The organism is Streptomyces sp. NPDC052036 (genome assembly GCF_040680495.1).
Lineage (GTDB): Bacteria > Actinomycetota > Actinomycetes > Streptomycetales > Streptomycetaceae > Streptomyces.
The window spans coordinates 1-57136 of sequence record NZ_JBFAWW010000048.1; the positions used below are offsets into that span (position 1 = coordinate 1).

47 protein-coding genes and 9 pseudogenes (1 of these 56 cut by a window edge) are annotated in these 57136 nt (G+C 69.2%); 36 read left to right on the forward strand and 20 right to left on the reverse strand.

Annotated elements, in window-relative coordinates:
- Positions 1-173: 173 nt before the first annotated feature.
- Positions 174-980, forward strand: coding sequence for a thioesterase family protein (locus tag AB0L95_RS37110; RefSeq protein ID WP_365170102.1), 807 nt, complete (start codon positions 174-176; stop codon positions 978-980).
- A gap of 126 nt (positions 981-1106) precedes the next feature.
- Here AB0L95_RS37110 and AB0L95_RS37115 read toward each other — a convergent pair whose 3' ends face one another.
- Positions 1107-2225, reverse strand: coding sequence for a DUF6183 family protein (locus tag AB0L95_RS37115; RefSeq protein WP_365170105.1), 1119 nt, complete (start codon positions 2223-2225; stop codon positions 1107-1109).
- A 234-nt stretch (positions 2226-2459) separates the two neighbouring features.
- Between AB0L95_RS37115 and AB0L95_RS37120 the strand changes: the two genes are divergently transcribed.
- The gene (locus AB0L95_RS37120) at positions 2460-3074 is read left to right on the forward strand and encodes a hypothetical protein (protein ID WP_365170108.1); all 615 of its coding nucleotides are present in this window, start codon (positions 2460-2462) and stop codon (positions 3072-3074) included.
- Between the two features lie 497 nt (positions 3075-3571).
- Here the strand turns inward: AB0L95_RS37120 and AB0L95_RS37125 are convergent, their stop codons facing one another.
- From AB0L95_RS37125 to AB0L95_RS37135, 3 genes and pseudogenes are all read right to left on the reverse strand, one after another.
- Entirely contained in the window at positions 3572-4009 is a 438-nt protein-coding gene (locus tag AB0L95_RS37125; RefSeq protein WP_365170110.1) for a universal stress protein, read from the reverse strand.
- A gap of 462 nt (positions 4010-4471) precedes the next feature.
- A pseudogene (locus AB0L95_RS37130) lies at positions 4472-4718 on the reverse strand (transposase); the annotation flags it as partial.
- 350 nt (positions 4719-5068) lie between these two features.
- Complete coding sequence (locus tag AB0L95_RS37135; RefSeq protein ID WP_365170113.1) at positions 5069-5989, reverse strand: MBL fold metallo-hydrolase; 921 nt, start codon at positions 5987-5989, stop codon at positions 5069-5071.
- Between the two features lie 295 nt (positions 5990-6284).
- Here AB0L95_RS37135 and AB0L95_RS37140 point away from each other — a divergent pair, with 295 nt between their 5' ends.
- The 5 genes from AB0L95_RS37140 to AB0L95_RS37160 are packed head-to-tail and all read left to right on the forward strand — an operon-like array spanning position 6285 to position 11740.
- Complete coding sequence (locus AB0L95_RS37140; RefSeq protein WP_365170116.1) at positions 6285-7301, forward strand: GlxA family transcriptional regulator; 1017 nt, start codon at positions 6285-6287, stop codon at positions 7299-7301.
- The gene (locus AB0L95_RS37145; RefSeq protein WP_365170119.1) at positions 7298-9058 is read left to right on the forward strand and encodes a thiamine pyrophosphate-binding protein; all 1761 of its coding nucleotides are present in this window, start codon (positions 7298-7300) and stop codon (positions 9056-9058) included. Before AB0L95_RS37140 ends, AB0L95_RS37145 begins: the two co-directional genes overlap by 4 nt.
- Positions 9030-9683 carry an SRPBCC family protein gene (locus tag AB0L95_RS37150; RefSeq protein ID WP_365170122.1) on the forward strand — a complete coding sequence of 218 codons (654 nt, stop codon included), beginning with the start codon at positions 9030-9032 and terminating at the stop codon, positions 9681-9683. Before AB0L95_RS37145 ends, AB0L95_RS37150 begins: the two co-directional genes overlap by 29 nt.
- Positions 9680-10699 (forward strand): 3-oxoacyl-[acyl-carrier-protein] synthase III C-terminal domain-containing protein, encoded by a 1020-nt coding sequence (locus AB0L95_RS37155; RefSeq protein WP_365170125.1) that lies wholly within the window; start codon positions 9680-9682, stop codon positions 10697-10699. The genes AB0L95_RS37150 and AB0L95_RS37155 overlap by 4 nt, the downstream gene beginning before the upstream one ends.
- A gap of 3 nt (positions 10700-10702) precedes the next feature.
- Positions 10703-11740, forward strand: a complete 1038-nt coding sequence (locus AB0L95_RS37160; RefSeq protein ID WP_365170128.1) for a histidinol-phosphate transaminase — start codon at positions 10703-10705, stop codon at positions 11738-11740.
- On the opposite strand, the pseudogene AB0L95_RS37165 reads toward AB0L95_RS37160, so the two are convergent.
- The 3 genes and pseudogenes from AB0L95_RS37165 to AB0L95_RS37175 all read right to left on the reverse strand — a co-directional run.
- Positions 11740-11793, reverse strand: a pseudogene (locus AB0L95_RS37165) (hypothetical protein); the annotation flags it as partial. The gene AB0L95_RS37160 and the pseudogene AB0L95_RS37165 overlap by 1 nt on opposite strands.
- 79 nt (positions 11794-11872) lie before the next feature.
- Positions 11873-12010 carry an aldehyde dehydrogenase family protein gene (locus tag AB0L95_RS37170; protein ID WP_365170131.1) on the reverse strand — a complete coding sequence of 46 codons (138 nt, stop codon included), beginning with the start codon at positions 12008-12010 and terminating at the stop codon, positions 11873-11875.
- Positions 12011-12259: 249 nt separating this feature from the next.
- Positions 12260-12883, reverse strand: coding sequence for a TetR family transcriptional regulator (locus AB0L95_RS37175; protein WP_365170134.1), 624 nt, complete (start codon positions 12881-12883; stop codon positions 12260-12262).
- A 77-nt stretch (positions 12884-12960) separates the two neighbouring features.
- On the opposite strand from AB0L95_RS37175, the gene AB0L95_RS37180 reads away from it, so the two are divergent.
- From AB0L95_RS37180 to AB0L95_RS37190, 3 genes are read left to right on the forward strand one after another with little or no spacing between them, the layout of a single operon-like run.
- The gene (locus tag AB0L95_RS37180) at positions 12961-13653 is read left to right on the forward strand and encodes an NAD(P)H-binding protein (protein WP_365170137.1); all 693 of its coding nucleotides are present in this window, start codon (positions 12961-12963) and stop codon (positions 13651-13653) included.
- Positions 13650-14054 (forward strand): TIGR03618 family F420-dependent PPOX class oxidoreductase, encoded by a 405-nt coding sequence (locus tag AB0L95_RS37185; RefSeq protein WP_365170140.1) that lies wholly within the window; start codon positions 13650-13652, stop codon positions 14052-14054. Before AB0L95_RS37180 ends, AB0L95_RS37185 begins: the two co-directional genes overlap by 4 nt.
- A gap of 31 nt (positions 14055-14085) precedes the next feature.
- Positions 14086-14958, forward strand: a complete 873-nt coding sequence (locus tag AB0L95_RS37190; RefSeq protein ID WP_365170143.1) for a haloalkane dehalogenase — start codon at positions 14086-14088, stop codon at positions 14956-14958.
- Between the two features lie 336 nt (positions 14959-15294).
- Here AB0L95_RS37190 and AB0L95_RS37195 read toward each other — a convergent pair whose 3' ends face one another.
- Both AB0L95_RS37195 and AB0L95_RS37200 read right to left on the reverse strand, forming a co-directional pair.
- Positions 15295-18006, reverse strand: a complete 2712-nt coding sequence (locus AB0L95_RS37195; protein WP_365170146.1) for an AAA family ATPase — start codon at positions 18004-18006, stop codon at positions 15295-15297.
- A gap of 910 nt (positions 18007-18916) precedes the next feature.
- Positions 18917-21241: a glycosyltransferase family 39 protein gene (locus AB0L95_RS37200; protein ID WP_365170149.1), complete on the reverse strand. Its 2325-nt coding sequence runs from the start codon at positions 21239-21241 to the stop codon at positions 18917-18919.
- A 786-nt stretch (positions 21242-22027) separates the two neighbouring features.
- On the opposite strand from AB0L95_RS37200, the gene AB0L95_RS37205 reads away from it, so the two are divergent.
- From AB0L95_RS37205 to AB0L95_RS37235, 7 genes are all read left to right on the forward strand, one after another.
- A complete protein-coding gene (locus AB0L95_RS37205) occupies positions 22028-23632 on the forward strand; it encodes an amino acid permease (protein WP_365170152.1) in 1605 nt (534 codons plus the stop codon).
- Positions 23633-23694: 62 nt separating this feature from the next.
- Positions 23695-24603, forward strand: coding sequence for an urea amidolyase associated protein UAAP1 (locus AB0L95_RS37210; RefSeq protein WP_365170155.1), 909 nt, complete (start codon positions 23695-23697; stop codon positions 24601-24603).
- Position 24604: 1 nt separating this feature from the next.
- Positions 24605-25405, forward strand: coding sequence for an urea amidolyase associated protein UAAP2 (locus AB0L95_RS37215; protein WP_365170158.1), 801 nt, complete (start codon positions 24605-24607; stop codon positions 25403-25405).
- Positions 25402-28995 (forward strand): urea carboxylase, encoded by a 3594-nt coding sequence (gene uca / locus AB0L95_RS37220; RefSeq protein WP_365170161.1) that lies wholly within the window; start codon positions 25402-25404, stop codon positions 28993-28995. Before AB0L95_RS37215 ends, uca begins: the two co-directional genes overlap by 4 nt.
- Before the next feature lie 5 nt (positions 28996-29000).
- Positions 29001-30704, forward strand: a complete 1704-nt coding sequence (locus AB0L95_RS37225; RefSeq protein ID WP_365170239.1) for an allophanate hydrolase — start codon at positions 29001-29003, stop codon at positions 30702-30704.
- 71 nt (positions 30705-30775) lie between these two features.
- Complete coding sequence (locus AB0L95_RS37230; protein WP_365170164.1) at positions 30776-31459, forward strand: helix-turn-helix domain-containing protein; 684 nt, start codon at positions 30776-30778, stop codon at positions 31457-31459.
- 384 nt (positions 31460-31843) lie between these two features.
- Positions 31844-32248 (forward strand): hypothetical protein, encoded by a 405-nt coding sequence (locus tag AB0L95_RS37235; RefSeq protein WP_365170167.1) that lies wholly within the window; start codon positions 31844-31846, stop codon positions 32246-32248.
- A 7-nt stretch (positions 32249-32255) separates the two neighbouring features.
- Here AB0L95_RS37235 and AB0L95_RS37240 read toward each other — a convergent pair.
- The 4 genes and pseudogenes from AB0L95_RS37240 to AB0L95_RS37255 form a co-directional block, all read right to left on the reverse strand.
- Positions 32256-32423: pseudogene (locus AB0L95_RS37240) on the reverse strand (IS5/IS1182 family transposase); the annotation flags it as partial.
- An 84-nt stretch (positions 32424-32507) separates the two neighbouring features.
- A complete protein-coding gene (gene ltrA / locus AB0L95_RS37245) occupies positions 32508-33779 on the reverse strand; it encodes a group II intron reverse transcriptase/maturase (RefSeq protein WP_365170170.1) in 1272 nt (423 codons plus the stop codon).
- 607 nt (positions 33780-34386) lie between these two features.
- Positions 34387-35046: pseudogene (locus AB0L95_RS37250) on the reverse strand (transposase); the annotation flags it as partial.
- 78 nt (positions 35047-35124) lie between these two features.
- Positions 35125-35685, reverse strand: a complete 561-nt coding sequence (locus tag AB0L95_RS37255; protein WP_365170173.1) for a TetR/AcrR family transcriptional regulator — start codon at positions 35683-35685, stop codon at positions 35125-35127.
- 83 nt (positions 35686-35768) lie between these two features.
- Between AB0L95_RS37255 and AB0L95_RS37260 the strand changes: the two genes are divergently transcribed.
- Together AB0L95_RS37260 and AB0L95_RS37265 are read left to right on the forward strand one after the other, a co-directional pair.
- The gene (locus AB0L95_RS37260; protein ID WP_365170176.1) at positions 35769-36656 is read left to right on the forward strand and encodes a patatin-like phospholipase family protein; all 888 of its coding nucleotides are present in this window, start codon (positions 35769-35771) and stop codon (positions 36654-36656) included.
- A gap of 202 nt (positions 36657-36858) precedes the next feature.
- Positions 36859-37290: a VOC family protein gene (locus tag AB0L95_RS37265; RefSeq protein WP_365170179.1), complete on the forward strand. Its 432-nt coding sequence runs from the start codon at positions 36859-36861 to the stop codon at positions 37288-37290.
- A 46-nt stretch (positions 37291-37336) separates the two neighbouring features.
- Here AB0L95_RS37265 and AB0L95_RS37270 read toward each other — a convergent pair.
- Positions 37337-37578: pseudogene (locus tag AB0L95_RS37270) on the reverse strand (IS5/IS1182 family transposase); the annotation flags it as partial.
- A gap of 22 nt (positions 37579-37600) precedes the next feature.
- Between AB0L95_RS37270 and AB0L95_RS37275 the strand changes: the two are divergent.
- Positions 37601-37738 (forward strand): annotated as a pseudogene (locus AB0L95_RS37275) (IS5/IS1182 family transposase); the annotation flags it as partial.
- A 169-nt stretch (positions 37739-37907) separates the two neighbouring features.
- A pseudogene (locus tag AB0L95_RS37280) lies at positions 37908-38774 on the forward strand (NAD(P)-dependent alcohol dehydrogenase); the annotation flags it as partial.
- 707 nt (positions 38775-39481) lie between these two features.
- Here AB0L95_RS37280 and AB0L95_RS37285 read toward each other — a convergent pair.
- Positions 39482-41260: a PA14 domain-containing protein gene (locus tag AB0L95_RS37285; RefSeq protein WP_365170182.1), complete on the reverse strand. Its 1779-nt coding sequence runs from the start codon at positions 41258-41260 to the stop codon at positions 39482-39484.
- Positions 41261-41642: 382 nt separating this feature from the next.
- Between AB0L95_RS37285 and AB0L95_RS37290 the strand changes: the two are divergent.
- Positions 41643-41810: pseudogene (locus AB0L95_RS37290) on the forward strand (GTP-binding protein); the annotation flags it as partial.
- A 275-nt stretch (positions 41811-42085) separates the two neighbouring features.
- Here the strand turns inward: AB0L95_RS37290 and rpsN are convergent.
- Together rpsN and rpmB are read right to left on the reverse strand one after the other, a co-directional pair.
- The gene (gene rpsN, locus AB0L95_RS37295) at positions 42086-42391 is read right to left on the reverse strand and encodes a 30S ribosomal protein S14 (protein WP_365170185.1); all 306 of its coding nucleotides are present in this window, start codon (positions 42389-42391) and stop codon (positions 42086-42088) included.
- Positions 42391-42627 carry a 50S ribosomal protein L28 gene (gene rpmB, locus AB0L95_RS37300; RefSeq protein WP_365170188.1) on the reverse strand — a complete coding sequence of 79 codons (237 nt, stop codon included), beginning with the start codon at positions 42625-42627 and terminating at the stop codon, positions 42391-42393. Before rpmB ends, rpsN begins: the two co-directional genes overlap by 1 nt.
- Positions 42628-42696: 69 nt before the next feature.
- On the opposite strand from rpmB, the gene rpmG reads away from it, so the two are divergent.
- Genes rpmG through rpsR form a run of 4 tightly spaced genes read left to right on the forward strand, consistent with a single transcriptional unit; the run spans position 42697 to position 44594 of the window.
- Complete coding sequence (gene rpmG, locus AB0L95_RS37305; protein ID WP_365170191.1) at positions 42697-42861, forward strand: 50S ribosomal protein L33; 165 nt, start codon at positions 42697-42699, stop codon at positions 42859-42861.
- Positions 42862-42892: 31 nt separating this feature from the next.
- Positions 42893-43147 (forward strand): type B 50S ribosomal protein L31, encoded by a 255-nt coding sequence (locus AB0L95_RS37310; RefSeq protein WP_030340408.1) that lies wholly within the window; start codon positions 42893-42895, stop codon positions 43145-43147.
- Complete coding sequence (locus tag AB0L95_RS37315) at positions 43147-44298, forward strand: GTP-binding protein (RefSeq protein ID WP_365170195.1); 1152 nt, start codon at positions 43147-43149, stop codon at positions 44296-44298. The genes AB0L95_RS37310 and AB0L95_RS37315 overlap by 1 nt, the downstream gene beginning before the upstream one ends.
- 53 nt (positions 44299-44351) lie before the next feature.
- Positions 44352-44594: a 30S ribosomal protein S18 gene (rpsR, locus tag AB0L95_RS37320; RefSeq protein ID WP_365170198.1), complete on the forward strand. Its 243-nt coding sequence runs from the start codon at positions 44352-44354 to the stop codon at positions 44592-44594.
- A 249-nt stretch (positions 44595-44843) separates the two neighbouring features.
- Here the strand turns inward: rpsR and AB0L95_RS37325 are convergent, their stop codons facing one another.
- Positions 44844-46442 carry an aromatic amino acid ammonia-lyase gene (locus tag AB0L95_RS37325; RefSeq protein WP_365170200.1) on the reverse strand — a complete coding sequence of 533 codons (1599 nt, stop codon included), beginning with the start codon at positions 46440-46442 and terminating at the stop codon, positions 44844-44846.
- Between the two features lie 141 nt (positions 46443-46583).
- Here AB0L95_RS37325 and AB0L95_RS37330 point away from each other — a divergent pair, with 141 nt between their 5' ends.
- From AB0L95_RS37330 to AB0L95_RS37345, 4 genes are read left to right on the forward strand one after another with little or no spacing between them, the layout of a single operon-like run.
- Positions 46584-47627, forward strand: a complete 1044-nt coding sequence (locus tag AB0L95_RS37330; protein ID WP_365170203.1) for an ABC transporter ATP-binding protein — start codon at positions 46584-46586, stop codon at positions 47625-47627.
- Positions 47624-48265 carry an ABC transporter permease gene (locus AB0L95_RS37335; protein ID WP_365170206.1) on the forward strand — a complete coding sequence of 214 codons (642 nt, stop codon included), beginning with the start codon at positions 47624-47626 and terminating at the stop codon, positions 48263-48265. The genes AB0L95_RS37330 and AB0L95_RS37335 overlap by 4 nt, the downstream gene beginning before the upstream one ends.
- 1 nt (position 48266) lies before the next feature.
- Positions 48267-48929: an ABC transporter permease gene (locus AB0L95_RS37340; protein ID WP_365170209.1), complete on the forward strand. Its 663-nt coding sequence runs from the start codon at positions 48267-48269 to the stop codon at positions 48927-48929.
- 11 nt (positions 48930-48940) lie between these two features.
- Positions 48941-49885, forward strand: coding sequence for an ABC transporter substrate-binding protein (locus AB0L95_RS37345; protein ID WP_365170212.1), 945 nt, complete (start codon positions 48941-48943; stop codon positions 49883-49885).
- Between the two features lie 371 nt (positions 49886-50256).
- Here AB0L95_RS37345 and AB0L95_RS37350 read toward each other — a convergent pair whose 3' ends face one another.
- Both AB0L95_RS37350 and AB0L95_RS37355 read right to left on the reverse strand, forming a co-directional pair.
- Positions 50257-51363 (reverse strand): NAD(P)/FAD-dependent oxidoreductase, encoded by a 1107-nt coding sequence (locus tag AB0L95_RS37350; RefSeq protein WP_365170215.1) that lies wholly within the window; start codon positions 51361-51363, stop codon positions 50257-50259.
- Positions 51364-51655: 292 nt separating this feature from the next.
- Positions 51656-51790 carry a hypothetical protein gene (locus AB0L95_RS37355; RefSeq protein WP_365170218.1) on the reverse strand — a complete coding sequence of 45 codons (135 nt, stop codon included), beginning with the start codon at positions 51788-51790 and terminating at the stop codon, positions 51656-51658.
- 388 nt (positions 51791-52178) lie between these two features.
- Here AB0L95_RS37355 and AB0L95_RS37360 point away from each other — a divergent pair, with 388 nt between their 5' ends.
- The 6 genes and pseudogenes from AB0L95_RS37360 to AB0L95_RS37385 all read left to right on the forward strand — a co-directional run.
- The gene (locus AB0L95_RS37360) at positions 52179-52964 is read left to right on the forward strand and encodes a 2OG-Fe(II) oxygenase (RefSeq protein ID WP_365170221.1); all 786 of its coding nucleotides are present in this window, start codon (positions 52179-52181) and stop codon (positions 52962-52964) included.
- Positions 52965-53272: 308 nt separating this feature from the next.
- Positions 53273-54742, forward strand: coding sequence for an AlkA N-terminal domain-containing protein (locus AB0L95_RS37365; protein ID WP_365170241.1), 1470 nt, complete (start codon positions 53273-53275; stop codon positions 54740-54742).
- 80 nt (positions 54743-54822) lie between these two features.
- Entirely contained in the window at positions 54823-55326 is a 504-nt protein-coding gene (locus AB0L95_RS37370) for a methylated-DNA--[protein]-cysteine S-methyltransferase (protein ID WP_365170224.1), read from the forward strand.
- 139 nt (positions 55327-55465) lie between these two features.
- A complete protein-coding gene (locus AB0L95_RS37375; protein WP_365170227.1) occupies positions 55466-55972 on the forward strand; it encodes a methylated-DNA--[protein]-cysteine S-methyltransferase in 507 nt (168 codons plus the stop codon).
- 86 nt (positions 55973-56058) lie between these two features.
- Complete coding sequence (locus AB0L95_RS37380) at positions 56059-56790, forward strand: 2OG-Fe(II) oxygenase (protein WP_365170230.1); 732 nt, start codon at positions 56059-56061, stop codon at positions 56788-56790.
- Positions 56791-56905: 115 nt separating this feature from the next.
- Positions 56906-57136, forward strand: a pseudogene (locus AB0L95_RS37385) (VOC family protein); its annotated part runs 2 nt beyond the window's last position; the annotation flags it as partial.

A 57136-nucleotide genomic window follows, 5' to 3' on the forward strand; every position in this document is an offset into this window, starting at 1 on the left:
TCAGGCCCCCACCCTCCGGATACCGCATCCCACCGGCATACCGCAGGGATCATGAACCGTCACCACCCCCGACGACAACCCGAAAACCTCAATAACCGTCCTGGCCATGTGACCTGAGACTCGTGAACCAGCGAGTAACATGTCGGCCTACCAGCCGGAAGGAGCGGAGAACGGTGGCCGTGCCAGTCAGCGATACCGAGGCGTTCTTCCAGCAGGCGGGGGACCGGCGTTTCGTCCCCACCGCCTACACCCGCGGTCCCTGGGACGAGCACAGCCAGCACGCCGGGCCACCGGCGGCGCTGCTCGGCCGGGCCGTCCAACTGCGTCCGGGCGCCCGAGAAGACATGCGCCTGGCCCGCATCACCTTCGAAATCCTGCGCCCGGTGCCACTGCGCCCGCTTTCGGTGACCACCCGCACCCTGAGAGAAGGACGCAGTGTGGAGCTGGTCGAGGCGTCGCTGACCCCTGACGGAGCGGACGAGGTGATGCGGGCGACGGCACTTCACATCCGGACCGCACCCGGTTCGGTGTCACCGACGAGTGAATCGCTCACCTTCCCGCCCCCGGAGCGGTCCCGCTCCGAGCCGTTCTTCCCGGTGCCGTGGGAGGTGGGCTACCACACGGCCATGGACACCCGCTTCGCGGCGGGCTCCTTCCTCGGCCAAGGGCCGGCGACCTGCTGGATGCGAATGCGCGTGCCCTTGGTGGAAGGTGAGAAGATCATGCCGCTGGACCGGGTCCTGGTGGCGGCAGACTCCGGCAATGGGCTGAGCCATGTGCTCGACTTCGCCTCGCATGTGTTCATCAACCCCGACCTGACCGTGCACCTGCACCGGCACCCGCTGGGTGAGTGGGTCTGCCTCGACGCCCGGACCAGCATCGACGCCGACGGGATGGGGATGGCTGAAGCGGCCCTCCACGACGAGCGGGGCTCGATCGGTCGTAGCGTGCAAAGCCTGTTCGTCGGCACCCGGGGCTGACGAACCCGCTCGGCGCTTCTGATCTCGGTTCCGTCCCGCCTATCCCGGCTCAACGGGCGGCCGAACCGCGGCCGGCAGCCGCCGGGTCAGGTCGGCCACCGGTTCAACGCACGGACCACCGGCGCCTCAGTCGGTGTCAGTCGCGGCCAGCACGGCCAGGCGCCGGCGGTCCGGGGCAAGGGCAGCCAGACCGATGTCCCAGGCCACTTGCTCGAACCACTTCGTGTCGGCGCCGAAGCCGCACCAGGTGCACTCCCGCACACGTGCTTCGACCTCACCGGCGGTGGCGCCTTCCGGGCTCCCAGCCAGGGCGGCCAGGGTCTGCCAAGCCGCGAGGCGGCCGTAGGCGCCGTAGGAACCGGAGTTGTATGCCCCGCCCGTGGATGCCGCCGCGAAGAGCACTCGCCACGCCTGAGCCGGCGGACGCACATCGACCGACAGGGGGGCCCTTCTCCCAACCCCGTACAGGCACTCCAGCCCCAGCGTCAGGAGTGTCTTCGGGAGCGACTGGGTGTCCAGGGGTTCGGCGAGGTCGAAAACCCGTGCTTCGATGCGCCCGTTGGACTCTTCGGCCCAGTTCGCCACGGCCATGGCCGTGGTTGCGGCTTCGGTTGTGGCCTCCTCCGCCGACGGGACATCCGCCTCGGCGATCACCGCCTGTTCGCGGCTCTCCGATGGTCCGTACGGCATCGCGTGGCTGCTGCCGCGGGTGCTGTAGCTCGGCAGATCCGCACATGCTTCCACGTCGGACAGTGTCAGAGGCAGCCAGCCCAGCGGGTGATGACGCCAATGCGGCGACGTCGCCCAACCCGCGATCCCCGGCGCCTCCTCGACGACCACACCCCTGAGAACCAGTTCGGTGACCAGACAGGCCCGAAGCTCCTCCGAAGCGCGGCTGGTGAACGCCGCGGCCAGATCCTTCGCGTCGTGGCTGGAGGCCAGCAACGAGGCCATGTAGCGATCCAGCTTCCTGGGAGCGACCTCAGCCGAGGAGACCAGCCGCAGCGCCTGGGCGACATTCTCGGGACCAGCGGTGGTGGCCAGCAGCCGAAGCAGATGATCGAAGACACCCCGGTACTGCCACATCTGTCGTCCGGAGCCATATGTCCTGGCGAGCGCGATGCCAAGGTCCGCAGCGAAGACGGCATCCCCCTGCGCGACCCGGCCGTCGACCACCGCCCACACGCCGGTGACGTCCTTCAGGTCCGGCAGTCCCGTCACGATCTTCTGTATCTGATCAGCCACGGCGCACAGGCTACGCATCCGACGGCCCCCACCTCATCCCATAAAACGACCCTCTCCGGGAGGGAGGTCGACAACGGTCAGCGAGGGCAGTCGGCCACCGGATCCGGTTTCCAGGGTACGGGGCTCAGCCCTACGGGACCTTGCGCCAGCTGCAGCGGTGCTCCTCGCCGGGCGGCGACCTGATGGGGAAGGGTCGGCGGCTGGACAAAGCGGACCGAAAGCCGCGGCCACCGCGTGTACCACCGACCGGGCGTAAAACGCGGCAAGCGCAACGGAAACCGAATGCTGGTCGTTATGAACGATATGGCACGCAAAAAGAAATTTGCCCCGGGGCAGCGGCAGGCCAAGGAAGCCACGCGTCGCGCCGCCGCGGCAGAACGGATCGGCCCCCGCCCGCCGCGCATCAAGTCTCTACACTCCCTGAAACCTCCCGGCGCCTGGTACGAAGTGTGGGCCACGCCGACCGCCGAGTTCCTCGCACGCGGTCCCGGAAGTGCCCTCCGGGACGCTGTCACCAAGTACGGCGCCGACTCCCAAGAAGCCGCGGCCCTCAAGGTGTTCATCGACCATGCCGACATCTACGGCGCCAAGATGCCCACCCTCGCGAGCGCACATCTCGACGCGCTCGTACGCAGCAGCGGCATGGCCACCACACTCGCCGGGAGCACCGCGGCCGACGAAGAAGAGGCCATCGCCTCGGTTCACCGCCTACATGCCGCGGGGACGCTGCTCGTGAAGGACGACGGCGCCGTGTGGCTGACCGTACCTCCGGGCACGCCCTTCTCGGCACCCGGCGGGCAGTGGGCGTTCATCGAGGAAAAGATCCCCGCCCCTGTCCCGGCGGACTGACACCCCGCCCGTCGCGCCGGACCACCGGACACCAGACACCAGACACCAGACACCAGACACCAGGTGTGGCTTTCACCGTATGAACTTGCCGCGCCAGGTGGCCTGGGGCCATTCAGCCGCCGACACCCCCTGCACGCTGCCCGGCATGAAGGGACCGGATCAGCCTCACCATCCTGCGTGGCACCGCCACCGGCACCATCGCCACGACCACCGGCATCCTGCCCCAACCAGGCCCCGCCGACCTCGTAGGCACCATCGGCGGGGCCGCCCTCGACGCCCCGCTCGCCACCGGCACCGGCACCGGCACCGACACCGCGTCAAGGCCCGCACCCGCCAGAACCCCACCAGCAAGTGCGGACCGAACGCCGGACAACAGCCCATGACCAGCCAGAACTTACACAGGCCACGCCACCATCACGTTTTTCGAGCACGGACTCGCGAAATACTCACGGCCGTAAACGCAACGGTGCTGCGTTCCAGTGCACAGTGTTCAGCGGTCAGGCGTGATCCCCATCGAGCTCTTCAGGGGCGAGGAGCACGGCTACGCGGCTGGCGTGGGCGACGGCGTCGCTGACACGGGGGTGAAAGAACGCCTCGACGGATCCACGGTGGTGGGGGCTGATGACGATGAGGTCGGCCCCCACCTCCTCAGCAGTAGCAGAGATAGTGGGGGCGATCAGATTGGTCAGCGCCTGGGTGACGTTACCTTCGGCCGCGACGCCCCTCTCACGCAGTTCTGCAACGGCCTCGTCCAGTACGGCCTTGGCTTCGGCGTCATCCTCCAAGGAGACGACAGCGGCCAGTGAGGCGGTGGATGCGGCGATGTGCAGAACATTGACCTTGGCCTGAGTCAGCCGGGCCATGTCGCCGGCCAGGCGCAGAGCGGAGTGGCGTGCGGGACTCGGGTCTATGGCGACCAGGATGTGCTGGAACACGGAGGTGTCGACCTTTCCGGGAAGTGCTCAAGTACGGGGCGGACGCTGGACAACGCGTCCCCGATCAAGGAAACCGTCAGGTGTGGCCTCTTGTTCCCCGGTGATCGGGCAGTGTCACGTTGGGCTCTGCGCCACGGTCTGGGGGCGGAACGTCGAGTGCCGCCTCGGCGCCTACCGGATGATCATCTCGGTTGGCGAAGGCCTCATCACCGAGGAGGGACGGTTGTCCCAATTTCGGGCAGAGAATGGGGTGAGGGGCGGCGCCGGCTCGGGAACGGCACGACACTCCGGAGGGTGCCTCTCTGTGTTCCGTCAAGCGAGGCGTGGGGGTTCCGGGTTCGTGGAAGGTTCCGTCGCGGAGCATCGCGAAGAACACGTCGAGCGCGGCAAGGCCCGCCACGATGCCCCGAACGAAGAGGGGACTGGGGTGATCTCACGTCGTACTGCGTCATGTTCGGCCGGTAGGTCAGCCCGGCGGCCGGTCAGCAGCTTGAGCTCGATCGCGACTTCGTCAGCGGGACGGACAGGCCGCAGGTCGCGGCGCATCCTGGCCTGGTCGGCGACGGCACAGGCGTCGCGGGCGTCGGTCCTGCCCTCGCCGCGGTAGCCGTCCCAGGTCCGGCTGACCAGCCGACCGGGGAGGTAGAGGACCTCCTGACCGTGGTTGAGCAGCAGGGGCCGGCAGCAGCGCGGGCTGGCCGCCGGTCAGGAAGTGCGGACAGCCGCTGCGCAGAGCGAGGCCCTGCTGTCGCGGCGGGTGGCAGACGACGAGCCCGAGCTGCTGAAACTGATCGGCGACGTCCTGGACCTGGCCGACGGCCTTGACGAGTCGTCGTGGGGCACCGAGCGGCGAAGCGTTGTGAGCCACGAGACGACAGCCGCCTGACAGCCACGCCCGGCCCCCTGGGCAACCCAACCCTACGAATGGCTCGATCAACCCGACCAGGAACGCTGAGCCGAATGAGCACGTGGCGCCTGTCGCCCCCCAGGCTCACTTCGTGAGGGCGGGCCGCAAGCCGGACTGTCCGGCGTCGCGCGTGGCCCCGCCGGCGCACGCCTTCACGGTAGGTCGGCGAGGGGGGCGCTCGGTTGCCAGGTGACGGGGAGGACGACATCGACACCGTCGCGGCGGGCCAGGGGCAACAGTCGGCTCATCGTGGCGTCGATGTCGTCCAGGAAATAGGGCATGGGCCTCAGGGGTCGGTGCAGGCCGACGAAGAAGTCGTCCCAGTGCACCAGGACGACCCGGCGGGCCCCGGTCGCGGCCACGACCTCGTCCCAGTATGTACGCAGGAACTCGGTCGACTGCTTGCCCAGATTGCCGATGCCGAGATAGACGACGTCGGCGGGCCGGCCTCGCAGGGCGCCGGGGCGGAAGTTGGCACTGGCATGCAGCAGGATGCGGCCCGTCGGATGGGCGACGAGCACGCTGTAGGCGGTGCCGGTCCTCCATGCGCCGGCCCGGGCCGGCGGTACAAGGGGCTGGTCGACGGTTCCGGGATAGTGGTCACCGGGGCTGTGTGCGGAGTCCAGGAAGGTGAGGTCGAAGCGGCCGTAGGAGACGGTCTCCCCGTCCGCGACCACGCGCAAGGACGACTCCGGCACTCCCAGCCCGCGGCCGACGTTCGCGGTGGAGGGCGATCCGACCAGCTCCGCACCGGTCTCCAGCGCCCACACCGGCGCATCCAAGGCATGATCGTAATGGGAGTGAGCACAGATGACCGCGGCCAGACTCTTCACCCGCAGTCGGTCGATCGTGGCGCGCACAAGAGAGCGGTCGGGCGCGATCCTGCCCAGGGCGACGCGCAGCATCCCCGGCCGGGTGACAAACCCGTCGCTGAGCACGGAGGTCTCCCCGTCCGACAGGAGAACGGAACTGGTGCCGAGGAAATGGGCGACCACCCCAAGATCGCTCGTCATCGGGCGCTGTCGGTACGGCAGATAGGGGCGCAGGCTCGGATGACCGAAAGGCATTCTCATGCCTGCATCCTCACCTGTTCAGCGGCTCCAGCCGATCACTTACCACGCGCGGAGAAATACGCGCGAAGCGCCGGCGGCACCAGAAGGCCTCGAAGCCGGAGGTGGTGCGGAGGCGAGGGCTTCGGCGCAGCCCGCAGCCTCCCGACGCCCTGTGAGCTGCCTCACCCATCGCTGCCCGCTCCGCGCGCGAAGTGCCTGGACAGGGCCCTTCCTGACCGTCCGGCGCCGCATGTTGGCCGGATACGTCAGTAATCTGTCATTGCAGCCAGTGCGACAGCCGATACAGGCTGTGACCGTGTTGGAGCGACGTGTTGTTGTGGTGGTGTACGCGGGCGCGATGGCCCTGGACGTCACCGGACCGATTGAAGTGTTCGATACCGCGAACCGGCTCCTGGGCCCCTCGGGCGCCCGCTACCGGACCGAGTTCGTCTCCGCCGACGCGCCGCTGGTGCGCATGAGTTCGGGGATGGTGCTGCAGGCCTCACCGCTGGAGGCAGGACAGGGCCCGATCGATACGCTCCTCGTGCCGGGCGGATGGAGTCTCGCCAACGCGCTCGGGGACCACGCGCTCGTGTCCTGGATCGGCAGGGCAGCGGCCCGGGCACGCAGAGTCGCCTCCGTCTGCGGCGGATCCTTTCTGCTGGCCGAGGCGGGCCTCCTCGACGGCAGACGCGCCACCACACACTGGGCGTACAGCGAGGCGATGGCGTGCCGCTATCCGGAAGTGACGGTGGACGCCGAACCGATCTTCGTCTGGGACGGCCCCTTCGTGACCTCCGCGGGCGTGTCGACGGGCATCGACATGGCGCTGGCTCTTGTGGAGGCCGATCACGGATCGGCGCTCGCGCTGGAGACGGCACGGTTCCTGGTGCTGTTCCTCAAGCGGCACGGCGGACAGTCCCAGTACAGCGCCGTCCTCGACGCACAACTGGCCGACCACCCGCCGATCCGGACAGCGCAGGAGTGGATCCTGGACAACCTGGACGGCCCGTTACCCGTCGCCGAGATCGCGCGGCAGGCCAACATGAGTCAGCGCAACTTCGCCCGGGTCTTCCGGCGCGAGGTGGGGTCGACACCCGGCCAGTACGTCGAGCAGACGCGTATCGCCCGTGCGCGCGAACTGCTGGAAACAACAGACCTGACGACCAGCCAGATAGCCGCACGCTGCGGATTCGCCGCCACCGAGACGTTCTTCCGCTCCTTCGGACGAACCCTGGGACTCACCCCCAAGGAATACCGGCACCGCTTTCAGGTCATGTCGCCGTCCGGGCTCATCGACCGGCACCACGAGAGGAAGGGGAGCCCCGCATGACCACCACGATCTCGGAATCAAGCGAGGCGGAAACGGTACGCGTGGTCGACTATCTGGCCGGGGAACTGGCCAGGGCCGGCGTCACCCACATATTCGGCGTCGGTGGCGCGAACATCGAGGACCTGTATGACGCGGCGCACCGCGGCGGCGTCGTCCGCGGCGTCGTCGCCAAACACGAGTTCTCCGCCGTCACCATGGCCGACGGATACGCACGTACGACCAGGCGCCTCGGCGTCGTCGCCGCCACCTCGGGCGGCGGGGCGATGAACCTCGTACCGGGCCTGGCGGAGGCGTACGCCTCCCGGGTGCCCGTGCTGGCCCTGGTGGGCCAGCCGCCGACCGGCCAGGAAGGGCACGGGGCGTTCCAGGACTCCAGCGGCAAGGCGGGCTCCTTCGACGCACAGGAGGTCTTCGCACCCGTCTCCCGGTTCTGCGCCCGGGTCGACGACGCGGACTCGCTCACCGAGTTGCTGCCCCGGGCAGTTGCGGCGGCACAGGCCGATCCACGCGGGCCGGCCGTGTTGTTGCTGCCCAAGGACGTGCAGCAGGCGCGGATCCAGGTGCCCGCCCGCGACCCGGCCCCGACACCGGGCGGCCCCACGACGGCATCCACGGCGCGGCTCGACCCAGCCGCCGTCAGCGCCGTGTCGGACGTCCTTCGCGGGGCAGGTCGCGTCCTCGTCATCGCCGGTGAGGATGTCGCCGCCGCCGACGCGCGTGGGGATCTGGCCGAACTGGCCCGGTCCCTCGGGGCATGGGTGGCGGTCACCCCGGACGCCAAGGATGTCTTCGACAACCGTGATCCCCGATTCGCAGGCGTGGCCGGGGTGATGGGCCACGCCAACGTGGAAGACTGCCTGCACCGGGCCGAGCTGTGCCTGCTGGTCGGCACCCGACTGCCGCTCCTGGCACGCGGCGGCCTCGACCGGGCCCTGGCCGGCACCGACGTCGTCTGCCTCGGCCCCGAACCGCCGTTCGTGCCGGGCATCTCACTGGGTGGGAACCTGCGGGACGCGCTGCGCGCGGTGACCGCCCGACTGCCGTCGCACCCACGTCCCTGCCCACCGCACACCGGCCCCCTTCCCACACCCATGCCGGGTCCGCTTGTTCAAGCCCGGGAGCGAACCGTCCCCCATGCCCAGGCGGTCGCCGCGGTGGAGGCGGCACTCCCCCAGGACGCACACGTCTTCGTGGACGCCGGTAACACGGGGGCCAGCGCGGTCCATCTCCTCCCGGCACCGCGCCACGGCCGCTTCGTGGTGGCGGTCGGCATGGGCGGCATGGGCTACACCTTCGGTGCCGGCATCGGCGCAGCGCTCGCCACCGGCCGACGCACCTACGTCCTCGCCGGCGACGGGGCCTTCTTCATGCACGGAATGGAAGTGCACACCGCCGTGGAGTACGACGCACCCGTGACGTTCGTGATCTTCAACAACAACGCCCACGCCATGTGCGCGCTGCGGGAGGAGTTCCTCCAGGGCCGCGTCCGCAGCAATGACCTGTTCGCCCGGACCGACCTCGCGGCCGGAGTGGCCGCCGCCTTCCCGTCCCTTCAGACCACGGGCGCCACTGACGCGGCGCAACTGCACACGGCACTGCTGCGCGGCAACGCGGGCGGCGGCCCGGCGTTCGTCGCGGTGGACTGCGACCCGCGGGAGATCCCGCCGTTCCTTCCCTTCCAGTCCTTCACCGAAATCACCAACGGCACCAAGAGCAAGGAGAGTTCAGATGAGCGAGGAGTCGTCCACGTTGGCTGACATCCCCGGTCTGGTCCGGATCGAGAACGCCGGCAAGGAGGAACTGACCGCCCACTGCATGGAGCTCACCCACGCGGTCTACCCGCACCATCAGGTCTACGGGCAGTACTGCACCATCCACGAGTACGTCGACTGCCCCCCGGAGCAGGCCTACGACTACCTGCGCCAAGGGCACCATCTGGAGGAGTGGACCTGCAGCCTGCGGGACTTCGCGCCCACCGGAACACCGGGACTGTGGGTCGGTCACGACCGGCTGGAGGACGACACCAGGATCTACTGCAAGGTGCTCGCGAACCCCGAGGCCATGACCGTGGACTACCACTGTTCCTGGGACCAGGGCCAGAAGCTGTGGATGATCTACCTCATGCGGATCGTCCCGGCCCGACTGGTACTCGACAAGCCGGGGTCGGTGATCACCTGGACCAACTGCCGGCACCCCTACTACGACGACAACCCGCGCCCCGACCTGGCTCCTCGCCCGGACCGGCCCTGGGTGGGCGACTACTGGGACCTCTTCTACGCAGGGCACACCGTGGAGATGCACAACCTCAAGGCCATCCTGGAACACCGTCACCGGCGCGGCCTGCCCATCGGTTCGGCTCCGGCGAGGGCGGTGGCGCAGTGACCACGGTCAGCCTCACCGACGTCGCGAGCTACCTGCCCGGTGAGCCGGTCCCCGCGGAGTTCTACACGGACTTCCCCGGAGCCGAGGACAAGCTCCGCGACCACCCCATGTTCAAGGTCCCGCCGTTACGGCACCACGTGGCCAGGGACGAGACCAACGCGGACATGGTCGAGCGCGCCGTACAGCCCCTGATCGAACGGCATGGCAAGGCGGAGATCCGAGGCGTCGACGTGCTGCTGGTGCACAGCCAGTTGCCGGACCTGCCCTTCGTGGGCGCCGGAACCGAGGTGGCGCGTCGGCTGGGCCTGAACCCGGAGTGGCTCGTCGACGTGGCCAACGCGGGCTGCGCGTCCTTCGTGTACATGGTGAAGATGGCCCGGCAGATCCTCACCTCCACCGACGCGAAGACCGCGCTGATATGCAACGCGCAGAGCGCCGCGGGGCAGTGGTTCACCCAGTCCGAGGTGCGCAAACTCGCCCAGGCAGCAATCCCGGGCGACGGGTGCGGTGTGGGGTACGTGACGACGTCGGCGAAGTCGCCGGTCCTCGACGTGGAGACCCGGCACATCGGCGAGTACGCCGGCGACATGACCGTGGCGGTCGACGACGGTCGCAAGTACTGGGAGCCGGGAGAGTCCCAGTTGCGGATCGGGTTCACCGACGCCAGTGTCGCCAAGGTCCTGGCACGCGGAAACCGCCTCGTCCCCGAGGTGATCACGGACCTGTGCCGACGGCTGGGCGTGGCGAGCACCGACATCGACGTCCTCATCACCAATCAGCCCAACCGCACCTTCCTGCGAAACTGGCGAGAGGCGCTGCAGTTGCCGGCCGAACGGCACCTGAACACCTTCGACGAGTACGGGAATCTGTTCGGAGCGGCGATCCCGGTCACGCTGGACCGGGCGATCAGCTCGTGGCAGGTGAAGGACGGCGATCTGATGGTGCTCGGGGGATTCGCCCATGCGGGCGACTTCGCCGGTGCCGTCGCCGTTCGCTGGCACGGCGGACGGGACTGAGCCATGGACATCCCTGTGCTGCACCGCCTTGCCCTGAACGAGAGCCCGTATCCCCCACTGCCCTCGGTACGCGAGGCAATGCACCGGGCCGTCGCACAGGCCCATCGCTACCCGCAGTTCCACCCCGACGACCTCATCGAGCGGATCGCCGCGTGGTGCCGGGTGACCTCCGACCGCGTGACGGTCGGCAGCGGATCGGTCGGCGTGGCCCTGCAGTTGCTCCAGGCAGTTGTCCAGCCCGGGGACGCAGTGGCCTACGCCTGGCGCACGTTCGACGCCTACCCCCTCCTGGCCGCCATGGTCGGCGCCGAACCCGTCCCGATCCCCCTGTCGTCGGTCGGACACCAGGATCTGGGCGCCCTGCTCGCGGCGCTGGACCACCGCACCCGCGTCGTGGTGCTGTGCAATCCCCACAATCCCACCGGGACCCTCGTCACCGCAGACGCACTGTCGGCGTTCTTGCGTCAGGTCCCCCGACACGTCACCGTGCTCCTCGACGAGGCGTACGTGGAGTTCGCCCGCGACACCGACGTGCCGGATACACCCGCGCTCCTGGACGCACATCCCAACCTGCTGGTACTGCGCACCTTCTCCAAGGCCTACGGCCTCGCCGCCCTGCGGGTCGGCTACGGAATCGGCTCTCCCGACCTGATTGAGCGAATCCGTCGGCAACAGCTGCCCTTCGGGATCAACGCGGTGGCGACAGCGGCAGTGAAGGCATCACTGCGGGCCGAAAGCGAGCTGCGGCTACGCGTGGACACCGTCGTCGCCGAACGCGAACGGCTCCGGCGTGAACTCGTATCCCTCGGCTGGCGCGTACGCCGCGGCCACGCCAATTCCGTCTGGCTCGCCGCACCCGATCCGATCGATGAGGGCGCCGCAGCACTCACCGAAGCCGGCGTCCAGGCGCGCCACTACCCCGGCGAAGGACTCCGGCTCACCGTCGGCAACAGCAATGCCAACGACACGGTTCTGACCGCGCTGGCGATCGCCGAGGCGAGGCGGCGACCGAAGTCCTCGGCGATCGAGGCCTGCACGTAGAAGCGGTTGGCGGCCGTGCACGCCTCTCCGCCGTCGCGCATCTTGGCGACCATCGCGCCGGTGACCGCCTCGTCGGGATCGGCGTCGGTGAGGACGAGGGCGGTGCGTCCCCGCCGAGTTCCATGGAGATGTTCACCACCGATCCGGTTCGCGCCCGACCCCGGCGGAGCCGGTGAACGACACCTCGCGGACCCGAGGGTCGGAGAGCAGGACCTCGGCGATGCTGGCGGAGCGGCGTGAGGGGACGACGTGGACCACACCGTCCGGCACGCCCGCTCCGCGAGCAGCGTCCCCAGCGCAACGGCCATGGCCCAGCTGGCGATGTCCTGGGAGTGCTGGGCGCGAGGCGCAGGCCGCCTCCGTTGCCGGACTTGATGACCAGGGGGGAAGACAGCTGACCACCCGTCATGTACCGGGACTTGGCGATCTGGTTCACCACGATGTCCCAGCACCCCGCGAGTGGCCGCACTGGAGGCGCTCAGGTGGTCAAGGCTGGAGGGAGCCTCCACCGGAGACCGGTCAGCCCCGACGGCCTGCGCTGGTGGCTGCCGCGGCGCGTGGTCGCGGGGTCAGTGCCGCGCGCAGCGCCGGGGTGAGGATGCGGCGGGTCTCGGACGGGGTGAGGGTGGCGGGGGTGGGGAGGGGGTTCAGGTAGCGGGTGTAGATGAGGCCGCCGAGAATCGTCACCACGGCCGTGGCGCGGGCGGTCGCGTCCCGGCCGCCGAGAAATTCAACAAGCCGGGACAGCAGCTCGTGTTCCAGGTATTCACGGATCACCTCCGCGGCCTCGTCGCCCTGGGCGGTGAGCTGTCGGAAGTCGGCGTCCTCCCACAGGTCCGTCACCGCGTCGATCAGGCGGTCGGGGAGGGTGGCCGGGTCTCCGCCGAGGACGTCCTCCACCGCCAGCGCGTTGGCGCACTGGAACTGCATCACGTCCGCGAACAGGCCCTTTTTCGAGCCGAAGTGGTACGCGATCAGCGCCGGGTCCACCCCGGCAGCCTCGGCCACCGCGCGCAGGGTGGTGCGCCGGTAGCCGCGCTCCAGGAACAGCGCGCGGGCCGCCGAGACGATCGACTCGCGGGTCGGCGGGTTGCCGCGGGGGCGGCCACGGGTGCGGGCGGGAGCAGGGGCGGCGTTATTCATCAGCGTTGAGCATTGCGTTTCGTGATCGGCACAGTCAAGGGCGTTCCGTGTTCCACACGAAGGGATGACCCGACACCATGCGTATCGCAGTCTTCGGCGCCAACGGACCGACCGGCCGCCACCTCACCGACCAGGCCCTCGCCGCCGGCCACGAGGTCGTCGCCGTAACCCGCCGCGCCGGCTCCCTCGCCGAGCGGCCCGGCCTCGCCGTTGTCGTCGCCGACGCCACCGACCCGGCGGCCGTCGCCGCCGCGATCGGCGGGACGGACGCGGTCCTCTCCGCGCTGGGTGCGCGCTTCAGCAAGGAGACCATCACCACGTACTCGGCGAGCGCCAAAGCCATCACCGGGGCCATGGCCCGTCACGGCGTCAAGCATCTGCTCGCCGTCAGCTCCAGCATCGCCGACCCGGGCTGGCGCCCCACCGGCGCGCACTTCTTCAACCATGTGCTCGACCCGCTGGTGAACCGACGCCTCGGCCGCACCCTCCACGAGGACATGCGCCGTATGGAGGCCGTGATCCGTCAGACGGGCCTCGACTGGACCCTCGTCCGGCCCTCGGGCCTCTTCGAGCACCCCGTCGTCACGGACTTCCACACCGCCGAGACCAGCGCTGACGGCGTCTTCACCGCCCGTGCCGACCTGGCCGCGAGCATGCTGCGCGAGCTGGAGGAGCGGCGGTACGTCCGCACGGCCATGGGCGTCATCACCACGGCCGTGAAGCCGAACATCGCCAAGCTGATCTGGAACGAGGGCGTGAAGAAGAAGTGAGCCGGGCGACAGTCGAACTCCCGGCCGGCACGCGGGCGTTCCTCACCCGCCCCCGGACGGCCACCCTCACCACCCTCCGCCCCGACGGCACCCCACATGTGACCCCCGTCCACTTCACCTTCGACGCGGCCACCTGCCTGGTCCGGGTGACCACCCGGGCGGCGGCCCGCAAGGCTCGGAACGTGTCGGCGGGCGGACCGGCGGCCCGTGTCGCGCTCTGCCAGGCGGACAGCTTCCGCTGGGTCACCCTCGAAGGCCGGGCCGCCGTCACCGACGACCCCGCGTGCCTGGCCGAGGCGGTCCGTCGCTACACCGCCCGCTACCGCACGACCCCGCCCACCCCATCGGACCTCGTCGTCGTCGAGATCGCCGTCGACCGCGTCCTGAGCCTCAACCTCTGAATCCCCGTAATGAAAGCGAAGTGACACCGTCGTGCCCACCCTCCCCGTCCTCGACTCCACTCTCCACTACCGCGAGTCCGGCGACCCTCACGGGCTACCGTTCGTCTTCCTCCACGGCAACCCCACCTCCTCCCACCTGTGGCGGAACGTCCTGCCGGGGGTGGCCGCGCCCGGCCGCCGCCTGCTGGCCCCCGACCTGATCGGCATGGGCGACTCCGGCAAGCCCGACCTGGCCTACTCCTTCGACGACCACGCCCGCTACCTCGACGCCTGGTTCGACGGCCTCGGCCTTGCCGAGGCCGTCCTGGTCGGCCACGACTGGGGCGGCGCACTGGCCTTTGACCGCGCCGCCCGTCTTCCGGGCCGCGTCCGCGGCCTCGCTTTCACCGAGACGATCGTCAAGCCGCTGTTCGGCGACGAGTTCCCGGCGGCCGGGCGGGAGCTGTTCACCCTCCTGCGCACCCCCGGGATGGGCGAGGAGATGATTCTGGAGAAGTCGCTGTTCATCGAGGGGCTCCCGGACACACTGGCCACACCGCTCGTCCCTGCCGACCTGGAGGTCTACCGCCGTCCCTTCCCGACTCCGCAGAGCCGACGCCCGGTGCTGGCGTGGACGCGCATGATGCCGCTGGACGGCGAGCCCGCCGATGTCGTGGCCCGCGTCGAGCGCTACGACGCCTGGCTGGCCGCCAGCCCCGAGGTCCCCAAGCTGCTCGCCGCGTTCGAGCCGGGCCCGGGCGCGATGACCGACCAGGGGACCGTGGCCTGGTGCGAGGAGAACATCGCGGGCCTGGAAGTCTCCCACCACGGCCTCGCGGGCCACCACTCCCCGGAGGACCGCCCCGAGGAGCTGGCCGCGGCGATCAGTGCCTGGGCCGACCGCCACGGGCTGAGGCGCCAGTAAGGGTCCTCGAGCCCGCCGGTACCGATCGTCCTGTCACACGGTCGACTGCGCTGCCGCCGACGGGTGTACGCGCCGCGATCGCCGCCGTCATCGAACGCCTCAGCAACGAGAAACCTCGAACGCTACTGGAAGCCCTGCGCGCGGAACGGCAACGACGCCCCCTGAGATGCGGCTTTCCCGCTCTGACCTGGCCCCACTCTTCCAGTCCGGGTTGGCTCCGACGGACGTTCGAGGCGTCGCCGGAAGCGACACGATCCACAGGTTGCAGGCGGCGCCAGTAGCACGTGCCGGGACTCCCTACAGGCACCGCCCCCGGATCACCTCCGCTCGCCGCGGTCATTCGTTGTGGCCCAGGGCCCCGGCGACTGACCTGTTGATCGGGACGTTGTCCAGGAAACGACGGCGCGCCGGGCCGGTGAGGGAGACAGCCTTGTACTGGATCTCTTGCCACGCGCGCTCCAGGAACCGGGTTGCGCCGTCCTGGTCGCCCGTGGCGGCGAGTGCCTTGGCGTGGTGGTAGTAGATCTCTTCGACGCTCACCGTGGGAAGCCGTCCCCCGCTGTCCTCGAGGATCTCCACAGCGATGGCACTGGCCTGTAGAGCTTCTTGGAGCCGCCCCTGTGCCAGCCGGGCGCGGGCCACCAGCGACCAGGCGACCACCTCACTGCGCGCTGCCCCTGCCCGTCGGCAGTCGGCGGCGTTCTGCGCCGCCAGGCGCTCTGCCTCAGCTATGCGGCGGTCGTCGGCGGGGTGGGCCTCCAGCAGGGCCTCGGCCAGGTAATTGTGGACAAGGGGAGCGATGCTCACGATTCCGGACCGGTCAACCTCGTCAACCGAGGCACGTAGCCGTTCCAGCGCGGTCTCCGTGTCGTTCCGGAGCATCGCGACGTGCCCCAGCAGCGCCACCTGGTACGCATGCCAGGCGCTGGGAGGGGAGTCATCGGCGCCGGAGCGATCGGTCAGGCCAATGGCTTCGTCAAGCAGTTCCTGCGCCCCCATGAGGTCGCCGAGCGCGATCCGGGTCTGGGCCAGGTAGTTCAGCGGCGGCTGCAGTTGGTCGGTGGCACCGCGGGCCTGCAGCCGTTCGAGGACAGCAGTCAGCCGGACCTGCGCTCCGTGCGGGTCGCCCGCGTCAAGGTGGTTGATGCCGAGATGCTGCTCAAGCTGGTCAGCAATCAGTCTCACCACGGCATCCTGCGCATCGCGAAGTTGAGGTGCAAGGTGCAGCAACTCCTCTGCCTCGTGCATCATTGCCATCCCGCGCACCAGGTCGCTTTGGGTGAGCTGGGCCCCGTACTCGGCGGCGATCAGGAACCAGTTGACCGGGTCGCTCTCTTTGCCGGTCCTCGCCAGAGCGTCAGCCAGGACGTTCAGCGAGGCTTCCGCGCCCCGTGTGTGCAGCAGGATCTTGCCGTACAGGAAGCCGGCACGCGCCTGGAGCGGCGGATCGCCCACCCGGTCGGCGGCCTCCGCTGCCTCCACGGCCAGCCGCAGGACGCCGCTCTCGTCCGAGTCCGAAGCCTCCCAGTAGGTCTCGGAGGTCACCAGGAGGAGTTCGAGTGTGCTCACCCGCAGACGGTCGTTGTCGCCGCCATCGCTCGGCAGCCGCTGCAGAGCGTTCATCGCCTGGCTGCACAAGGCGGCGACCTCGGCGTATGAAGAACCGGTGTGGGCGAGATCCAGCGCCATGCGGTAGTTGTGGCGGGCAGCCGACTGCATAGCGCCTCCGAGGTGGTAATGCCGACCGAGATCGAGGAGCAGGTCACGCGGGGGGTCGGCGAACGGGCGGAGCAAGCGGTCGATCGCCTCGGCCACGGCCAGGTGTCGGTCGCGGCGAAGCTGTCCGCTCTGCCTCGCGTACAAGGAACGCTGTACGAGGGCGTGCTGAAATTGGTAGCAGTCGGATCGCGTGTCCGCAGCCCATTCCGGTCCCGGCACCGCCTGGATGAAGCCGCCCCGCTCCTCGACCTCGTACAGCCGCTCCAGGACCTCCTCCCGCGACAGTCCGGACGCCTCCTGCACGACCGCGGAGAGGAAGAGGCGCCCCTGAGTCGCGGCGATGACCAGGAGCCGGATCGTGGCCGGATCCAGCAGCGCCAGCCGCTCGGAGAGCACTGTCTCGACCGTGTCGAGCAGGGGGCCCTCCGGGAGACCGGGATCAGTGAGCATGTCGGCCGGGCTGCGGCCTTCGGGGTTGTCGGCCTCCTGCCGGTCCCGCACCAGGGTGACGTACTGGGCAAGGAGCAGGGGATGACCGGCGGTGAGGTCCTGGAGGCCGCGGACAGCCGCCTCGTCGTGGGGCAGGTTCAGCTGCTGCCGGAGGTACTCCCCGACTGCGGTGTCCGGAAGACCCTCCAGGCGGATGGCCCGCGCCAGGCCGTGGGAGCGCCAGGTGCGCAGCAGCCCGATCAGCGGGTGCTGTTCTGCGGCCCAGACCGAGTCCCGGTGGACAAGGACGAGTCCCAACGGGGCGGAGGGCAGCGCCTGGGCCAGGTAGTCCAGCACAATGCAACTGCTGGGGTCGATCCGCTCCGCGTCATCGATGATGAGGAGTGTGGGTCCATGCACCACCACCGCTCGAAGGAGGGCGCCGGCGAGGATTTGTGCGACCCGGCCCACCTGTCCGATCAGCGCGTTCGGATCGGCCTCAGAATGCTCTTTGATCACGTCCTTTATCAGCTGAGTCCCCAGTTTGAGCACCGTCCCTGCGACGGGGACCAGCTCCAGCAGGTCGGGGGCCAGATCGGTGGCGATGCGGCGGCGCCGTGTCCAGCGCTGCGCTGATCTCGGCGCCGGCTGTAACGCAAGGAGATCGATGATCGGGCCGTATGAGTTCTCAGCCCCGATCTGGCCGTGGCAGGTGACCTTCGAGATCCGCAACCCGGGCATGGTTGCCGCCCTCTCCTGGAACGCCTTGAGCAGCGCCGTCTTGCCGATCCCCACCGGGCCCTCGATGCAGTACGCACGACCCGTGCCACCGGCTACCGCCGTAGCCATGTCAAGCAGCTGCTGCTGCTCACGCTCGCGGTTTACGAAGATCTCGGTCACGGCACCTCCGGCTCGCAAAGAACGCAGGTCTGACGGAGCGTCGCTCAACTATCCGTCAGCACGGCCGGCCGACACAACGGTGGATCGGCCCGTCCAGCGGCAGCACGGAACACGTGCCGCGCATACGGGACGACGCGTTTCGACACGAGGAGGACACCGGACCGGACATCTGGACTCGCACGGAGGGGAACCACCGGAGAGTCCATACGCCAGGGGCGCGGCTGGTCGGGGTGGAGAACCTGGTGACGGCCGTGCCGGAGGACCTGGTGCCTGACGATCTGCGGCAGCGCAACATCGCGATCATCATCCGGGACTTGGGCTGGGAAGTGGCACTGGGATACGACCGGTTCTGTGGGATCGACCCGATGGACAAGCTGGTCTGGGACAAGAGCCACGGCCTTCTTGTCCCCCGCCGGACGCGCGGGGAAGTCGACGGGCCGAGCCGGGTCGGTGGACTTCTCCGTGCTCACCCAGCCCTGACTGCGGGAGGCCCTGATGGAATGGGCCCGCTCAGTCCATCCGGGACTGTGCGTTGCGCAAGTCGGGACCGCTTCGAGACGCCTCGGTGGTCCCGGATGACGTCGCCGTAGCCAGCCTGTTCCGTCTCGCGTCCTTCCAGGCGAGCGGCGAGCTCGACGATCTACGTTGCAGTCGGGTGATCCTGCAGTCAAGTTCGTCGACATCGGCCGGGACGGCCCAAACCCGACCCTCGTCACGCCTTCGCCCCGTGCCTCCGACCCGGCTCCCGGCTGGACCACCCGCATGGCCGGCGTCAAAGACGACGAGCGCACTGCCTTCTGGGACACCTACGGATCCCGTGATGACACCGGATCCGGCGCGGTGGCGGCCCCCGTCCGCGGGTGGCGCGGGCAGGGGCCGTCCGGCCGGTCGCCTGAACCGCTGGTTCAGGTCACTGGCCGGGGACGCACCGGTACAGCGTCTGTGCGGTGGCTTCTCCCACAGCCGCGCCGGTGAAGTCCGGGGCGGTGGATGTGGCGCCGGAGGAGTCCGAGCTTCCGTAGGCGGTGGCGGGGACGCGGGTGCAGGTGGACTGCACCCAGTTGGTGATCTGCGTGCTGGTCGTCGTCCCGCCGCCGAACGGCGAGCTCTTGCCGCGGCCGCCGCCCAGCAGGATGTACTGGAGCTTGCCGGAGTTCACCAGCTGCCGGAACTGCGTCTCGGTCGGGAAGGGCACCTTGCCACTGAACCCGCCGAGTGGCAGGACATGGGCGCCGGTGCCGAGGATGTAGGGGGATGCGCTGTTCCAGCTGGTGGTGGCGAAGACATAGGCGGCCGAACCCTGGCGCGCGGTGGTGTAGTCGAGCAGCTTTCGTTGGGTCGTGGTGAGTTTGCCGTTCCCGCTGAAGCCGCCGAAGCCGCCGAAGCCGCCCATGCTCCGACGGCCCGCCCCGATGGCCCGCGCCGTGCCGCCGCCCCAGGCCATCTGGCCCATCCGCGGGGCCGCCGAAGTCACCGAGCGGTGGCCGCGGTTCATGCCGGAGGGACCGACCGCACCCATGCCGGAGCTACCGTACGAGGGGTTGAAGATCTGCACTGCCCACGCGCTCGGCGCGATCAGTACCGCCGCGAGGGACGCGGCCAGTCCGGCGAGGGCCAGCCGCCCGCCGGAGACGGTGCGACCGGGACGGGACAGCACGAGCAGGACGACGGCGGCGAGACCGAGCACGCCCACCGCGGGCACCAGCCACGGCAGGAACGACGGGAACTCGCCGGCCAGGTAGGCGCTCCACGCCGCCGTCGCCGCCACCGCGGCCGGCAACACCCAGGCGCGTCGGCCGCCGGCCCGGTAGGCGCGCCACATCAGCGCGACGCCGCCCCCGGTGAGCGCGGCGAGCGGCACCGCGATCACGCCCATGTAGTACGTGTGGCCGCCGACGCTGCCCGCGCTGAAGACCATGAAGTACGTGGCCAGCCAGGTGCCCCACAGCACGAACCCGGAGCGGGCCCGGTCGGTGCGCGGCTTGCCCCGGCGCCAGAGCAGGCCGCAGACCAGGGCGATGGCGGCGATCGGGTACAGCCAACCGGTCTGCGAAGCGAGCGACGCGCCGAACATCTTGGACCAGCCGTTCTGGCCTCCGCCCGGGCCGCCACCGCCACCGGCCTGGCTTACGGCGCTCGCCCGGGATCCGCCGGCCCGACCGACACCTTGACCCTGCGCGGCCTGGCTGCCCTGCGCGCCGGCCACACCCGTGTGACGGTGGTGGGTGCCGCGAACGGCTCCGGTGCCGGTCTTCTGGTCAGTCCCCTGGAGGGCTCCATCGGGCCGGCCGCTGCCGCCGTACCGGCCGGCACCGGACTTACCGTTCAGGCCGTACTGCCCTGCCGGGCCGCCCTGTCCCATCCGGCCGGCACCCGCGGCCCCGTTCGGTCCTCCATGGCCGCCCCCGCCGCCCTGCGTCGCGCTCACACTGCCCGTGGAAGCGGCGCTGATACCGAGCGACGAAAAACGATTCAGGAAGTTGTAGCCGACCACCATGCTGAACGCGGAGTTGTTGGTGGTGCCATCCACGTAGGGTCGGTCCTTGGCCGGGGTGAGCGTGACCGCGAGCATCCAGGACGCCGACACAGCGGTCATCACCAGGGCCGACAAGCCCAAATGCGCGAGCCGCCTCCGCAGCGTGACCGGCGCCGCCATCAGGTAGACCAGAGCGAGCGCGGGAAGCACTGCCCACGCCTCCAGCATCTTGGCCTGGAAGCCGAGCCCGACCCACACACCGGCGAGCATCAGCGGGCGCAGTCGGCCGTCCCGGGCCGCGCGTTGCGTGGCCTCAGCCGCAAGCAGCACGCACAGCGTGAAGGCGGGGTCCTCGACCGCGGTCCGGAAGAGTCCCACGGCGACCGGCGTCAGCAGAAACGCCGTACTGGCGATCAGCGCCGCGGGTACGCCGGCCCAACGGCGCACCAAACGGTGCAGGACCAGCAAGCTCGCCACTCCCTCGATGACCTGAGGCAAAGTCAGCGCCCACGGATGGAATCCGAAGATGCGAGCGGAGAGCGCTTGCGGCCACAGGAATCCCGGCAATTTGTCCAGCGTGATGGAATTGCCAGGGTCGAAAGAGCCGTAGAAGAAGGCCTTCCAGCTCTCCGTCATGCTGCGGGCGGCGTTCGCGTAGAACGTGTGGTATTGGCTGTGCTCGATCCCCCAGGTGTAGAGCACGGCCGCGAGCACGGTGATGACCAGCAGCGCCGGGCGCGCGTACGCGGGTTGGCCCACCGGCGATCTCCAAGGTGCGCGACGATCGGCACTGACAGGGCGGGCGGACAGGTCGAGAACAGTCGTTGCCATGTCCAGCAGTCTTCGATACCAGGCGAGCCCTCCACGCCAATGAGGCCCGTTTCAAGGAAATTCTTGTGAGACTCAGGGGAATCCTTTGACTGGCCTGGGCGAGATTTCAATCTGCGCAGCACAGTTCATTACCTGTCCCGCAAACCCGCCGAACACAGTAATTACACAGTGAAGACACAGCCTGTGTCCTGCGAACGGAAAAAGTGGCGAGCCCGGGTAATGGACCGCGCGGTCATCTGCTCCATCGTCCCGGTTTTCATGAGTGACAACGGCATCGTCAACGACGATCACTTCGACCGCTTCCTGACCCGGCCCCCAGCCCCCAGCCCCCGCCACCCAGCGACAACACCAGGCGCCGCGACCTGAAGACCACCGAGCCGTACGGTCCGGTGTGCTGATCCTCATCCCGCGCCCCGCCGCCATCGCCATACGTGACGTCGGCTCATCGGACCGACCGTCGCCGCGCATCAGCCATCGAGACTAGGAAGCCCGGCGATTGAACCGGCTACGCCGCGACGACCTGGGCGTCCGCTTCCCCGGTCTGCTCGGCCTCGCGGTCCCGCAAGGGCGTGATGTGCCTGCCCGTTGATGACCGCAGCTGTGGCACCGGATACACGAAGTTAACTTCCCGGACCCGGGCGTGAGACCGGTCCGGCCGACGATCGTCATACCTGTCAAGCGACAGGTATCCGTCGACCGATCGGAGGTGCGGTGATGAGCCGGCCTGAACTCCCCCTTGGGCAGAGCCCTGACGGTGGTGTCACGACCAGCCCCGCCCACTTCGGCTACCAGCAGGAACTCCGCCGCGGGGTGGGCGGCTTCGCGTCCTTCGCCGCGGGCTTCTCCTTCGTGTCGATCCTCACCACCGTCTTCCAGCTCTTCGGCCTCGGCTTCGGCCTCGGCGGCGCGGCGTTCTTCTGGACCTGGCCGCTGGTCTTCGCCGGCCAGCTGCTGGTCGCGCTGTGCTTCGCCGAACTGGCCGCGCGCTGGCCCATTTCCGGGGCGATCTACCAGTGGTCGAGCCGGCTGGCCGGCACCACGACGGGCTGGTTCGTCGGCTGGATCATGGTCATCGGGCAGATCCTCACGGTCGCGGCGGCCGCGATCGCGGCACAGGCGGTGCTGCCGGGTATCTGGTCCGGGTTCCAGATCGTCGGCGGACCGGGGGCCGATCCGTCGGTCGGTTCCGCGACCGGCGCGCAGAACGCGGTCCTCCTGGGGTGCGCCCTGCTGGTGATCACCACGGTGGTGAACATCCTGGGCATCCGCCAGATGGCCGCCGCCACCAGCTTCGGCGTCATGGTCGAGATCAGCGGCGTGATCGCATTGGTGCTGGTCCTGTTCTTCCTCCCCGAACGGGGTCCGCAAGTGGTGGCCCACCCCACCGGCTGGGCCGGCCAGGGCGGCTACCTCGGGGCCTTCCTCGCGTCCTCGCTGATGGCGGCGTACGTGATGGTCGGCTTCGACTCGGCGGGCGAGCTGGCGGAAGAGACCCACAGCCCGCGCCGGACCACTCCCCGGACCATCCTTCGGGCGCTGATCACCTCGGGTGTCGGCGGCGCGCTGCTGATCCTCTCGGGGCTGATGGCGGCACGCAGCCTGACCGACGGGAAGCTCGCCGCCGGCGGCCTGTCCTGGGTGCTCACAGACCGGCTCGGCGAGGCCCTGGGCCGGCTGCTGCTGTGCTGCGTGGCGGTCGCGGTGTTCGCCTGCACCCTGGCCGTGCAGACCTCCGGGGCGCGGATGATGTACTCCATGGCGCGCGAAGGCGCCCTGCCGTTCCACCGGCGCCTCGGCAAGGTCTCGGCCCGCACCGGTACGCCGATCACCACGTCGATCGTGGTGGGCGTAGGCGCCGCGATCGCGCTCGTGGTCAACATCCGCCAGGCGGCGATCTTCACCGCCCTCTCCAGCCTGTGCATCGCCCTGCTGTACCTGGCCTATCTGGGCGTGACGCTGCCGTTGCTCGTCACCCGGATCCGGCACCGGGGCAGCGGCGGGCTGCCGGAGGGCGTCGACGAGAGCGGCCGGCCCCTGTTCTCGCTGGGCCGATGGGGACTGGCGGTCAACACGCTCGCCGTGCTCTACCAGGCCTGTATGACGGTCAACCTGATCTGGCCCCGTGCGGAGATCTACGACCTCACCGGCGACACGTGGTGGCTTAGGTGGAGCGCCCTGCTCTTCATCGGGCTCAGCCTCGCCGCCGGTGCCGCCTACTTCCTCGCACGCCGACTGCACCGCCGTATCGAGCTGCGGCACGTACCGCACACGCACACCGAGCCGCCCCTCGGCGCCGAGACCGTCGCCGAGCCCGCATGAGGGCCCGTGTGACGCGAGCAGACCCACTGATGACGTACCGACGAAGGGACGACGGGGCACCCATGACCACCGCCGAGAGCTCGACGGCCGTGACGCCGCACGGCCGCCCGACCGGGCAGTCTCCGGCCCGCACCCGTGATCTGCACCTGACCGACAGTGTCCGCAGTGCCCGCGACGACGCCCGCGCCCAGGGCGGACAGGCCGGCGCGTGGATGCCGTACCTTCCGGCGTCCGGCAGCCCGCACTGTCCGCCGGGGGTGGACCCGGCCGCCCTGGTGTGGGCGGAGACGGTGGCACCCGGCGGCTACACGCACAAGGTCCTCGCCCGCGGGACCCGGCTGCGCTTCGACGACCCGAGCGGTGACGCCTGTGCCCACCTGCTGCTTTTCAACGCCGTGGAGCCGGTCGAGCGGCTCAACGTCGCCGACACCCAGAAGGTGCCGTGGCAGGCGTATCTGGGCGAGAACCATCCGCTGCTGTCCGGTGACGGCCGGGTCATGGCCGTGGTCAGTGGTGACTCCTCCGGCCGGCACGACGCCTTCTGCGGCACCACCACCGACGCCTGGAACCAGCGCAAATACGGTGACGCCCGCCCCGAGGGACCGTCCCCGTCCGGCCGCGGGCTCTTCCTCAAGGCGGCCGCCAAACATGGTCTGAGCCGGCGCGACCTGCCGCCCAGCCTGTCCTTCTTCCAGGGCGTACGCGTCGAGGCGGACGGCACCCTGGCCTGGCAGGGCAGCGCGGGTGCGGGCACTCATGTCGAACTCGTTGCGGAGATGCCCCTGTTGGTGCTGGTCGCCAATGTCGTCCATCCGCTGGACCCGCGTCCCGGCTACGTCGTCGGCCCGCTGCGCGTGCACGCCTGGCGCGGTGCCCCGACCGGCCCGGACGAGCCGCGGTTCACCGCCACGCCGGAACTGCACCGGGCGTACCTGAACACCGTCGACTACTGCGAAGCCCGGGGGCTGTGACATGGCGACCACGCGCACCGAGAACACGCCGGCCACCTGCCCGACTGCCTCGGGCGGCACCGTCGCCTCCACCGTCCCGGTCGGTGCCGTGTACGCGGAGGGCTCCCCGCTGGACTGGGGAGCGAGCCTGGTCGAGGGCGGCGTCGTGCTGGACGAGGCAGTGGCCCCCAACGCGCCCTGGTCGGCGGTGGTGCAGAAGGGGCACGTCCTGACGATCGTCGACGTAGGGGGCAACCAGTCGGCCGACTGCCTGCTTTACAACGCAAACGATCCCGAGGAGCGCTACAGCGTCCCCGACACCCTGGCCTGGCAGGGCAATGCCTATGTGTGCACCGGCACCTTGCTGCGCAGCAGCGAGGGCCGCCCGCTGATGACCGTCGTCGCCAACGAGATCGACCGCCAGGACACCATCGGCGGCGCGTGCGGCAAGGAGTCCAACACCCTGCGCTACGGCCACCATGTGATGTTCCAGCACGGCTGCCGTGAGAACTTTCTCGCCGAGGCCGGCCGGCGTGGCCTCGGGGTGCGGGACATCGTCTCCAACCTCAACTGGTTCATGAACGTGCCCGTCGAGGCGGACGGCGCGCTGGGCATCGTGGACGGCATGTCGGCGCCGGGCCGCCGGGTCGCGGTGCGCGCCGAGACGGACGTCCTGGTGATGGTGTCCAACTGCCCGCAGATGAACAACCCGTGCAACGACTTCAACCCGACCCCGCTGCGGATGATCGTCGTGGACCCGGTAAGCGCCGCCGACGACCTGCGGTCAGCGGAAGCCGTCCGCACCCCGGAGGGAGCCGCGTGACCCGCCCCACCGCCGTTCTCGTCGCCAACCGCGGCGAGATAGCCCGCCGTGTGATCCGCACCGCCAGGAGGATGGGCCTGGGCACCGTCGCCGTCTTCTCCGACGCCGACCGAGCCGCCCCGCACGTCCGTGAGGCCGACCACGCGGTCCGCCTCGGTCCGGCGCCCGCGCGCGAGTCGTATCTGCGCGGCGAGGCGATCATCGAGGCCGCGCTCGCCCATGGCGCGGGCATCATCCACCCCGGCTACGGCTTCCTCTCCGAGAACACCGCCTTCGCCCGTGCCGTGGAGGAGGCGGGCCTGCGTTTCGCGGGACCGACCTCCGACCAGATCACCGCCTTCGGCGAGAAGCACACCGCGCGCGCCCTGGCCAAGGCGGCCGGAGTGCCGCTGCTGGCCGGGACGGAGCTGCTCGCGAGCACCGAGGAGGCCGTCACCGCGGCCGGGTCGATCGGGTTGCCTGTGATGGTCAAGGCCACCGGCGGTGGCGGCGGCATCGGCATGCAGGCCTGCGCCACCGCCGATGAGGTACGCGAGGCCTTCGCCCGGGTCGCGGCGCTCGCGGAGTCCAACTTCGGGTCCGCCGGGGTGTTCCTGGAGCGCCTCGTGCGCCCCGCCCGCCATGTCGAGGTGCAGGTCTTCGGCGACGGCACCGGCCGGATCGCCGTCTTCGGCGACCGGGACTGCTCGTTGCAGCGCCGCAATCAGAAGGTGATCGAGGAGGCCCCGGCGCCGGCCCTGCCTCCTCATGTGCGGGCACTGCTCCACGACTCCTCGCGCCGGCTGCTCGCCTCGGTGGGCTACCGGGGCGCGGGGACCGTGGAGTTCGTCTACGACCCGGTACGCGAGGAGGCCGCCTTCCTGGAGGTCAACACCCGCCTCCAGGTCGAGCACCCGGTGACCGAGGAGGCGTACGGCGTCGACCTTGTCGAACTCATGCTCGCCCTGGCCCGCGACGGCAGGGTCGAGGACGCGGTGTTCGAGCGGGAGTGGGCACCCTCCGGGCATGCCGTGGAGGCCCGCGTCTACGCCGAGGACCCCGGCAAGGACTCACTGCCGTCCTCGGGTCTGCTCACCCGGGTGGCCTTCCCCGGTCAGGGCGCCGACGAGATACCCGGCGTCCGCGTCGACGGCTTCGCCGAGACCGGTCTGGAGGTCTCGCCGTACTACGACCCCATGCTCGCCAAGGTGATCGCCAAGAGCCCCACCCGGCACGCCGCGTTCGACGTACTGGGCCAGGCCCTGGCCGCGAGCCGGGTTGACGGCATCGTCACCAACCTGGGCCTGCTGCGCGAGCTGGCCGTGCGGGGCGAGGTACGTGAGGCGGTGCACAGCACCAGCACGCTCGCCACCACCGCCGACCCCGAACCGCGCATCGACGTCCTGGTGCCGGGGGCGATGACCACCGTCCAGGACCTTCCCGGCCGACTCGGCTACTGGCACGTGGGCGTGCCGCCGAGCGGCCCCTTCGACGCCGTCTCCTTCGCGGAGTCCAATCTGGCCGTCGGCAACCCGGCCCAGGCGCCCGGCCTGGAGGTCACCGCGGGCGGGCTGACCCTGCGCTTCTCGTCCGCAACCATGGTCGCCGTCACCGGCGCTCCCGTCCCGGTCACCGTGGACGGCAGGGTGGCGGCCCTGTGGGAGCCAGTCACGGTCCCGGCCGGCGGCACCCTGGTACTCGGCGCCTGCCAGGGGCCCGGTCTGCGCACCTACGTGGCGGTACGGGGCGGCATCGACGTACCCGAACACCTGGGCAGCGCCTCGACGTTCACCCTCGGCGGCTTCGGCGGGCACGGTGGGCGGGCGCTGCGCGCCGGAGACGTTCTGCGGCCCGGAGCTTCGGCGACCGCCGACGGCGGCCCGACCCCGCCCGAGCGCCGACCGGCGATCACCTCGCACTGGTGGATCGGTGTCACCGAAGGGCCGCACGCGGCGCCCGAGTTCTTCACCCGCGAGGACATCGACACCCTCTACGCCACCGACTACAAGGTGCACCACAACTCGGCCCGCACCGGCATCCGCCTGATCGGGCCCAAACCGCGGTGGGCCCGCCAGGACGGCGGCGAGGCCGGACTGCACCCCTCCAACATCCACGACACGCCGTACGCAGTGGGTGCCCTGGACTTCACCGGCGACACGCCGATCATCCTGGGGCCCGACGGACCGTCCCTCGGCGGGTTCGTCTGCCCCGCGGTGGTCGCCAGCGGGGAACTGTGGAAACTCGGCCAGCTCCGCCCGGGCGACACCGTCCGCTTCGTACCGGTCAGGGAAGCCGAGGCAGCCGCCCTCGATGCCCGCCGCGCCTCACCCACGCTGATCAGCACGGGCGGAGACGGCGACGACGGCGTACTCGGCCGCCTGGAGGCCACCGATGCCCGTCCCGGCGTCACCTACCGCCGGGACGGCGACGACAACGTCCTGGTCGAGTACGGCCCCATGGTGCTCGACCTCGGCCTGCGGATGCGGGTACACGCCCTGCAGGAGACCCTCGCCGCGCACGCGCCCGACGGCATCATCGACATCACTCCGGGCATCCGCTCCCTCCAGATCCACACCGACGCCCGCCGGCTGAAGGCCCGTGACCTCACCGCCCTGCTGCGCGAGCTGGAAGACGAGGTGCCGCCCACCAACGAACTGGTGGTCCCCTCCCGCACGGTGCACCTGCCGCTCAGCTGGGACGACCCGGCGACCCGGCTCGCCATCGAGCGGTACATGGCCGGGGTGCGCGACGACGCCCCGTGGTGCCCGTGGAACATCGAGTTCATCCGGCGTGTCAACGGCCTGCAGACCGCCGACGACGTCTACCGCACCGTTTTCGACGCCTCCTACCTGGTGCTCGGCCTCGGCGACGTCTACCTCGGCGCCCCCGTCGCCACCCCGCTCGACCCGCGACACCGCCTGGTCACCACCAAGTACAACCCGGCCCGCACCTGGACCGCGGAGAACTCCGTCGGCATCGGCGGCGCCTACCTGTGCATCTACGGCATGGAGGGCCCCGGCGGCTACCAGTTCGTCGGCCGCACCGTGCAGATCTGGAACCGGTTCCGCAGGGGCGGCCTGTTCAGGGACTCGCCGTGGGCGCTGCGCTTCTTCGACCGCATCGAATGGTATCCCGTCACCGCGGAGGAACTGCTCGAACTGCGCGCGGAGACCGACGCAGGCCGCGGTGACTTCCCGACCGAGGAAGGCACCTTCTCGATCGCCGAGTACAACACCTTCCTGGCCACGGAGGCCGACTCGATCGCCGCGTTCCGCCGACGGCAGAGCACCGCGTTCGAAGCCGAGAAGCAACGCTGGCGAGCCGCAGGCGAGTTCGACCGTCACGACGATCCCGAACCCGTGGCCGCCTCCGCTGCCGTCACCGTCCCGGACGGCGCGGTCCCGGTCACCGCGCCGTTCACCGCCACCGTCTGGCAGATCGCCGCCGAGCCCGGCACCACCGTCGCGAGCGGCGATGCGATCCTCTCCCTGGAGGCGATGAAAATGGAGTCCAAGGTGAACGCCCCCGCTGCCGGGACGCTGCTGGAGATCTACGTCAAGCCCGGCGAACAGGTTGCCCCCGGCCAGATCCTCGCGGCGGTGAGGGCATGAGCGCGATGACACCGGCCGCACGCGTCGAGGCCGCCTACGACCGTATCGAAGGCGTCGGCCGGACCGAGATCTGGATCCACCTCAGGCCACGCGAGGAGGCGTTGGCCGAGGCGGTCGGCATCGACCCGGCGCTGCCGCTGGCCGGCCTGGTGGCGGCCGTCAAGGACAACATCGACGTGGCCGGCCTGCCCACCACCGCGGGCGCGCCGTCGTACGCCTACGTCCCGCGGGCCGACGCGCCCGCGGTGGCGCGGCTGCGCGCGGCCGGCGCGGTGGTGCTCGGCAAGACCAACCTGGACCAGTTCGCCACCGGTCTGGTCGGCACCCGCAGCCCCTACGGCGCGGTGCGCAACGCCTGGGACGCGGCCCGTATCTCCGGCGGGTCTTCCTCCGGATCCGCCGTCGCGGTGGCGTTGGGCATCGCCGACATCGCGCTCGGCACCGACACGGCCGGCTCCGGCCGGGTGCCCGCCGCCCTCAACGGCATCGTCGGCATCAAGCCGACCAAGGGCCTGGTGCCGGTGACCGGGGTGGTCCCCGCCTGCTACACCCTCGACTGCGTGACCGTCTTCGCCCGCGACCTGCAACTGGCCCGCACCGCCGCGGAGATCGTCGAGGGGCCCGACCCGGACGACCCGCTCTCCCGCACCGGCACCCAGCTCCCGCCGCCCCCCGCGCGCCCCCGGGTCGCCGTCCCGGCTCCGGAGCATCTGGAGGGCATGGCCGACGGCTGGCGCGAGGCCTTCGACGCCGCGGTCGCCCGCCTGGCGAGCACCGGGACGGAGATCGTCGAGGCCGACATCACCCCGCTGCTTCAGGCAGCGGAACTGCTGTACGGCGGCGCGTTCGTCGCCGAGCGGTTCGCCGCCGTGGGCGCGCACCTGGACAAGCACCACGACCTGATCGGTACGGTCCTCGACCCGACCGTCGCCTCCATCGTGCTGGCCGGCCGGGAGAAGACCGCCGCAGACTGGGCCGCCGACACCGCCCGGCTCGCCTCGCTCGGGGCGGCAGGACGCGCGATGCTCGACGGCTGCGCGGCGCTCCTGACCCCGACCACCACCTGGCACCCCGCCCTCGATCAGGTGGCGGCCGACCCAGTCGGCGCCAACGCCCGGTTGGGGCGCTTCACCAACTTCGCCAACCTGCTGGACTGCGCCTCGCTCGCCATTCCCGCCGGGTTCGTGGACGGCCTGCCGTTCGGCGTGATGTTCACCGGACCGGCCTTCTCCGACCGCGCCCTGGCCGCGCTGGCCGAGCGGTTCGCCAACCCCGGACTCGACCTGTTCGTGGTCGGCGCCCACCTCACCGGGCAGCCGCTCAACGCCCAGTTGGTGCAGGCGGGCGGCACCCTGGTCGGCCCGGCGCGCACCGCAGGCGGCTACCGGCTGTACGCCCTGGCCACCGAGCCGCCCAAGCCTGGTCTGCTCCGGGTCACCGGGAGCGGTCGGGACTCCGGCACCGGGACGGGGCACGGCACGGCGGCAGGCGGCGACGCGAGGACGGGCATCGAGGGCGAGATCTGGCGACTGCCGGCTTCCGGGTTCGGGGCGTTCACCGCCGCCGTGCCCCCGCCGATGACCATCGGCACCGTCGAGCTGGCCAACGGGCGGCAGGTCAGCGGCTTCCTGGTGGAGCCGTACGCCGTCGAAGGCGCACCGGACATCACCCGCTTCGGTGACTGGCGGGCGTACACGGCCTCCGGGTGAGGAGGCCGCAGAGCGGGCACCTGGTGCCGGGCACGGTCGGGTGCCCGGCACCAGGGTGACAGGATGGGCCCATGACGACGACGCGTCCCCGTCAAGGCAGGCCCCGGCACACACCGGCGCCCGACTCCGGCACCTCCGCCCGGGAACAGATCCTCGACGCCGCCGGGGCGCTCTTCGTCGACCATGGGATCACAAGCACCAGCACCCGCATGATCGCCGAGCGGGTCGGCATCAGGCAGGCCTCGCTCTACTACCACTTCGCCACCAAGGAGGAGATTCTCGCCGAGCTGCTGGCCACGTCCGTGCGGCCCAGTCTGCAGATGGTGGACCGGATCCGGGCACTGGTGCCCGAGCGAGCGAATCCGGCCGCCGCGCTCTACGCCGTGGCCGCCATGGACATACGCACCCTCTCCCGCACTCCGTACAACGTCGGCACGCTCTATCTGCTGCCGGAAGTGCGGGCCGAGCGATTCGACGCTTTCCGGACTGAGCGGGGCCGGCTGCAGACGAGCTACGGCACCCTCGGCGCCCTGGCGGCGACCGAGGACGTCACCCGCAGCATGCCCGCCGAGCGCCTCGGTGAACTGCTGATCCAGCTGGTGGAAGTCGTCATCCAGATACGGCACACCCGCGAACCGGAAGCAGCCGACACGGATGCCATCGCATCGTCGTGTCTGCGACTGTGCGGGCTCGACGAACTGTCAGTGGCCACCGCCAGACACCAGGCACGGATCCTGCTCAGCAGTCTGGACTGACCGGCGGCTCACCGCACGCGACAACACTGCCACGCAGCGGCCCGGCACCGGCCGCTCCCCGGGAACCCTTCACCGTCCGGACAGCTGTCGCGTGCGACTCCTCTGCGCGGCTTGGGCCCATGGCGACGGCGCTGACGTGGTCGCCGGTCTCCGAGCCGCCCACCTCTCTGACTCACAGGGGCATCTTCCACAACGGCCCCATGCGTGCCGGCCTTTCACCGGCGGCATAGTCACCGAACTGCAGCAGATTCATGCTGCATACCCCATACTCGACGACCTCGCCGTATTTGACGCGATCGCCGAACACGCCTCCCGATCCGAGCAGGCGGCACTCCCTTACTCGGTTTCGGCCGAGATGATGCGGCAACGGAAAGCCAGCACGGAATGGACTGGCCGCCTACCGGGAAGGTAGACGTGTGGCTGGAGTCGTTCGTCCTCGGCTGGTTCCCCGCTGAGGAGAGTGAGTCGGCCGAGGAAGAGAGCGCGGCAGGCGAACTGGACAATCTGCCGGAGGGGTTGGCCGCCTTCCACCGCTTGACACGCCTCCGCCCGGCAATCCACAGATTCATCGACCCGGTACTGAAGAAGCCCCGGCGTGCTTCCGGACCGCTTGGCGACCGACTGGTCTTCGCCATGTGGTATGAGGCCGGGAAGGATTGGTCCATCCCGTGGCCACTGGAGAACCCCGGCGACGAGGACGAGGCAGTCGTGGGCTTCAGCGCACTTCACCGCGGGACCCTGACACCACTGCTCGAACACGAGCTCTGCTGGGTCCATTTCGACGGGTGAGGCATCAGCCCCGAGCGAGGTCGCATCCCTTCTTCTTGGGGTTGGCGGCCTGGTCCTTCTTCTTCTCTGGAATGACGGCCTTGATATGGCGTTTCCGCAGATAGGTGCGGTTGCCGCGGGCAGAGTACGCCTTGTCCCCGGCCGCCGCGTCGGGCCGGGTGCGGCGCGGTCCGGAACGACGGGCAGCACCCTAGTAGTCGGGTCGCCCGGGGGATTCTCACCCCCGGGCTCCCACGGAACCGTACATGACAGTCTCCCGTCATACGACTCTTGTCGTTCTGGGCCTCGCCCCTGCCGGAGCCGCCCAGGTCCAGTGAGCGAAGTACTTCGGGCGCACGGTGTGGCCTCGGGCCAACCGTTTCAGGGCTTGTTTCATCCCAACCCGGTACTTCTTCTGGATCCACCGCAGCAAGTAGGTGTTGATGCGATCGAGCAGCGGATACAGCGCTGAGCCGTAGAAGCGCCCGTAGTAGTTCATCCATCCCCGAACCACTGGATTGAGCATCCGGGCCAGATCGGATGACTCCTGCGCGGTGCGCCGGTGCAGTCTCCAGGACCGCACTGTCTTGCTCAGTCTCTTCAGGGCCTGGTTACTGATCGCGGGCAGAAACGCGGTGAACATGTCTCCGCGCTTGTCTTTGGCTCCTCGCGGCCGGAACGTGAACCCCAGGAACGTGAACTCGGAGACCGGAAACCGGCACCGACGGTTGTCGTCCCTGCAATACACGATCCTGGTCTTGTCCGGATGCAACTCCAGACCGACCTCGGCCATCCTGGACCGCAGCGCGGCCAGGACCCGTTCCGCTTCCGCCAGGGTGCGGCAGTGCACGACCGCATCGTCGGCGTAACGCTCAAACGGGCAGCCCGGGTACTCCCGGACCATCCACGCATCGAACGTATAGTGCAGAAACTGGCTTGCCAGGACGGGCGACACCGCAGAACCCTGTGGCGTGCCCTCTACCCTTTCCGTCGTGGACCCGTCGGGCAGACGCAGCCCCGCGGCCAGCCACCGCTTGACATACAGCACCACCCAACGAGCGTCGGTGTGCGCCTCGGCCGCGGCCACCACCTTGTCCCACGGGACGGTGTCGAAGAACTTCCGGATGTCGAACTCGACCACCCAGTCGAACCGCCAGCAGCGCTCCCGACAGGACGCGACCGCGTCCAGTACCGACTTGCCCGGCCGATACCCGAAGGAGTCCGGGTGGAAGATCTGCTCCACTCGCTCCGACAGGTGATTGGCCACCACCGTCTGCGCGACCCTGTCAGCGACGGTCGGCACCGCCAACATCCTGGTGCCACCCCCGCTCTTGGGGATCGGCACCGCTTCGACGTCCGGTGGGAAGTACGTGCCCGAGGACATTCGGTTCCAGACCTTGTACAAGTTGTTCTTCAGGTCTTGCTCGAACGCCTCGATCGACACCCCGTCCACCCCGGACGAGCCCTTGTTTCCTCTCACCTTCACCCAGGCGTCCCACCCCTCCTGCTTGGAAATGTCGAACGGCTTGGCCGACGCTTTCAACTCGTCCATCCCGCTCCTCCCGGAGAACTTCCGGTTGACCGAACAAACCAGTCACGAACGACCCGGCCCCTTCGCTCCACCCCGATTACCGGGGCTTCCCCACTACTACGAGCCGGTCCGCCGGCGCGCCGCGCGACGGTACTCAGCACCCGGCCGGAGGGCTTCCACACCGGGTTCTCCCTGTCGCCCCGGCCGTTGAGCCAGGGCGGTATCGTGACACGCCTTCCCACGTTCCATGCGAAAGCCGCAGACCGGGCTCGCGCCGCCTTCATGCCGGACACCGCCTGGCCAATAAGCGGTCACCCGCCAGGCTTGTCCCGGGATCCTGAAGTCACCCCGGTTTCGATGTCACCTACTACTTACGACACGTCATCAGCGGTTCACTCGCGTTCGCCTTCCCGGTCCCCACCTGACGCCTGACCGGCGCCTTTTCCCCGGACGCTCACCACGACGGTCTTCAGCCAACGCAGCTCGGGGCGGTTTGACGCCTCCCACCGCAGGACGACGCCAAAGGGCCACAAAACCTTCATCTCCCGCACAGCACCACATCAAGCAGGGTCTCTACCTACATCAACCTCACTCTCAGTGTTCGTGGCACACCTCCAGCGGTAGATCGGGCCAGGCCCTTTCCGGACTGGAACGTCTCCTCGACCCGCCACTGCGATCCCGCGACCCGCACCAGGGCCGTCAGTGGCACTGGCCGGGGCGAGTAGCAGTGGTAGTAGGCGAGTTCGCCGGTGGTGCGGTTGCGGCGGATCAGCAGGTGCCCGTAGCCAGGATGTGGGTCGGGCAGGTCGATCACCGCCCAGTCGTAGAAGCGTTGCCCCTTGGCCCGGTCCCGGCGGACAGCTTCTGCCAGGCCCGCTTGGGGATCTTCTTGGCCAGGGAGTCCGCGCGGAATTTCCCGGCACGGGTGGCTACTTCGTAGGTGCGCGCTACCGCGAGCACGTAGCCGGTACCGCGTTCCTCCAGGGCAGTACGCAGTGTCGGGTTGCCGCCGTAGACCTCATCGCCAGCCACCCAGATCGACCACGAGTACCGACTGCTCGTCGTGTAGGTGCTCGGTCACGTGGTTGCGCAGGTCGTCTCGGACGGCGTCGGCGTCCCACTTGGCCCGGTTCAGCAGGTGCTGCATGCCGTCCGGGGTGGCCTCCCCGGCCCACTCAGCGATGGTCCAGCAGTTCTTGCGGGGCAGATCCGAGAGCAGGCCGAGCACCAACAGCCTTATCCGCCGACGGGGTTCGACCCGCGAGAACCGGCCCCCGATGCAGTCCATCAGGGCCTCGAATGCCTCCTGCCCGCGGGCAGAGTCTGCGCCGTGGCCTGCGGTCACCACGTGATCGTTTGCCTTCATTCAATGCCGCAGGAGTTCGCAGAAGCGGTCCAGTGCGCAGTCGGAGCGGCAGCGGTCGCCTGTGGTCGTGAGATCGAACAGGAGTCCCCGAATGACGGCCATGACCAGCGTGGGAGTAACAGTGTCGTCAGGGCTGGTGGCGATGTCGCGGAACGTGGCGCCGAGGGTGTTGAACCAGTCCGTGATCGCCTCGCCCCGCTCCGGGTAGTTCTCGGGGTGAGCCAGGCCGTCGGCGTGCACCTCGAAGAACAGTCGCACGAACGGGGCGCGCTCCGGTGCGCTGATCCAGGCCCAGATGCCGCGCAGTCGTTCCTCCGGAGAGGCTGCCTCCGCCGGGAGGTTCTCAGCCAACCGTGTCGCACCGCGGCGGCGAGCCTCGGCAAGGACGGCAGATACCAACTCCTGCTTGCTGCCGAAGTCATAGAGCAGCATTCGCGGGCTGGTATCGAGGGCCGTAGCCAACGGCCGCAGGCTCAACCCGGCCAGGCCGTGCGCCAGCACGTAATCGGTCGCCCGCGCCAGCGTGGCCTCCCGTCGGGCGGGATCTGCGGGTCGCCCCACGGTGGACCATCCTCTCCGTACTGCTGATCTGAGCATGCATCAGTATATGGTACGACTGTTTCAATAACGGGAGGGAGATAGTCATGTACACGCTCGACCGGGCACTCGCACTGGGCGCCGGAGGTCCCGTTGGTGCGGCCTGGATGGCTGGACTGGCCTGCGGACTGCGTCGCGGCGGGGTGGATCTCAGCGAGGCCGATCTGATCGTCGGCACGTCGACCGGCGCGATCATCGGCGCAGTGCTGGCCACCGGTCAGGACCCCAGCCGACTCGCCACTCCTGTGCGCCGCGCCGACTCCGACGGCACCCCGCCCCAGGTGGACGGGCGCCGACTGGGCGAGGCGTTCGCCGTGCTCGGCACTGCCACCTCGAACCCAGCCGAGGCGCGGCGCCGAGTGGGCCAGATCGCGCTCGCCGCCGAGACCGGCCCCGAGCAGACACATATCGCCCGGATGCGCGTCCTGGCCGGCGCAGACCGGTGGCCGGACGGAAAGCTGCTCATTACCGTGCTGGACGCTGAGACCGGCGAGCAGGAGGTCTTCGACCGTGCCAGTGGCGCACCGCTGCCCTCTGCCGTGGCGGCAAGCACGGCCTTCCCGGGCATCTACCCACCGATCACGATCAATGGCCGCCGTTACATGGACGGTTCCCTGCGGTCGGCGACCAACGCCGGACTCGCGGCCGGAGCCCGCACGCTCGTCGTGATCGACCCACAAGCGCACCTGTTCCCCCGCGAGTTGCTCCACCAGGAGTTGGCGGTCGCCGGGGCGCACACAGTGGTAACCATCGAGCCCGATCCGGCATCAATACGCACATTCGGCTCAGACCTCAACGACCGCACGGCCTGGGAACCGGCCTACCAGGCGGGTCTTCGCCAAGCCACCGATGCCGCAGAGCAGATCCGCCTCGCGTGGGAGACCGGATCCGACACGGACGGAGCGCCGCCCGGCCCCGGCCCTACTGACAGCTGATTCGCGACCAGCCACCAACCGCCAGCAGACCGTGCGGTCGTCAAGATCACGATCTACCGCTGGAGTACTAGGAGGCATCGACATCGGGTCACCCCTTGCGACCGCACGACACAGCAGTGGCTCTCAAGGGCCATCCCCCCCGTCAACATGCAGATTTCTACTGGGAGATGAGTAACAGAGTCCCCGCTGCTATGGTGCGCCGATGTCATCGATCAAGCAGTTCCAAGTCACCTTTGACTGCGCAGAACCTGAGCGCGTCGCTCGCTTTTGGTGCGAGGTGTTGGGGTACGTCGTATCGCCGCCGGCGGGGTTCGCCACGTGGGACGATTTCGACCGCTCCCGGTCTCCCGAGGATCAGGGTTCATGGTTCGCATGCAGTGATCCCTCAGGTGTGGGCCCGCGACTGTTCTTTCAGCGCGTTCCCGAAGGCAAGGTCGTCAAGAATCGGGTGCATCTTGACGTGCGGGTCGGCACCGGGCTCGTGGGTGAAGAGCGCCTGGCCACGCTTGAGGCCGAGTGCGCACGACTGGTCGCGCTCGGCGCGGTACGCGTGCAACTACTGCTGGCCGATGGCAACAACGAGTCGTGCATGGCGATGCAGGACATCGAGGGCAACGAGTTCTGTCTCGACTGAGCATCCTAAGAAACGGCAAGGTGGGTAGCGGTCTCAGGCCGGTGCCCCGATAGCCGGTGACCGGCCGACCGACGGCGACGACGAGTCGGGGGTCGGCGTCGATGACGACCTGGTGGTTGGTCGAGTGCCGATAGTTCTTCGGCTGCTCGGCAACCGTGTGATCCCGCATGGGGACCAGGGTGCCATCGACGATCGGCACGGCATCCCCGCGGAACGGCTTGCGGGGCTGGAGCGCGAGCGACGGCCCGAGGTGGCCGATGATCGGTCGGCGGCCGACTTCGACACCCCAACAGCGGGGCGAGCTGCCTTGGGCCGCCCGCACACCCGACCGGACGCGGTAGCTGCCGATAAGGCGTACTCCTCACTGGCGAGCCGCGCCTACCTGCGCAGGCGCGGGATCAAGGCGGTCATCCCGAAGAAGGCCGATCAGGCTGCGAACCGCCACAGGCACAGGGATCCAGCCCAGCCGCCTTACCGGCCCTCCTCCACCCCTCGTAGGTGACATCCCGGGAAGACCGGCGAAGAAGGCCGGAGCCGGTGCCCACAAGGCGATGGTGCGACGGGGCTTCCGTCCTTCCCGCGATCACTGAACGTATCCGTACGCTCCCAAGTCGCCGCTGGAGCGCACCGCCATCTAACGTCGCGAGGTCAGCGAGTTCGACGTCCTGATCGACATCAAGTACGCCGGCATCTGCCACTCCGACATCCACCAGGTCGATGAGGGCTGGGGCGAGGCGATCTTCCTGATGGTCCCCGGCCACGAGATCGCGCGCATCGTTTCCGAAGTCGGCTCCGGCGTCACGACATTCCAGGTGGGTGACCGAGTGGGTGTCGGCTGCATGGTCGACTCCTGCCGCACCTGCGACAACTGCAAGGGGGGCCTGGAGCAGTACTGCACCGGCGGCGGAATGATCTTCACCCACAACGCGGTCGGCTGGGACGGCAAGCCCACCTACGGCGGCTACGCCCAGACGATCGTCGTCGCCGAGAACTACGTCGTGCGCATCCCCGACCTCCTCTCCCTGGACGTAGCGGCGCCCCTGCTGTGCGCCGGCATCACCGCCTACTCCCCGCTCCGGCACTTCGGCGCGGGACCGGGCAAGAAGGTGGCGGTGCTGGGCATGGGGGGACTCGGCCACCTGGCCGTCAAGATCGCCCATGCGCTCGGCGCCGAAGTCCCGGTGCTCTCGCAGTCCCTGCGCAAGAAGGACGACGGGCTGCGGGTGGGCGCCGACCACTACCGCGCCACCAGCGACCCCAAGACCTTCGAGGAGCTCGAGGGCACCTTCGACATCATCCTCTCCACCGTCTCGGCCCTGCTCGCCTTCAGCGCGTATCTGAACCTGCTGAAGACCGACGGCGTCCTGGTGAACGCCGGTCTGCCCGAGGAGCCGATCTCTCTGGACCTCTTCTCTGTGATCACCGGCCGCAGGATCATCGCCGGCTCCCTGATCGGCGGCATCGCGGAGACGCAGGAAATGCTGGCCGATCAACACGCTCGGGAACAGCCCGCACGGCGCTGCGGCCAAACGCCACGACAAGCGGGGCTTGGGCCGGGTGGGGTTCTTGCCCAGAGGGACCGGAAGGCCGTAGCGGCGCCCGGCCTCCTCGTCCACCACACCGGCCAGCAGGTGCGGGACGGTGCCGATGAGCTCTTCCAACCCTGCCCGCACCGCCTCGGTGATCCACTCCGGCCGGATCAGGCCGCGCACCGCGGTCGTCGTGAGCGTCACTCTCGTGCAACCCGACCCGGTGGTGGAAGTCGGCATCGGCGTCGCACGGGACGGTGCGGGCCGCCGGCGGCACCCCGCACGTCTGCACCTCGTTCGCCTGGCCCTCTCCCCCCGCGACTTCCCGCTCTTCGAGCGGTGCACCGGGGCTTGGCGCTGAGGTTCCGACGGCTGGGGTGACCATCTGGCAGATCGCCGCGTTCCGGGCGAGCTATGCAGTGGGGCATGAGCAACATCGAAACGTCCATAGCCCACAGCCTCAGCAGCGTTCAGCGGGCTGGCTGCCTGGCGCGCATGGAGGCCTCCCGTGAGGCCAACGAGGCCTCACGGGAGGCAAACGGAACGGCCGTCTCTGTCACAAAGATCGAGCGGGACCGACGGCACAAGGGGCGGACGCCTCACAGTTACGGATCAAACAACCCGTGCCACCGTCGCGGAGTCGTCGCCACGGTGCCCGGGGGTCACACGAAAGCGCCCCTGGCTGCCGAGGCGTGGACGACGGCGGCCGGTGTGCCGTCGGCGAGGACACCGGTGATCCGGAAGTACGACGTCTGGCCGAGCGGCATGGACACGTAGGCGTGGAAGAGGCGGTTCGGGGCCGCCGCGACGGAGGTGACCCGTTCGTATGTCCTGGTGGTCGCGTTCCAGCGCTCCACGCGGTACTCGGTGATGCCGGCGCAGGCCGCCTCGTCGGAACAGGACCACTCCAAGGGGCCGCCGGTTCCGGCCATGTTGGCTGTGTTGCGGACGGTGAGCGCGCCGGAGTCCTCGCCGCGGGCGTCGTCAGGCCTGCCGTCGAGTTCGGTGCTGGTGACGGTGGGGGCTTGGTCGAGGGCGATGTGGTTGGCCCACTCGTCGACCGCTACGACGAGGAAGGTCACCGTCTCGCCGTCCGCCGGCCCGGCGCACAGCATCGCGTTCGGCAGGGCGGTGGGCTTTGTCGGGTCGACGGCGTCGTGGCACCCGTCGCTGTCGTAGGCGGTGCTGCCGTCCGGTCGACGTACGACCCGGGTGGCGCTGTAGCTCAGGCCGCTCTCGGCGGGGGCGTCCCAGCTCAACAGGACGCCGTCGGCGCGGGGCGTGGCGGTCAGGCCGGTGAGCGGGGCCGGGGGAACGCTGTCCGGGGTCACCGAATCCGGTGCGGACATCGGGGACTGGTTGCCGGCGGCGTCGGTCACCTTGGCGGCGTAGGTGTAGGTGGTGCCGTCGAACGCCGGCAGTTCGTCCACGTACACGTAGACCGAAGTCGGCGACGACGCCATCGACGTTGTGGCGATGAGTTCGGGACTGCCGCCGAGGGTGTCGCCGGTGGAGCGGTAGATGCCGATGGTGCCGCCGTTCCTCATCTCCTCCTCGGTCCTTGCGTCCCAGTTGATCTTCAGAGAACCGGGCGTGTTCGCCATGTGGGACACGACGATGACGGGCGCCGTGGGCGCGACGGTGTCGATCGGGTAGACCGTCAGCACAGGGGTGCTCTGGGACAGGTTCCCGGCGCGGTCGGTGACGGCGATGTAGTAGCGGATGGGCTTGCCGTCGCGGCGGAGTCCGGTGTCGGTCCAGGTGGTCTTCGCGGTCAAAACCACGGGAGCCCAGTCACCGACTGCGGTCTGTCGGTAGACCCGGTAATAGGCGAGGTCCATCTCCTTGTTGGGTGCCCAGGAGAAGGCGGCGGAGTTGGTGTCCTTGTCATACACCACCTTCGCCGCGGTGGGCGTGAGCGGGGCGACATGGTCCACGGTGGCGCCGGTGCGTGGGGTGTAGGCGAATTTGACGGCTGCGGCACCGGTCCAGTTGACGTAGTCGAGACGCAGGGTGTGAGTGCCACGGGGGATGGTCAGGTCGACGGTCCGGGAGACGGTGCTGGACCCGTTCTTCCAGAGGTCGATCTTGCGCACGCCGTCGAGGTACACGCGGATGCCGTCCTGGCCGGAGGCGGTGAACGCGAAGGGCCCGCCGGAGCCGAAGTTGCGGGTGACCTGCCAGCGGACGCCGAAGTTGTCCTTGGCAACGCCGGAGACGCCGGGCGAATTGGTGCCCCAGTTCTCGCTGACCGCAGTGTCACAGTCCGTGCGCTTCGGCGCGCCCGAGAAAGAGGTGTTCGAGAAGAACTGCCGGGTATAGGTGTTCGCGGTGCAGTTCGCCGCCGACGCCGGTGAACTGGTCACCGCGACAAGACCACCCGTCATCGCGACCACCGCCGCGGTCGCGGCCGCCAGACGGGACCTTCCGATACTTCTCACTGCATCCCCTTTTAGACACGTCACAGTTCCTCGCACAGTCATACGAGAAGTGGGATTCATGAGAGCGGCCTGTGGTTGTACGGCCCGCGATGGGGCGTTGCATTCAGGTGCCGCCTAGGGTCGGGGCGACACGCGGAACCTGACAGAGAATCTGTCGGCTGGGGCACTCGGGAGGTTCTGGGCGTGCGCGTCGACAGTACGGCGACTCAGAACAAGACCAAGGCCAGTACTCATTCGCGCCAGGGGACCTGGCTTCAACGGCCCCGGCCCCGGTACCGCTGAGACGTCCCCGCAATTCCGCTGTGACAACGAGGTAAGCGCCCAGGGTGCCGGCTGCGTCTTCCCCGGTTTACGTCCCCACCATGACATCTATGGCGAAGTGCCCTTCCATCCCGGGCGGCTGTGGACGTTCGTGACAGAGCAGCTGGACAGCGGGGTCTACGGACAGATCCTGCGCTCCAAGGGCTTCTTCACCCTGGCCAGCAGCCCGCACGTGACGGGCCTGTGGTCGCAGGCCGGGTCCGTGGCCCGCTTCGAACCATCGGCCGCCCCCGCGACGGGGAAGGCTCCGACAGTCAGGAACTCGTCTACGACCCCGACGGTAGGGATGACCCCGACGGTTGCGTGCGGCGTCCTCATGCGTGCGCTCCTGCCGGATTTCGCGGTGGACGGCTTCCATTTCGGCCTCGTCTCTCGCCTACACACAGACGGCAACCACGAGCACGCGGGGCTCTGGGGCGTGTCCGTGCCACCTTGGGCGAGGGGGCACGACTCAACGTGAGACGTGCCCCCTGGCACCCCTCCATCAGCGCGGAGGAAACTGCGTCACCAGGACGACTTCGTGACACCAGGCAGGAAGCCCGCGTGCGCCTGCTCCCTCACATGGACACGGGAGAGTCCGAATTTGCGCAGATGGCCCCGAGGGCGGCCGTCGACGCTGTCACGGTTGCGGACGCGGGTGGCGCTGGCGTCGCGCGGCTGCCGACGCAGTTCGACGATCGCGGCACTGCGCTCGGCGTCCGTCGAGGACGGACGCCGAATGATCTCCTTGAGTTCGGCCCGTCGGGCGGCGTACCGCTCGACGACGGCCTTGCGCTTCTCGTTCTTCGCGATCTTGCTCCGCTTGGCCATCAGACCTTCCCTCCCCGGGCGCGGATGCGCGCGACAGCCGCTTCTACGCCGATGGTGTCGACGGTCTTGATTCCACGGGCGCTCAGCGTCAGGCGGACGTACCGGCCCTCGCTGGGCAGCCAGTACCGCTTGTGCTGGATGTTCGGGTTGAAGCGGCGGGAGGTGCGCCGGTGCGAGTGGGAGATGCGGTTGCCGAATCCTGGCTGGGCGCCGGTCAGTTGGCAGTGGGCGGACACAGGATGACCTGCCTCTCACTTGAGGGGGTGGTAATCGATAATGGAAATCGTTCCCATATAGTAGCGCCCATGGCTCGCAACGAAATCCGCCCGGTCATCAAGCTCCGCTCCACCGCGGGGACCGGCTACACGTACGTGACCCGCAAGAACCGCCGCAACAACCCCGACCGCATGGTCCTGCGCAAGTACGACCCGATCGCCGGCCGGCACGTCGACTTCCGCGAAGAACGCTGACCCGGCCGCCTACCGTTCAAAGGAGCACGCCATGAAGCCCGGCATCCACCCCGCCTACGGTCCCGTCGTCTTCCGCGACAAGGCCGCAGACTTCGCCTTCCTGACCCGTTCGACGCTCACCAGCGACAAGCGCATCGAGTGGGAGGACGGCAACACCTATCCCGTCGTGGACGTCGAGATCTCCTCGGCGAGCCATCCCTTCTACACCGGTACCGCCCGAGTCCTCGACACCGCGGGCCGCGTGGAGCGCTTCGAGCGCCGCTACGGTCGATCCGGAGGCCGCTGATGCGCGAGGAAGGCCGACTGCCGGTCGCCATCGTCGGCGGCCTGCACGCGGACGCCCGCACACACGTTGTCGACCGACTGCTGAAGGCGGTGCCGGGGAGCATCGCCCTTCACCACGACCTGGCCACCGCGGGCGAGGGAACCGTACGACGTCTCCTCCGCGACGCGTCAGGCGTGCTGGCGTCGGGCGAAGCGCCGCTGGTCAACGACTGCGCGTGCTGCGCACTGCGCGAGGACCTCGTCCCGGAGCTGGAGCGGCTGGCCGGACACGGCCTGACGCGGCTGGCGATCGTCGAGTTGTGGGACTCGGTCGAGCCCAAGGCCATGGCCGAGGTCGTCGCGGCGCACTGCGGCAACGACCTGATGCTCACCAACGTGATCACCGCGGTGGACCCGGCTCTGGTCCTGCCGTATCTGTCCAACGGAGACGACCTGGCCGAGGCGGGACTCGCGGCAGCGGCGACGGACCAGCGCACCGTCGGCGACACCTGGGCCCGGCAACTGGAGTACGCGCCCGTCCTCGCCCTCGTGGACAGCGAGGGCGCGGACGAACAGGACCATGCCCTGCTGACCCAGCTGCACCCCACCGCCTGCCAGGTCGACGCGGCTTCAGGTGAGCTGGCACAACTGGCCTTCGCCGGATTCGACGTGGAAGCAGCGGCCAGCGCCCAGCACCCGGCCTGTGCACTCCTGCCGCAGGAGGCCGACGAAGCAGGCGTCACGACGCTGGTCTGGCACCGCACCCGCCCCTTCCACCCGGAACGCCTCTACCAGGCTCTGGAAGACCTCTGCTGCGCGGCCGCTCGCAGCAGGGGCCGGTTCTGGCTAGCCGACCGCCCTGACACCCTGCTCGCCTGGGACGCGGCCGGCGGCGCCCTGTGTGTCGAGAGCACGGGCCCGTGGCTTGCCTCCCTGCCGGACGCGGCGTGGGAACTGGTTCCCCCGGTACGGCGGGCGGCCGCCGCCCTGGAGTGGCATCCGGAGCACGGGGACCGCTGCCAGCACCTCGTCTTCACCTCCCCCGGACTCGACCGCTCCGGCATCGAGCAGCTTCTCGACTCCTGCCTGCTCACCGATGCCGAGTACGCGGCCGGGCCCAAGGGGTGGCAACGCCTGCCGGCGGCCTTCGACTCCCTGCTCGACGCCGCGTGAGCCACCCACCCGCACAACAGCCCATCGCTACCACCACGTTCGGAGGAATCCGCATGACCCGACGCATCGACACTCGCAAGCCGGTGAAGCACCGCTCCAACCCCCTCGTCGCGGCAGGCATCACCTACATCGACTACAAGGACACCGATCTGCTGCGCAAGTTCATCTCCGACCGCGGCAAGATCCGCAGCCGGCGCGTCACCCATGTCACCGCTCAACAGCAGCGCCAGCTCGCCGCAGCCATCAAGAACGCCCGCGAGATGGCCCTGCTGCCCTACTCCAGCAAGCGCGACTGACCTCTGTCGAGCCTGCCGAACCAGCGTGCCTCGACCACACGGGAACTGCGGTTCCGCACAGGAAGGGGGTTGCTGTTCGCGGCCGCGGAGGATCACCAACAGGCGGAATCGGCAGGCATGGTCCATCAGGTCCAGCCGCGGCGCGGAGGGAACGCAGCCACCGTGCTGTAGCTCATCGTCCGAGCCCTCCTCCATGGAGGGCTCGGCAGCCCCGCACCTCTGCTGGTTCGCCGCCCCCTCTGCTGAGGGCTATTGGGGGTTGGTGCGACATGACGAGTTCCCCCTCCAGATGTCCGTGAACCGGTCGAGCAGTGTGGCCGCCGCCGTCACGTCATCTGTGAGCGGCCGGTCGGCCGGGTCCTCGTCGAGTACCGACTCGGCGAGCGCGAACGCCCGGCCCACCGGAAGATCTGCGTCGGGCCTGAGGTCGCGCAGTCGCAAAGTCCGTACGGCAGCCACGAGTTCACAACCGACGACGAGACGGTACGCGCCGCACGCCCGCAGGGTCTGACGTGCGGCGAGCGAGGCGAAGCTGGCCTGTTCCTCGACACCACGGGAGAGCACGGCGTGCCCGAGCGAGGCGGGCGCCGAGAAAGCCCGCAGGTCACCGAGCGCGGCGCCGGCAGCGTACTCCAGGATCATCACGCCGGAGGAGGCAGGCTCCTGGTCGGCGAGGAAGGGACGCAGGCGAGTGTAGGCAGGCTCGTTCAGAGTGGACAGCCGGGACGTGGACAGGCGGGCCACCTGGGTGACCGCCAGCCGGAAGTGGTCCAGGGCCAGGGCGACTTGGGCCAGGTAGAAGCCGCCGTGGTGGTAGGCGGCCATGTCCTCGGGGGAGATGAGCGGGTTCTCGGCGGCCGCGTTGATCTCGATGGCAAGGACCTGTTCCAGGCCGTCCGCCGCGTCGTGCGCGGGGCCGTGGATCTGGGGCAGGCAGCGGAAGCCGTACGGGTCCTGGATCCGGCCGAGCGGCGGGGTCGGCCGGTCCGCCGCACCGATCAACTCCCGCATTCGCCGGGCGACTTCGGCGCTGCCGCGATGCGGGCGGGCCGCGTGCACGGGGGCCGCGTAGGGCTCGTGCGACCCGTCGACCGCGAGCAGCGACAGCGCGGCGACGACCTGGGTGGCACCGATGAGCCCGCGCAGTTCGTGGAGGGCGAGGGCAGCCTGACCGAGGGTGAGGGCGTTGCTGCTGATGAGCGCGAGCGCGTCGTTGTTGTCGAGGGGTTGGGGCTCGGGGGCGCGGACGACGGCCCCCTCGGCGGACGGATTCGCCCCGGGCGCGCGCTCCCGGGAGGCGCCGTTCAAGGGCGCCCCCGCTGCTCGCCAGGGCCGCTCCCCCGCCAGCGCGAGACCCACCTGCGCCAGCGCCGCGATATCGCCCGTCCCCACCGAACCGAACTCGTTGACGACCGGGTGCACTCCGGCGTCCAGCGCCTCGCACAGCGCTGTGACGACGTTGGGCCGCAGGCCGGCGCCCCCGGCCAGCAGTTGATTGGCGCGTATCGCGAGCATCGCGCGGACCTGGCGGGCCGGGAGTTCCTCACCGATGGCGCCCGCGTGGCTGCGCAGCAGGCGCAGGCCGTGTCCGGCGGCGGCCTCGGTGGGCACGTCCTCGTTCCGGTTGGCGCCGACACCGGTTGAGCGGCCGTAGACGCGTCCGGTCGCCGCGATCTGTCGGGCGGCGTCCCAGGACTGGGCCACGCGCTTCATCGCTTCGGTGTCGGGGGCGGGCCGCGCAGTTCCGTCGGCCAGGCGCACAACGTCCTCGACATCTAGACCGATCCCGTCGAGGATCACCGATCCAGAGCGCACGGATCCGGCCGTGTCCACTATCCGAGACGACATCAGGCGCAAACTCCCATCATTCCGGACGTCACATCTTGCCCACCGGTCATCTGTTACCACGGATTAACGCATACCTGTTGACAAGTCATTCACGTACCTAGAACTCTGCATGACGTTATGCAGCCGGGCAAGGGACATCTCATGATCCAGTTCGACGCGGTCCACAAGCGCTTCCCCAACGGCACTACAGCAGTCCACGATCTCTCCCTCGAGATGCCGGAGGGCGGCGTCACCGTCCTCGTCGGCTCCTCCGGTTGCGGCAAGACGACCACCCTGCGGATGATCAACCGGATGGTCGAGCCGACCTCCGGCACCATCCGGGTCAGCGGCAAGGACGTCACCCAGCAGGACGCGGCCGAGCTGCGCCGCTCCATCGGCTACGTCATCCAGCAGGCCGGTCTGTTCCCGCACCGCACGGTGCTCGACAACATCGCCACCGTCCCGCTGCTGCTCGGCTGGAACCGCCGCAAGGCACGGGCCCGCGCTGCCGAACTCCTTCAGACCGTGGGTCTCGCCGCCGATGCCGGCAAACGCTATCCGCACCAGCTCTCCGGCGGCCAGCAGCAGCGCGTCGGCGTCGCCCGCGCGCTGGCCGCCGATCCGCCGGTGTTGCTGATGGACGAGCCGTTCGGCGCGGTCGACCCAGTGGTGCGCACCCAACTCCAGGACGAACTGCTCAGGCTGCAGAAGGAGTTGAGCAAGACCATCGTCTTCGTCACCCACGACATCGACGAGGCCGTCCGCCTCGGCGACCAGATCGCGGTCTTTCGCACCGGCGGCCACCTCGTCCAGTGCGCCTCCCCCGCAGAACTGCTCGCCCGCCCCGCCGACGACTTCGTCGCCGATTTCCTGGGCGCCGAGCGCGGGCTGAAACTCCTGTCGCTGAAGACCCTCGCGGACGTCCCGCAGGGCCCGGCCCCGGAGGGCGGAACCTGGACCCTCGCCCTCGACGCGGCCCGCAGGCCCCTGCACTGGGCCTCGAAGGACGCCGGCGGCGCCGTACTCCCCCTCCGCCCGCTCAAGGACACCGACTCCCTGCTGTCGGCCCTCAACGAGTCGATCGCCTCCCCCACCGGCCTGGTCGTCCGCGTCGACACGGACGGCGCGCTCACCGGCGTCTCGTCCCGGGACGACATCCATGCGCGCGCGAGCCGTGCGCACGCCGAAGTGAGCGTGGCCGCATGACGATCGACTGGTCCTGGATATCCGAACACACCGGCGATCTCGCCAGTCTCACCCTCTCCCACCTCCAGGCAGCCCTGACCGCCGTCTTCTTCGGCCTGCTGATCTCGCTGCCGCTCGCAGTGATCGCCCACCGGATCCGCCCCCTGCGCGGCTTTCTCCTCGGCGTCTCCAACGTGCTGTTCACGATCCCGTCGATCGCGATCTTCGTCCTGCTGCTCCCGGTCAGCGGCCTGACCCGCACCACCACCGTGATCGGCCTGACGGTCTATACGCTGGTCGTGCTGTTGCGGAACACGGTCGAGGGCCTCGACTCGGTGCCGCCGAGGACGAAGGAGGCCGCGAAGGCGATGGGCACGCGCCCGCTGCGGACGCTGCTCACGGTCGAGTTCCCGCTCGCCCTGCCCGTGATCATGGCGGGCGTCCGCATCGCGACGGTGATGTCCATCTCTCTGGTGTCCGTCGCGACCTACATCGGCGACGGCGGCCTCGGCCAGCTCTTCACCGACGGTTTCCAGCGCGACTTCCCCACCCCGGTGATCGTCGGAGTGGTACTCACCCTCCTCCTCGCCGTCGTCGCGGACGCCCTGCTGGTCGCCCTCCAGTACGCCCTGACCCCATGGCGAAGGCGGCAAGCCTGACATGTACGAACTCTTCAAGAACCTCGGCACCTGGCTGACCAGCGCCTCCCAGTGGTCCGGCCCCGACGGCATCGCCCACCGCCTCACCGAGCACCTCCAGTACTCCCTGCTGGCCACCCTCATCGCGGCAGCCATCGGCCTCCCGCTCGGCTTGCTCATCGGCCACACCGGCAAGGGCGCGTTCATCGCCATCAACCTGGCGTCCTTCGGCCGGGCGCTCCCGACGGTCGGCCTCGTCGTCCTGGTCTTCCTGGCGGGCGGCCTGTCGATGCTGCCGGTGTACGTGGCGTTGGTCGCCCTCGCCGTCCCGGCGATCGTCACCAACACCTATGCCGGCATGACGGCCGTCGACCCGGACGTGAAGGACGCGGCGCGCGGGCAGGGCATGCGCGGCCGCCAGGTGCTGTTCCAGGTGGAGCTGCCGCTCGCGCTGCCGCTGATCGTCACGGGCCTGCGCCTGGCCCTGATCCAGGTCGTCGCCACGGCGACCATCGCCGCCTACGTCTCCTTCGGTGGCCTCGGCCGCTACGTCTTCGACGGGCTCGCCCAGCGCGACCTCGTGCAGGTGCTCGGCGGCGCGGTGCTGGTCGCCGCGGTCGCCGTCGTCCTGGACATCGCCCTCGTCGGCCTCCAGCGCTTCCTCTTCCGCCACCGCACTGCCTAGGGATCCCAACCATGAATCGTCGCGCTCTCCTCGGCGGCCTCTTCGCCGCTGCCTCCGTCCCGGCGCTCTCCGCGTGCGCGAGCGGCATCACCTCCCTCAACAGCCAGGGCACGAGCCCCGCCGGCGGCGGCTCCAGCAAGGGCGGAGTCACCATCGGCACCGCCAACTTCACCGAGAACCAGGTCCTCGGCTACCTCTACGCGGCCGCCCTGGAGGCGGCCGGAGTCAAGACCAAGGTGCGTCCCAACCTCGGCACCCGCGAGATCGTCATCCCCGCCCTCAAGGCCGGCGACATCGACCTGCTCCCCGAGTACCAGGGCGCCCTCCTCAACTACCTCGAGCCGAAGGCCACGCCCACCGAGGAGGGCGCGATGCAGAACGCCCTAGCCCTCGCTCTGCCGGCCGGACTCCAGGTCCTGCCGTACGGCATGGCGGAGGACTCGGACGCCTTCGTCGTCACCCGCGCCACCGCGGACAAGTACGGCATGGCCTCCCTCGCCGACCTGAAGAAGCAGAACGGCAAGCTGGTCATCGGTGCAGCCCCCGAGGTGAAGAAGCGCCAGGTCGGTGTGATCGGGCTCAAGGACGTGTACGGCGTGGAGTTCAAGGAGTTCAAGTCTCTGGACTCCGACGGTCCGCTCGTCAAGGGAGCCTTGAAGAAGGGCGACGTGGACGTGGCGAACCTCTTCACCACCGACACCGACATCAAGGCCAACGACTGGGTGGTGCTGTCCGACCCCCAGCATCTGATCCCCAGCCAGCACATCGTCCCGCTCATCGCCGACCGCAAGGCTGACGACACCGTCCGCAAGGCCCTCGCCCGGCTCGGCAACATCCTGACCACCGCCGACCTCACTGAACTCAACAGCCTGGTCGACAACGACAAGAAGGACCCGCAGGACGTGGCGAACGCATACGCGAAGCGGCACGGACTGGTGAAACAGCCGACCAGTTGACCTGCCGGAGGGTTCCGAGCGCCGCGACAACCGGGCGGATGTCGGTCTCTGAGATCACGTCATGGACAGCATTGAGCGCTGTCCATTGTGCACGGACGAAAGCCTGTTGGGGGCCGTCCGGGAATGGCGGGCCCCGACAGGCGGTGTCAATCCCGGCAACCGGACCCCGAGGGGAGCCTCTTGGACGGTCCCACGCCTTCCGCGACCTCACTCTCCAGAGCGTCGCCGCCGCGCGCCAGCCTCATCCGTACATCCCGCGGGCAACGGGAGCGCAGTGGGCCGATGGATGCCTGGTTGAGTGCCACTGCCAGGGCGGACAGGCGGGGACCGGGCGGTGTCGGGCTCATGGCTGGTGTGGTGGTGGCGCTTGCTCAGGAGACCGTCGGGGGAATGAGGTTGCCGAGTGCCTCGGCGCAGTCCTGGGCGGCCTGGGCCGAACGCGGCAGCATGAGGTTCTCGTAGGCGCGGACGGCGTCGTCGATGCTGGATTCGGTGATGAGGGCGCGGGCGAGGTCGGTGCCGTCGAGCATGGCGAGGTTGGCACCGAGCCCGACGGGCGGCATCAGGTGCGCGGCGTCGCCCAGCAGGGTGATGCCGGGGACGTGTTCCCAGGTGTGCGGGGCGGGCAGCACGAACACGGGCCGGTTGACGAACGCGCCGTCGTGGTGCCGCAGGAGATAGAGCAGGCTCTCGTCCCAGCCGTCGAACATCTTCAGCAGATGTGCGCGCACGGCCGCCGTGTCGCCGGGTTCCACGTCGGCTGCCACCTGCCAGTCATGGGGGGCGCGGAAGGCGACGTAGACGCGGATGTGGGCGTTGCTGTTGCGTTGGGCGAGCAGGGCCTTGCCATCGGCCGTCGCCAGCAGGGTGCCGTTGCCGACCATGCGTGCGAGGGCGGGATGGCGGGTGTCGCAGTCGTCGAAACCGGTCTCGATGAAAGTGACACCGGTGTAGCCCGGTGTGGCCTCCGACAGGGCTGGGCGGATGCGCGACCAGGCGCCGTCGGCGCCGACCACCAGGTCGGCGTCCTCGGTGGTGCCATCGTCGAGGAGCAGGCGCCAGGAGCCGTCCCCGAGCGGGGTGGCTCCGGTGACAGTGCGGCCCCACCGGACGGTGCCCTCGGCGAGGGATTCCAGGAAGAGGCTGCGCAGCTGTCCGCGGTCGATCTCCGGGCTGTCGTCGTCATGGCTGGGCCCCAAAACGGGCAGGACGGTGGCGGTGACGGGGTCAACCACGCGCCATTCCTGGCCTTCGGGGCGGGACAGAGCGCGGAACCGGTCGAGCAGGCCCGCCGCGCGCAGAGCGACCTGGCCGGTGTCGGCATGTATGTCGAGGCTGCCGCCCTGGGGACGGGTGCTGGCGGAAGCATCACATTCGAAGATGGTGACGCGGCGGCCGTGGAGCTGCAGGACACGGGCTAAAGCAAGGCCGCCGAGGCCGGCGCCGACGACCGCGATGCGGGCGTGAGCGGAGTTCATGGGGCTGTCCCCTCGACAGGTGGGTGAGTTGCCGGAAGGCCCGGCGCACGACCAAGAAAGCACAGTCACCGAAAGAGCGCATGTGAAATACGGCGTGCCGGTACCGCGCCGACGGGGCGCCGCGAGCGCGAGAAGGCCCAGACCCGTCAGCCCCTCGCCGACGCCGCATCAGGCCCCTCCTCGACCGCAGCGAAACGCTGAGCCCCGCCAACTCAAGCGCTTGCCCGCCAAGTGAAGCGCTCAGTCGCACCAGCAACCAGGAGACCCGCACCCAGCTTCAACACGCTGAACTTCACAGGGAACGCACCTGGTCCGGCGAGACCACCCACGCTGCCGCCGAGACCAGCAACGCGGCCAGCCCGACCGCTGAGTGGCCGCCGTTGAGCAGTACCGGCCCATACGTCAGTCGGATCGGGGTGTGTGACACCAGCTCACACCCAACCCGACACACCAACCAGCCGCCCCGGATCGTCACCGCTTCCGGTCATCCTCACGTCGACGATGAGCTCAGAGTACGAGCGACAGGCTGTACTGGGTCTCGCCCGGATTCCGGCCCAAGCGCCCCCGTACCAGCGAGCCAGATGTCTGAATGCCGCCAGCATCCGCAGCAGGCGAGCGCGACCATCGGATACGAACAGCAAGCGGCCCGCACAGATGCGCCATCCCGTTGGCTGCTCCGGCTCACCGCTGCACAGGTCACCACGATCAGCACCCTCGTCCACATACAGCGTCCGCGCCCGGGGACGGAGACCGGAGACCGGGCGAGGTCCTACTCATCAGTTGGCCCCGTCACGACGATCTACGAAAGACACCTCATGAACCAGTCCGCATCCACCACCGACATGCTGTTTCCCTCGACCGAACCGGTCGGTTCGGCTCCGAGCATCCCCACTACTGCCGACCTGCCGGCGCTCAGCGAACTCGACGGGGCAGAGCTGTATGCGCAGCTGAACGAGGAGGGCGTGGCGCTCACTCCACCGTTGCTGTCCCGCGAGCAGTGCCAGGAGATCATCGACACGTTCGACGAGCCCGGTTTGTTCCGCTCTACCATCGTCATGCAGCGCTACCAGTTCGGCCGCGGCACCTACAAGTACTACGCTGATCCTGCCGCTGTCCCTTTGATCCAGGCCCTGCGAGAGCGGCTCTATCCGCCGATGGCGTGGATGGCCAACCAATGGGCGCAGCAACTGAACGAGCGTACTTTCCCTGGCTCGTTGGAGAAGTTGCTGGCCGAGTGTGCGGACAACGGGCAATACCGCTCCACTCCGCTGATCCTCAAGTACGGGCCTGGGGACTACGCCTGCCTGCACCAGGACGTCTACGGTGACATCGTCTTCCCTCTGCAGATCGCCATCATGCTCAACCAGCCCGGCGAGGACTTCACCGGTGGCGAGAACGTCTTCGTCGAACAGCGACCCCGGTTCCAGTCCCGCGCCATCGTCGTCAAGCCCCAGCTCGGCCAAGGAATGATCTTCCCCGTCCGGCACCGCCCGATCCGCGGTAAGAACGGCTTCCGCCGCCATCCCATGCGCCACGGAACCAACGCCGTCGAGAGCGGACACCGCAACACCCTCGGCATCATCTTCCACAACGCACGATGAACCGCACCCTGCCGACGTCGCGAGCGGCCCGCCGGCCTTTCCCAAGGGACCCTTGCGTAAGGACCGATACCGCATGAGAGTAGTTACACGCGGAAGCCGCCAGCGGCTTGCACACACAGACGACGAACAAGATCGTCGGCCCGCAGTGTGACGGCGTCACCCAGTGGATTTGGCCGATCCCTAGCGTGCTGACCGGACCGCCGGACTGGTCCCAGGCAGGGGCCGACCCAGCGGAACATGATGTCCGATTGCCGCCAGCAATCTGCTGTGGGCCGTCACACCCTGGAAGGGTGACCAGCGACGACAGCATGTACGAGGCGGTATGCAGCCGTGATGCCCGCTTCGATGGCGAGTTCTTCTTCGCCGTCTCCACGACCGGTGTCTACTGCCGCCCTAGCTGCCCCGCCACGACACCCAAGCGGCAGAACGTTTGTTTCTTCCCCACAGCGGCGGCCGCTCAGCACTCGGGCTTTCGTGCCTGCCGCCGTTGCCGCCCGGACGCGGTTCCGGGATCTGCGGAGTGGAACATCCGGGCCGACGTCGTCGGTCGTGCGATGCGGTTGATCAGCGACGGCGTCGTCGACCGGGAAGGCGTGGCCGGGCTGGCGGCCCGGCTGGGCTACAGCGCGCGTCAGGTGCAGCGGCAGCTGAACGCCGAGGTCGGGGCCGGCCCGATCGCGCTGGCGCGCGCGCAGCGTGCGCACACCGCGCGGGTCCTGCTGCAGACCACGCTCATGCAGGCCACGGAGATCGCGTTCGCAGCCGGCTTCGCGAGCGTGCGGCAGTTCAACGACACCATCCGCGAGATCTATGGGATCACCCCCAGCGAGTTGCGGGCCGCCAAGCCAGGTCGCTCTTCCCGCTACGGCTCGGTCAGCAGTGCCAAAACTGCGGCGGGCATACCGCTCCGGCTGGCCTACCGTGGTCCCTACACCGCCAGCGAGATCTTCGACTACCTTGCCGCTCGCACCCTGGCCGGGATCGAAGAGATGACCGGCCTGTCGGGAGAGCGCACCTACCGGCGCACCCTCGATCTGCCCTACGCGCCGGGCATTGCCGAGGTCAGTGAAAAGCTCGGCAACGGCTGGCTGGAGTGCCGGCTGCACCTGGGCGACCTTCGGGATCTGACCACGGCCACACAACGCTTGCGCCGCCTGCTCGACCTGGACGCCGACCCCTTTGCGGTGACCGAGCGTCTCGGCGGCGATCCGGTGCTGGCGCCACTGGTGGTGGAACGCCCCGGGCTGCGCGCCTCTGGGACCGTTGACCCGAACGAGCTGGCCATCCGGGCCGTCCTGGGCCAGCAGGTCTCGTTGACCGCAGGACAGAAGCTCGGCAACGCTCTCGTGAGCGCCTACGGCAAGCCACTTCCGGCCCCGAGCGGCGCGCTCACCCACGTCTTTCCCACCGCTGCCATTCTCGCCGAGGCATCCCTGGCTGAACTCGGTATGCCCGAATCCCGCCGCGCCACTGTGCGCACTGTTGCCACCGCTGTGGCCGACGGCACGGTTTGCCTGGACGCGGGCGTGGACCGTGACGAAGCCGAGAAGGCTCTGCTGGAACTGCGCGGGATCGGCCCGTGGACGGCCGGCTACATCCGCATGCGGGCTCTGGGCGACCCCGATGTCCTGCTCTCCGGCGATGTGGCCGTCCAGGCCGGCATGCGGCATGCGGGCGCCGACACCGTCGATGGCCAGATCTGGCGGCCCTGGCGCACCTACGCCGTGCACTACTTCTGGAACGTCGCCGCCCTCCGGCAGCGCACCTCCTCAGCGTGACGTCCGAATGCCGCCAGCATCCGCGCCCGCCGGACAGCAAAGTTGACATTGGAACGAAGAATGACGCCAAGGAGGCGAAGATGACCGCCTACACGACCATGGCCAGCCCTCTGGGCGACCTGCTCCTGGTGGGCGAGGAGTCCGAGAACGGAATCACGCTGACCTCGCTGTCCATGCCCGGCCAGAAGAACGCACCGGTCCTCCAGCCCCACTGGCGGCGGGACGCGGAGCTGTTCACAGACATCATCCGCCAGGTAAAGGGGTACTTCGCCGACGAACGGACCCGATTCGACATCGCGTTCACTCCGGCCGGCAGCGACTTCCAGCAGCGCGTATGGCGTGTACTGCAAGAGATCCCGTACGGCACGACGACCACGTACGGTGCTCTGGCCGAGCAGCTTGGTCTTCCGCGCGAGCGGATCCAGGCCCTGGGCGCGGCGATCGGCGCCAACCCGCTGCTGCTGGTGCGCCCCTGCCACCGCGTCATCGGCGTGGACGGCTCGATGCGCGGCTACGCCGGCGGCGTCGAGCGCAAGGTGCACCTCCTCACCCACGAAGGCGCTCTGCAGCCGACCCTCCTCTGACCCCGATCCCAGCATGCCCCCTTCGCGGCCCCGGGAGACAGCGCCCCGGAGACAGCACCCGGGACCGCGTTACGCCCTCCTTTGTCCCGCAAAGCAACCTCCTTTGTCCCAGCAGAACAAAAGAAAGGATCCCGGATCGATGACGATCTACACGACCATGGACAGTCTGCTCGGTGAACTGCTGCTGGTGGGTGAGGAGTCCGCCGTCGCGAAGGGCGGCACCGCTCTCACCTCGCTTTCCGTTCCCGGCCAGAAGCGCGGGGCCGTCGTCCAGGACGGCTGGATCGACAAGCCGGAGGCGTTCACCGAGATCGTCACCCAGCTGCGCTCCTATTTCGTCGGCACGCTGGCCCACTTCGACATCGAATACGTCACCAGCGGCTCGGATTTCCAGCAGCGGGTGTGGACGGCCCTGGAGGCCATCCCCTACGGCACCACCCTCACGTACGGCGACGTCGCACAGCAGATCGGCGCCCCGAAGACCTCAGTACGGGCTGTGAGTAGCGCGATCGCCGCCAACCCGCTTCTCGTCGTCCGCCCTTGCCACCGCGTGATCGGGGCCAACGGCACACTCACCGGCTACGCCGGCGGCCTGGAGCGCAAGCAGCACCTCCTGGACCTCGAAATCACCCACCGCACTGCCTGAACAATCGCCCTCCCAGGTCCGCGTCGCCACCCCTACGGCTGCGGAGCCGGGACGGCATCACCACGAATGCAAGGGAGACCCCCCTCATGACCGAGACGACCCAGCTCGCGGGCACGGTCGCCGACCGGGTCACCCAGGCCGACTGGGTAGCTCTCGCCGGCGAACTCGACGAGTACGGCCACGCCCTGACCGGTCAGCTCCTCACCCCGGCCGAATGCCGCGGCATCACCGCCCTCTACGACGACCCGGCCCGTTTCCGCACCACCGTGGACATGGCCCGTCACCGCTTCGGCTCCGGCCAGTACCGCTATTTCACCCACGACCTGCCCGACCTCGTACGAGAGTTGCGTGAGCTGTTCTACCCTCACCTGCTGCCCATCGCCCGCGACTGGGCCGGCAAGCTCGGCAGGCCCGCTCCCTGGCCCGACAGCCTGGAAGAGTGGCTTCACATGTGCCACGCGGCCGGGCAGGACAAGTCCGCGCAGATCCTCCTGCGCTACGGACCCGGCGACTGGAACGCCCTGCACCGCGACGTCTTCGGCGACATGCTCTTTCCACTCCAGGTCGTCATCGGCCTCGACGCACCCGGCGTCGACTTCGCCGGCGGAGAGTTCCTCATGACCGAGCAGCGCCCCCGCGCGCAGTCCCGCGGCTCCTCCACCACCCTGCTCCGCGGGCATGGCCTGATCTTCACCACCCGCGACCGGCCGGTTGCGACGAAGCGCGGCTGGTCCAACGGACCGATGCGGCACGGCGTGAGCACTGTCCTGACCGGCCGCCGCCACACTCTCGGCCTCGTCTTCCACGACGCCGCATGACCATCCCCCACAAGTCGGAGCGCACCTGCACTCTGCTCGGCGCGGACGGACGACCTTTCATGAGCCCGGTACCGGGAACCCTCGGTGGACACCGCGGCAGGCGCCTGTACGGGCGCTCCGCCCGGAGCCGGATCGCCTGCCGGGGTTGGATTTTGTCCGGATCGATGAGAGCAAGACGGCGAAGAGCCGACTGCATCTCGACTTCAGGCCTGATGATCAGGACGCCGAGGTGGCTCGTCTTGTGGCCCATGGCGCACAGCGTGCGATATCGGCCAGGGTGATCAATCGTGGGTTGTCTTGGCAGACCCCGAGGGCAACGAGTTCTGTGTCCTTGGCCAGCGTCAGT

Bases quoted from the DNA above. Each gene is read 5' to 3' on its own strand.
- AB0L95_RS37135 (WP_365170113.1), bottom strand. From the start codon at position 5,989: ATGAGAATGCCTTTCGGTCATCCGAGCCTGCGCCCCTATCTGCCGTAC.
- AB0L95_RS37145 (WP_365170119.1), top strand. From the start codon at position 7,298: ATGACCACCACGATCTCGGAATCAAGCGAGGCGGAAACGGTACGCGTG.
- AB0L95_RS37150 (WP_365170122.1), top strand. From the start codon at position 9,030: ATGAGCGAGGAGTCGTCCACGTTGGCTGACATCCCCGGTCTGGTCCGG.
- AB0L95_RS37160 (WP_365170128.1), top strand. From the start codon at position 10,703: ATGGACATCCCTGTGCTGCACCGCCTTGCCCTGAACGAGAGCCCGTAT.
- AB0L95_RS37175 (WP_365170134.1), bottom strand. From the start codon at position 12,883: ATGAATAACGCCGCCCCTGCTCCCGCCCGCACCCGTGGCCGCCCCCGC.
- AB0L95_RS37180 (WP_365170137.1), top strand. From the start codon at position 12,961: ATGCGTATCGCAGTCTTCGGCGCCAACGGACCGACCGGCCGCCACCTC.
- AB0L95_RS37205 (WP_365170152.1), top strand. From the start codon at position 22,028: ATGAGCCGGCCTGAACTCCCCCTTGGGCAGAGCCCTGACGGTGGTGTC.
- AB0L95_RS37210 (WP_365170155.1), top strand. From the start codon at position 23,695: ATGACCACCGCCGAGAGCTCGACGGCCGTGACGCCGCACGGCCGCCCG.
- AB0L95_RS37215 (WP_365170158.1), top strand. From the start codon at position 24,605: ATGGCGACCACGCGCACCGAGAACACGCCGGCCACCTGCCCGACTGCC.
- AB0L95_RS37225 (WP_365170239.1), top strand. From the start codon at position 29,001: ATGACACCGGCCGCACGCGTCGAGGCCGCCTACGACCGTATCGAAGGC.
- AB0L95_RS37230 (WP_365170164.1), top strand. From the start codon at position 30,776: ATGACGACGACGCGTCCCCGTCAAGGCAGGCCCCGGCACACACCGGCG.
- AB0L95_RS37235 (WP_365170167.1), top strand. From the start codon at position 31,844: ATGGACTGGCCGCCTACCGGGAAGGTAGACGTGTGGCTGGAGTCGTTC.
- ltrA (WP_365170170.1), bottom strand. From the start codon at position 33,779: ATGGACGAGTTGAAAGCGTCGGCCAAGCCGTTCGACATTTCCAAGCAG.
- AB0L95_RS37260 (WP_365170176.1), top strand. From the start codon at position 35,769: ATGTACACGCTCGACCGGGCACTCGCACTGGGCGCCGGAGGTCCCGTT.
- AB0L95_RS37265 (WP_365170179.1), top strand. From the start codon at position 36,859: ATGTCATCGATCAAGCAGTTCCAAGTCACCTTTGACTGCGCAGAACCT.
- rpsN (WP_365170185.1), bottom strand. From the start codon at position 42,391: ATGGCCAAGCGGAGCAAGATCGCGAAGAACGAGAAGCGCAAGGCCGTC.
- rpmG (WP_365170191.1), top strand. From the start codon at position 42,697: ATGGCTCGCAACGAAATCCGCCCGGTCATCAAGCTCCGCTCCACCGCG.
- AB0L95_RS37310 (WP_030340408.1), top strand. From the start codon at position 42,893: ATGAAGCCCGGCATCCACCCCGCCTACGGTCCCGTCGTCTTCCGCGAC.
- AB0L95_RS37315 (WP_365170195.1), top strand. From the start codon at position 43,147: ATGCGCGAGGAAGGCCGACTGCCGGTCGCCATCGTCGGCGGCCTGCAC.
- rpsR (WP_365170198.1), top strand. From the start codon at position 44,352: ATGACCCGACGCATCGACACTCGCAAGCCGGTGAAGCACCGCTCCAAC.
- AB0L95_RS37325 (WP_365170200.1), bottom strand. From the start codon at position 46,442: ATGTCGTCTCGGATAGTGGACACGGCCGGATCCGTGCGCTCTGGATCG.
- AB0L95_RS37330 (WP_365170203.1), top strand. From the start codon at position 46,584: ATGATCCAGTTCGACGCGGTCCACAAGCGCTTCCCCAACGGCACTACA.
- AB0L95_RS37335 (WP_365170206.1), top strand. From the start codon at position 47,624: ATGACGATCGACTGGTCCTGGATATCCGAACACACCGGCGATCTCGCC.
- AB0L95_RS37340 (WP_365170209.1), top strand. From the start codon at position 48,267: ATGTACGAACTCTTCAAGAACCTCGGCACCTGGCTGACCAGCGCCTCC.
- AB0L95_RS37345 (WP_365170212.1), top strand. From the start codon at position 48,941: ATGAATCGTCGCGCTCTCCTCGGCGGCCTCTTCGCCGCTGCCTCCGTC.
- AB0L95_RS37350 (WP_365170215.1), bottom strand. From the start codon at position 51,363: ATGAACTCCGCTCACGCCCGCATCGCGGTCGTCGGCGCCGGCCTCGGC.
- AB0L95_RS37360 (WP_365170221.1), top strand. From the start codon at position 52,179: ATGAACCAGTCCGCATCCACCACCGACATGCTGTTTCCCTCGACCGAA.
- AB0L95_RS37365 (WP_365170241.1), top strand. From the start codon at position 53,273: ATGTACGAGGCGGTATGCAGCCGTGATGCCCGCTTCGATGGCGAGTTC.
- AB0L95_RS37370 (WP_365170224.1), top strand. From the start codon at position 54,823: ATGACCGCCTACACGACCATGGCCAGCCCTCTGGGCGACCTGCTCCTG.
- AB0L95_RS37375 (WP_365170227.1), top strand. From the start codon at position 55,466: ATGACGATCTACACGACCATGGACAGTCTGCTCGGTGAACTGCTGCTG.
- AB0L95_RS37380 (WP_365170230.1), top strand. From the start codon at position 56,059: ATGACCGAGACGACCCAGCTCGCGGGCACGGTCGCCGACCGGGTCACC.